The 45,859-nt window shown below is 64.8% G+C and carries 35 protein-coding genes and 3 pseudogenes; 15 read left to right on the forward strand and 23 right to left on the reverse strand.

All coding sequences use genetic code 11. From position 1 onward, the window contains the following. The 17 genes and pseudogenes from G9373_RS31105 to G9373_RS31185 all read right to left on the reverse strand — a co-directional run. A pseudogene (locus G9373_RS31105) lies at positions 1–212 on the reverse strand (hypothetical protein); the annotation flags it as partial. Positions 213–1,180: 968 nt separating this feature from the next. Next, positions 1,181–4,483, reverse strand: coding sequence for a protein kinase (locus tag G9373_RS31110; RefSeq protein WP_167118601.1), 3,303 nt, complete (start codon positions 4,481–4,483; stop codon positions 1,181–1,183). Positions 4,484–5,547: 1,064 nt separating this feature from the next. Next, positions 5,548–6,657, reverse strand: a complete 1,110-nt coding sequence (locus tag G9373_RS31115) for an ABC transporter substrate-binding protein (RefSeq protein ID WP_095870680.1) — start codon at positions 6,655–6,657, stop codon at positions 5,548–5,550. Positions 6,658–6,795: 138 nt separating this feature from the next. Beyond that, positions 6,796–7,674 carry an ABC transporter permease gene (locus tag G9373_RS31120; protein WP_095870679.1) on the reverse strand — a complete coding sequence of 293 codons (879 nt, stop codon included), beginning with the start codon at positions 7,672–7,674 and terminating at the stop codon, positions 6,796–6,798. Further along, on the reverse strand, positions 7,671–8,501 hold the full coding sequence (locus tag G9373_RS31125) for an ABC transporter ATP-binding protein (RefSeq protein ID WP_095870678.1): 831 nt from the start codon (positions 8,499–8,501) through the stop codon (positions 7,671–7,673). Before G9373_RS31125 ends, G9373_RS31120 begins: the two co-directional genes overlap by 4 nt. Before the next feature lie 361 nt (positions 8,502–8,862). Next, a complete protein-coding gene (locus G9373_RS31130; RefSeq protein WP_095870677.1) occupies positions 8,863–9,636 on the reverse strand; it encodes a FadR/GntR family transcriptional regulator in 774 nt (257 codons plus the stop codon). A 36-nt stretch (positions 9,637–9,672) separates the two neighbouring features. Further along, positions 9,673–10,953: an MFS transporter gene (locus tag G9373_RS31135; RefSeq protein WP_167118604.1), complete on the reverse strand. Its 1,281-nt coding sequence runs from the start codon at positions 10,951–10,953 to the stop codon at positions 9,673–9,675. 53 nt (positions 10,954–11,006) lie between these two features. Beyond that, the gene (locus G9373_RS31140; protein WP_167118607.1) at positions 11,007–11,894 is read right to left on the reverse strand and encodes an alpha/beta hydrolase; all 888 of its coding nucleotides are present in this window, start codon (positions 11,892–11,894) and stop codon (positions 11,007–11,009) included. An 11-nt stretch (positions 11,895–11,905) separates the two neighbouring features. Beyond that, entirely contained in the window at positions 11,906–12,370 is a 465-nt protein-coding gene (locus G9373_RS31145) for a MaoC/PaaZ C-terminal domain-containing protein (protein ID WP_095870674.1), read from the reverse strand. Then, positions 12,370–12,843, reverse strand: coding sequence for a MaoC/PaaZ C-terminal domain-containing protein (locus G9373_RS31150; RefSeq protein WP_095870673.1), 474 nt, complete (start codon positions 12,841–12,843; stop codon positions 12,370–12,372). Before G9373_RS31150 ends, G9373_RS31145 begins: the two co-directional genes overlap by 1 nt. 9 nt (positions 12,844–12,852) lie before the next feature. After that, positions 12,853–14,034, reverse strand: coding sequence for an acyl-CoA dehydrogenase family protein (locus G9373_RS31155; protein WP_095870672.1), 1,182 nt, complete (start codon positions 14,032–14,034; stop codon positions 12,853–12,855). Positions 14,035–14,074: 40 nt separating this feature from the next. Next, positions 14,075–15,319 (reverse strand): CoA transferase, encoded by a 1,245-nt coding sequence (locus G9373_RS31160; protein WP_095870671.1) that lies wholly within the window; start codon positions 15,317–15,319, stop codon positions 14,075–14,077. Next, a complete protein-coding gene (locus tag G9373_RS31165) occupies positions 15,316–16,716 on the reverse strand; it encodes an MmgE/PrpD family protein (RefSeq protein ID WP_167118610.1) in 1,401 nt (466 codons plus the stop codon). Before G9373_RS31165 ends, G9373_RS31160 begins: the two co-directional genes overlap by 4 nt. Continuing rightward, entirely contained in the window at positions 16,713–16,961 is a 249-nt protein-coding gene (locus tag G9373_RS46880) for an OB-fold domain-containing protein (RefSeq protein ID WP_346842870.1), read from the reverse strand. Before G9373_RS46880 ends, G9373_RS31165 begins: the two co-directional genes overlap by 4 nt. Before the next feature lie 197 nt (positions 16,962–17,158). Beyond that, on the reverse strand, positions 17,159–18,334 hold the full coding sequence (locus G9373_RS31175) for a thiolase family protein (RefSeq protein WP_206032809.1): 1,176 nt from the start codon (positions 18,332–18,334) through the stop codon (positions 17,159–17,161). A gap of 98 nt (positions 18,335–18,432) precedes the next feature. Continuing rightward, positions 18,433–19,797, reverse strand: a complete 1,365-nt coding sequence (locus G9373_RS31180; RefSeq protein WP_167118613.1) for an MmgE/PrpD family protein — start codon at positions 19,795–19,797, stop codon at positions 18,433–18,435. A 15-nt stretch (positions 19,798–19,812) separates the two neighbouring features. Continuing rightward, positions 19,813–21,195, reverse strand: a complete 1,383-nt coding sequence (locus G9373_RS31185; protein WP_143548803.1) for an MmgE/PrpD family protein — start codon at positions 21,193–21,195, stop codon at positions 19,813–19,815. A gap of 736 nt (positions 21,196–21,931) precedes the next feature. Between G9373_RS31185 and G9373_RS31190 the strand changes: the two genes are divergently transcribed. The 13 genes from G9373_RS31190 (at position 21,932) to G9373_RS31250 (ending at position 37,020) form a co-directional block, all read left to right on the forward strand. Beyond that, positions 21,932–22,966, forward strand: a complete 1,035-nt coding sequence (locus tag G9373_RS31190) for a TIGR03617 family F420-dependent LLM class oxidoreductase (RefSeq protein WP_167118616.1) — start codon at positions 21,932–21,934, stop codon at positions 22,964–22,966. Between the two features lie 1,154 nt (positions 22,967–24,120). Next, positions 24,121–25,359, forward strand: a complete 1,239-nt coding sequence (locus G9373_RS31195; RefSeq protein WP_095870665.1) for a CoA transferase — start codon at positions 24,121–24,123, stop codon at positions 25,357–25,359. Next, a complete protein-coding gene (locus G9373_RS31200) occupies positions 25,356–26,147 on the forward strand; it encodes an enoyl-CoA hydratase-related protein (RefSeq protein ID WP_167118619.1) in 792 nt (263 codons plus the stop codon). Before G9373_RS31195 ends, G9373_RS31200 begins: the two co-directional genes overlap by 4 nt. Then, complete coding sequence (locus G9373_RS31205; RefSeq protein WP_167118622.1) at positions 26,144–27,367, forward strand: acyl-CoA dehydrogenase family protein; 1,224 nt, start codon at positions 26,144–26,146, stop codon at positions 27,365–27,367. The genes G9373_RS31200 and G9373_RS31205 overlap by 4 nt, the downstream gene beginning before the upstream one ends. Continuing rightward, entirely contained in the window at positions 27,364–28,116 is a 753-nt protein-coding gene (locus G9373_RS31210; RefSeq protein ID WP_167118625.1) for a 3-oxoacyl-ACP reductase family protein, read from the forward strand. Before G9373_RS31205 ends, G9373_RS31210 begins: the two co-directional genes overlap by 4 nt. A gap of 20 nt (positions 28,117–28,136) precedes the next feature. Next, positions 28,137–29,015, forward strand: a complete 879-nt coding sequence (locus G9373_RS31215; protein WP_167118628.1) for a 3-hydroxyacyl-CoA dehydrogenase family protein — start codon at positions 28,137–28,139, stop codon at positions 29,013–29,015. 9 nt (positions 29,016–29,024) lie between these two features. Beyond that, positions 29,025–29,912, forward strand: a complete 888-nt coding sequence (locus G9373_RS31220; RefSeq protein ID WP_167118633.1) for a 3-hydroxyacyl-CoA dehydrogenase family protein — start codon at positions 29,025–29,027, stop codon at positions 29,910–29,912. Between the two features lies 1 nt (position 29,913). Beyond that, entirely contained in the window at positions 29,914–30,690 is a 777-nt protein-coding gene (locus tag G9373_RS31225) for an enoyl-CoA hydratase-related protein (RefSeq protein ID WP_167118636.1), read from the forward strand. Beyond that, positions 30,687–31,757: an acyl-CoA dehydrogenase family protein gene (locus G9373_RS31230; protein WP_167118639.1), complete on the forward strand. Its 1,071-nt coding sequence runs from the start codon at positions 30,687–30,689 to the stop codon at positions 31,755–31,757. The genes G9373_RS31225 and G9373_RS31230 overlap by 4 nt, the downstream gene beginning before the upstream one ends. Then, the gene (locus tag G9373_RS31235; protein WP_167118642.1) at positions 31,754–33,421 is read left to right on the forward strand and encodes an AMP-binding protein; all 1,668 of its coding nucleotides are present in this window, start codon (positions 31,754–31,756) and stop codon (positions 33,419–33,421) included. The genes G9373_RS31230 and G9373_RS31235 overlap by 4 nt, the downstream gene beginning before the upstream one ends. 290 nt (positions 33,422–33,711) lie before the next feature. Next, positions 33,712–34,695 (forward strand): NADPH:quinone oxidoreductase family protein, encoded by a 984-nt coding sequence (locus G9373_RS31240; protein WP_167118645.1) that lies wholly within the window; start codon positions 33,712–33,714, stop codon positions 34,693–34,695. A gap of 286 nt (positions 34,696–34,981) precedes the next feature. Further along, entirely contained in the window at positions 34,982–36,178 is a 1,197-nt protein-coding gene (locus G9373_RS31245; RefSeq protein ID WP_167118648.1) for a thiolase family protein, read from the forward strand. After that, a complete protein-coding gene (locus G9373_RS31250; RefSeq protein WP_167118651.1) occupies positions 36,178–37,020 on the forward strand; it encodes a 3-hydroxyacyl-CoA dehydrogenase family protein in 843 nt (280 codons plus the stop codon). The genes G9373_RS31245 and G9373_RS31250 overlap by 1 nt, the downstream gene beginning before the upstream one ends. A 661-nt stretch (positions 37,021–37,681) precedes the next feature. Here G9373_RS31250 and G9373_RS31255 read toward each other — a convergent pair. Continuing rightward, on the reverse strand, positions 37,682–38,767 hold the full coding sequence (locus G9373_RS31255) for an LLM class flavin-dependent oxidoreductase (RefSeq protein WP_240960844.1): 1,086 nt from the start codon (positions 38,765–38,767) through the stop codon (positions 37,682–37,684). A 743-nt stretch (positions 38,768–39,510) separates the two neighbouring features. Next, positions 39,511–39,813 (reverse strand): PaaI family thioesterase, encoded by a 303-nt coding sequence (locus G9373_RS31260; protein WP_346842871.1) that lies wholly within the window; start codon positions 39,811–39,813, stop codon positions 39,511–39,513. A gap of 416 nt (positions 39,814–40,229) precedes the next feature. On the opposite strand from G9373_RS31260, the gene G9373_RS31265 reads away from it, so the two are divergent. Continuing rightward, positions 40,230–40,574 (forward strand): hypothetical protein, encoded by a 345-nt coding sequence (locus G9373_RS31265; protein WP_167118598.1) that lies wholly within the window; start codon positions 40,230–40,232, stop codon positions 40,572–40,574. Here the strand turns inward: G9373_RS31265 and G9373_RS31270 are convergent. Next, positions 40,527–41,178: pseudogene (locus G9373_RS31270) on the reverse strand (IS6 family transposase). The gene G9373_RS31265 and the pseudogene G9373_RS31270 overlap by 48 nt on opposite strands. A gap of 693 nt (positions 41,179–41,871) precedes the next feature. Here G9373_RS31270 and G9373_RS31275 point away from each other — a divergent pair. Beyond that, a pseudogene (locus tag G9373_RS31275) lies at positions 41,872–42,692 on the forward strand (M20/M25/M40 family metallo-hydrolase); the annotation flags it as partial. Positions 42,693–42,906: 214 nt separating this feature from the next. On the opposite strand, the gene G9373_RS31280 reads toward G9373_RS31275, so the two are convergent. From G9373_RS31280 to G9373_RS31290, 3 genes are all read right to left on the reverse strand, one after another. Next, positions 42,907–44,052, reverse strand: coding sequence for an acyl-CoA dehydrogenase family protein (locus tag G9373_RS31280; protein WP_167118657.1), 1,146 nt, complete (start codon positions 44,050–44,052; stop codon positions 42,907–42,909). A gap of 72 nt (positions 44,053–44,124) precedes the next feature. After that, positions 44,125–45,489, reverse strand: coding sequence for an MFS transporter (locus G9373_RS31285; protein WP_167118660.1), 1,365 nt, complete (start codon positions 45,487–45,489; stop codon positions 44,125–44,127). Positions 45,490–45,561: 72 nt separating this feature from the next. Continuing rightward, positions 45,562–45,859, reverse strand: a 298-nt coding sequence (locus tag G9373_RS31290; protein WP_277346666.1) for a MaoC/PaaZ C-terminal domain-containing protein, incomplete at its 5' end; no start/stop codon positions are given.

The following is a 45,859-nucleotide window of genomic DNA, read 5'->3' on the forward strand; positions in this document are numbered from 1 at the left end:
AAGTGATCGATGGTGCGGACGAGGACGGCCTCGTCGAGCGGGCCGGTGCCGGCCGCGTCCCGGAGCAGAGCAGTCAACTGCCGGTCGAAACGGGCGTGCTGGACGAAGTCCACCAACTCACTCTTCAGATCTCCGCTGCGGGCGATCAACTCGGCAAGCGTCGTCTCTGGCGGGGCCTCAGCACCCGGCTGCGCCTCGTGCAGGTCAGCCATGAACGCCGGTCCTGGTTCGTATCATCATCCGCATCACGGCCGTGATGGTACCGGCATCACCTGATCCGGTGACTGCGACGCCGCAGGGCCGAACCACCTTGAAAAGGCACCACTGAAACACCCTCGGGGGTGAAGCGACAGGGGAGCGTAGGGGCAGCTTCACCGACCCGCGCGGGCAAGTATGTGCGCGGGCAGTACGTGCCGGGAGTAGGTCGGTGCGACTCGCTGACAACTCCGCACAGATGTAGAAGCGCAGCATCCGCGGGTGCGGGCGTCGACGCCGCGGTCGCGGGTCCAGGCGCGGACTTTGGGGATGGAATAGGCGCGACGTTAGTCCGCGGGACCGCTGCACCGTCGCGGCGATCTGAGATGCCACGTTCTCCGATCTGCGAGGGCGCGCCGGCCAGGTTGTCGAGATCGGCTATTACGCCGGAGGACGATCACCTGTTCGAGGGTCGCCGGCGCAAGGTAACTGGCCGTACCGACACGTTGCAGAGCAAAAACGCGCTGACGACGCAGTTTCGGGGGATAACTGCGTATAACTGAAATTATCGCGGCCTAGTGCTCACGAACCATGAGTGACACGGAGCGATGCCCCGGAGGGGGCCCGGAGTCCGTTGTTGTAGGTTCTCGCGGTCGGTGTAGATTCTCGAGTTCCGTGTCAGCAATTCAGGGGCGCTTCGCTGGCCCCTCCGTCGAGACGGAAAATCCGACCCCTGTCCTCACCCGCGGTGGTCACCTAATTTTCGTGGGAGGAGCCCAGACCTAATCTCCGCATTCGCCCAGCTCAGGGCATCCGCGAGATCTCTCCCGGTCGGGCATGCTCTCGCGGATGCTGAGGAGATGGTGAGATTCCCCGCACTAACATCGTGTTGAGAAACCGCAGGCCAACTCTGTCGCCAAATGACAAGTCGGGCGAGAACCTACAGGGTCGATGCCCGATTTGTCCGCTATGAATGCACGGACTGTCAATTCGGGTGTTCTTGAGCTTGTTCGACCACCCAGGCCGCAATTTGTGCTCGAGACGTGAATCCCAGTTTCGCCAGGACGTGTTCCACATGGCCTTGGGCAGTGCGCGGTGAGATTACGAGTTGTGCGGCGATCTCCCTGTTTGTCAGGCCTCGTGCGACGAGATCGGCGACCTGCTGCTCACGCTTAGTCAGCACTGGCGGAGCGACGACGCGTGCCGGTGCAGCCGATGATTCCTCCAGGGCAAACGAGATGGCGGATTCGAAGCTCATCGCGTCACCTTCCCGGGTAGCTGCGGAGAAGGCCCGAGAACCCAGTCCCTGACGCGTAACGTGCTCGCATTCGTCGTGAGAGCCGGTCAAGTTCGGGATCTGGACGACGGAGGTCCCCACTTGTCGCCGCAACGCCGCGGCAGCTGCCATGAGAACGGCAGCACGGTGGAAATGGTTCTCGCTGGCCGCGATCCAGGCGAGTACTTCAAGGCACCAGGTGGCCCCGGTGGGGTCATCAGACCGTCGTGCTAGCTTGAGCCCCTCCCGTAGCAGCATCACTGCACGGTCGCGGTCGCCCTCCCGCCACACGACGAGTCCGAGGGTCCACGAGGAACGGCCCCGCGACGCAGATTCACCGTGCGTTTGTGCAATTCGAATCGCCTCTTCAAGACAGTCGATGGCCTGTTTCGGTTGCCCGAGTATTTGGTGTGCCAGCCCGAGCCCATGCAACGTCATGATCTGCAGCATGAGGTCATCGTCGCGGCGAAATTCGCGCATTGCCTCGGACAGAAAGGTGACTGCGTCTTCTGGATTGCCGCGGTGAAGCGCCAGGTACCCGTCGGCGCGTTGTATGAGGGCACGATCTCGTGTTGTTCCCAGGCTGTCGGCGATCGCCCGGCCTTCGTCGAGCAGTGCAATTGCCCGCTGCAGGTCTTTCTGTCTCGTCGCGAGGATACCGGCTGCGTAGAGCCCCTTGATACGCAGCGCAGCAGTAGGTTGGTCGCCGTCGCAGGTCAGTGCGCGCTCGAGCCAATGTCGGCCTTCTGTAAGTAGACCTCGGGAGAACCAGAACGGGAAGAGCGCGGTGGCCATCTCCAACCCCGCCTGGGCGCCGTCCGGGGTCGACAGGCTGAACTCGAGCGCCTCTCGCAGATTCGGGTGCTCCCGGTCGAGACGTGCGAGCCAATCGAGTTGGCGCGGACTGATCCATTCGTTCTCCGCATCGAGCGCCATCTGTCGACACCAGTCCCGGTGCCGGCGTCGCAAGACCTGAAGTTGTCCGGCCTGCTGCAGCTTTGTTCGCCCGTAGTCGCGCAGTGTCTCGAGCATGCGGAAGCGGACCCTCGTGCCCGACTCTTCACGGATCAGAATCGACTTGTCCACGAGCGAGGTAACCTCGTCGAGCAGTTCACCCTCTCCACCGCGCGCAGTCACGAGCGATGCGGCGTCGAGCTCGAAGGTGCCCGCGAAGACCGACAGGCTGGCCCACAATTGTTGTTCGCCCGGGGTACACAGATCGTGGCTCCAGTCGATGCTCCACCGCAGAGTTTGCTGGCGGGTGGGTGCTCCTCGACTGCCGCGGGTGAGTAGTGCATACCGGTCGGTAAGGCCTTGCAGAATTTGGTCGAGGGTCATCGCCCGCAGCCGTGCGGCCGCCAACTCGATCGCAAGGGGCAATCCATCCAGGCGATAGCAGATTCGAGCGGCGGTGACGTGGTTGTCCTCGGTGAGTTCGAAGCCGGGGACGGCGCCAGCTGCCCGTTCGGCGAACAGGGTGAGTGCCTCATAGTGTGGTTGACCCCGCAGTGGCGGGTTGTGATTCGGATCCGGGACCGTCAATGGGGGCACTCTCAGCATGGCCTCTCCTCCGATGCCGAGAGGTTCACGGCTGGTGGCGAGGATCCGCAGACCCGGACACGACCGCAGCAACGCAACGCTCATCTCCGCTGCCGCATCGATCACTTGTTCGCAGTTGTCGAGTACCAGCAGCAACTCCCGCGTGGAGAGATACTCCACAAGGAACTGCAGTGGATCGGTTGCTTCGTGGTGCACGCCGAGTGCGGTGGCAACCACATGCGTGAGCCATTGTCCGTTCTGCAGGTCGCCGAGTTCCACCAGCCATACCCCGTCGGGGAAGGTGCGCCGCACCTTGTCCGCCACGTGGAGAGCGAGGCGGGTCTTACCCACCCCGCCGGTGCCGGTGAGGGTCACCAGCCGCGACACTGTTAGAAGTCTCTTTCCCTCGGTCAACTCGGCTCTGCGGCCGACGAAACTGGTCAGGTCCAGCGGAAGGTTGTCCTTCCGGCCTGAAACCGGGTGCTTGGCCGCCGACGGTGGGCGGTCAGTTCGGGGACCGGTGGTAATGGATACCGGCCGACGCTGGTCGTTACTGCCCTGTTGAGTGCCGGGTTCGGCACGCACTGTCATTGCGTCGATCTCGAACCCATGGTGTGCCTGGATTTGCTGCAGTCTTTCGCCGAACGACGCCGCGGACGGCCGGTCCGCTACAGTGCGGGACATTGCCTGTTCGATAGCGGCGCTCACCTCGTCGGCGAACCCGAGCGTACGCAGGTCCGGCACCGGCTGGGTGGTGATCCGCAGGAACTGGGCTATCACCTGCTCGCCGCTGTGCCGCTCGAATGCTGCGTGCCCGGTGAGGGTCGTGAACAGGGTGGCGCCAAGTCCGTAGACATCCGAGGCGGCGGTCGGGGAATCCCCACTGAGAACTTCCGGCGCAGTGAAGGCGGGGGAGCCGGTGACGGTGCCAGTGCTCGTCTTGAAGGCATCGGCGATGTGCGCGATGCCGAAATCGGCCAGGATTGGTTCGCCGTAGTCGGAGAGCAGGATGTTGGCCGGCTTGACGTCTCGGTGCACGATGCCGGCTCGGTGTGCGGTCTCGAGCCCGCCGGCCGTCTTCACCCCCAGTCGCAGCACTTCCTCCACTGTGAGCGGACCGTGCCGACGGATCCGGGTGTCGAGCGAGTCCTGCGGGTGGTAGGGCATCACCAGGTACGGTCGCCCGCTGTCGGTGGCGCCGACCTCGAGAACGCTCATGATGTTCGGGTGTCCTGTCAGCCGGCCCATCGCCCGCTGCTCTCGGAGGAACCGCGCCCGATTGTCGTTGTCCATATCGGTGGTGAGAACCTTCACTGCCACGGTCCGGTCCAGGGCGGGCTGGGTGCACCGGTAGACGACTCCGAATCCACCGCGTCCGACCTCGTGGACGTCGTCGAATCCAGCGGCGATCAGCTCGTCCACAATGAATGGAAGCACGTCGCGATATGTTCGGGAAGGGTCGTCGTCACTCATGAGCTACCTTGCTCTCTACCCCAGAACCGGAGAGCTAGACGGCCCACCGTCCTGAGGAGATGTGCTCTTGAGGATATCGCTGCTTCGTAAACCGGTGCCCCATCGGCTTGCTGTGCGGGGGACCTCGTGCCGTGTTGATCTCAAGGGCGAGAGATACTCCGCGCTTCTCCGGTTCGAGCCGCACAATGGTGGGCTCCTGGCGCACTCCGCGCTGGTCGTCACCGCAGGACGCCCGACAGGCAATCTGGCTGCTCGCTACCCGAGCGCCGTCGATGGCGGCGTGAATCTGATCATGGCCGCCCTCGTGAGTTGGTCGGGCGTGCGCAGCTGCCGATTTCCTCGTTCACTTTGGCGCGGCGGGGGTAGTCCGCCCTGCCAATGTTCAGCGGTTGAACACCACCCGAAAGGGTGGCGTCAGTGAGGCCGAAAATTGTTGAGCGCATCACCACGGCAGGCCCCGGATAGTGCCTTCTTTGCGTGATGTCAGCAGATGTTCGAGGAGTTGGATTACTTGCACGCAAACACTTTCGTGATCATCCTGGCGCGCCGATTTGAGGGCACTGGCGTCCAGATGACGGGCGGACAGCGGCGGTCAAGGGAGGGCGGCTGCCGGAGCGAAGGTGGGCCGAGGTTGTGAATGCGGTCATGGCAGCGCTCGGTCGCGTCCGGGATACCTGCGCGGGCGATGAGTGCGTCAGCTTCTGGCGGTGCCTGAAAGACAGTCCGAGCGGAAGGTGCGCTCGGCATGGACTCGCCCGCGGAGGGCACGCGAAGCGTCAATCGTCATGTCACACAGCGTGTTGCGCTTAGGGTGTACGGCATCTGAAGCAGGTGCGGATACCTCGAGGCAGGCAGGCCAGCTCGAGGTATCCGTCCGTGGCCATCGTCGCTATGGCCAGAATCTGCTTTCGGGTGCGCGTCCTACGCGCAGCTCACCTGACTCTTTCGGAGGATCGCGACTTCCTGTTCCGGTCCTCGATGAGGAATCTCTTCCTCGCGAGACTTGAACGATTCTTGCTGTAGTTCGCGCCGATAAGGTCCGCCCTGCGGTTTGGAGCCCACGGCTACGGAGTCGTCGCTGTGGTGGCGATGTCGGTGTCGATGGCGTCGTTGAGCACGTCCTCGCTGAGGTCGCTGCCCATGACGTCGTTCTGGAACTCCAGCGCTGCCTTCGCTGCGTTCTCGTCGATCACCGGGGTTGATGGCCACGAAGGGATGTTCGACTCGAACGCCGGTGCGTAGATTGTTGGGTCGATGTCACCCATCAGGGGTTGGGCGATCTTCGCGGCCGCGTCGGGGTTCTCATGGATGTCCCTCTGCGCGCGGGCGAGGGCGGTCGTGAAGCATTCGAGCACGTCGGCTTTCTGCGCGATGGTCCGTTCCGAGGCCATTGCGGTGATGTAGAGGTTGTTCGCGAGCGGCTTGTAGTCGCCGTTGGCGAGGTTGTACAGGTAGGCGCCCTCACCCTGCTGGATCGCGATGTCCGATTGCGGCGAGGAGATGGCGATCGCGTCGAAACGGTCGCTGGTGAAACCGGAAACACTGCTGGCGCTGCTTCCCGTGGCAATGACTTCCATGTCATTGTCGGGATTCAGGCCTCCCGCCGCGGCGAGGTAGCGCACTACTTGGTCGCTACCGCTGCCTGAGCCGGTGACTCCGACGCGCAGACCTTTTAGGGCGCCGAGCCGCTCCGCGTCGGAACTGTCCTGAGTGATACCGAGTTTGTCCAGGATGTCCTTCTTGATGACCACATTGGTGCCGAGTTTTGTGACCTGCGCGAAAGACTGCACCGGAGCCCCTTCATGACTGGCTACGAAAACTTCGCCGGCTGTCACGAGGGCCACGTCGACGCTGCCACTGACTGCAGCGGCGACGATCCCCGAACCGGTGTGTACCTCGACGGACTCGGGGACGAGCCCCTCCTGCTCGAAGTAACCGGCCCCCTCTGCTACATAGAACGGCAGGTAAACGAAACTCGGTGAGGCCTTGGCGATCTTCACCGCCGCACCCTGACAGGTGCCGGCGGCGGCTGCACCGGGATTGGCTGCCTGCCCACCACCGCCGCCGCCAGCGCAGCCGGCAAGCAACATCACTGATGCGGCGCCGGCGACGGTGACCTTACGCACGCGGCTTCTGTTCATGACTTTCCTTCGATACGGGGCGCAGTACGCCATCGGTGGAGATCGCAAGTCCTGAAGCGGAGCAGGGCATGCGAATCAATGGGTCAGACTGGGCGAGGCTCGCTGGGGAGCCACCGTCACAGCCCAGGTGTGTCGGGCGATAGCCGCTGTTGGAAACGGGCCCCATGCAGCTCAGCTCGTCCGGCGGCCGGTGATCCTTTCCGACCAGTCGACCATGAAGTTGAGCAGCGTCCCGATCAGCATGAGGATGAACAATGCAGCGAAGGTGCCGGCCGTGTTGAAGGTGCCCGCCGCGCGGGCGAGGAGGAAGCCCAAACCCTTGTTCGAGGCCACGATCTCGCCGACCACGGCTCCAATCAACGCATAGGGCACGGCCAACCGTAGGCCGGTGTAGATCCAGGCCGCTGCGCTGGGGAGTACGACCTTCAAGAGCAAATCGCTTCGCTTGCCGCCCATCACTCGAACGACGTCTACGAGGTCTTTGTCGACATCCCGCACGCCGGCGTAGGTGTTGTAGAAGACCAGGAAGAAGCAGACGACTGCGGTCAGCACGACCTTGGAAGTGAGGTCGACACCGAACCAGAGGATGAACAGTGGAGCCAGGGCGACCTTCGGCAGCGAATAGATTGCTGTCACGATCGGGTCGAGCAATTGAGCAAGCCACTCGACGCGGCCCAGTACGAACCCGAGCGCGATTCCGCCGATGGATCCGAAGATCAGGCCGAGGGCCATTGCAGTCATGGTCGCCTGCAGGTGCACCAGAATCTCACCCGACGAGATCCAGCCCCAGAGCACCTCCCAGATGGCGGATGGTTTCGAAATCCAGAACTCGTCGACCCACCGACCCGAGACGAACTGCCAGATCACCAGGATCGCGACCACGATCCCGAGTCGCCCTAGCTGGACGGCGCCCAAGTGCAGCCAGCGACGGCTGCCGGAGCGGGGCTCGTCGAGCCACACGGTTTCCTCGCGCTGCGCCTTGTCGATTGCCATCGGCGACTCGGTCAGGCTGGTCGCCCCCGCGTCGACGGCATCCATGACATTTTTCATACCTCGTCACCTTCGTTCAGATCCTCGGACAGCACGGACCACAGATATTCGTTGAGCTCGCCGAATCGTGGGTCGAAGCGGAGCTTGGACAGATCGCGCGGACGCGGAAGATCGATCGGTACCTCAACCTTGACGCGCGAGGGTCTCGCGGACAGGACGACGACCCGATCGCCCAGGGCAACCGCTTCGGAGATGTCGTGGGTGATGAAGACGACCGTGTTCTTCGACGCGGCCCAGATGCGGAGCAGTTCTTGCTGCATGACCCCCCGCAGCTGTGCGTCTAGCGCACCGAACGGCTCGTCGGCAAAAATGACCTCGGGCTTGTAGGCCAGGGTCCGCGCGAGGGTCACGCGCTTGCGCATGCCGCCGGACAGCTCACCCGGGTAGGCCTTCTCGAATCCGGTGAGGCCGACGAGCTCGATCATTTCGCCAACCCGCTTGCCTGTGGCCTTCTTGTCCATCCCGCGGATCTGGAGTGGCAGAGCGATGTTGGCCGTCACCGTGCGCCACGGCATCAGGTTGTCCTTCTGCGTGATGTAGCCGACTTTGGTGTTCGGCTCCGCTACCGGGGCGCCGTCGTACAGCACCTTGCCGGCGGACGGGTGCATGAGGCCGGCGGACATGTTGAGCAGCGTCGATTTTCCGCAACCACTCGGGCCGACGACGCAGACGAACTCGCCCTCGTAGATGGTGAGATCGAGCCCCTCCATCACGGTGACAGGCTCACTCTTGCGGTGAAATCGCTTGCCTAAACGCTGGAACTCGATCTTGGGTCTGCTCGTGTGCGTCGCCACATGGGGCGTGACAGCGGTGCTTGTGTTCGGCATCTCTCGATCCCTACTCGTAGTGCTCGTTGAACGCGCCGTCCGGCGTAGCCAACGTTGGACATCTGGAGTGGGCGAACGTGGCGCCCATCACTCTGCTTTAGCCTTACATTACGGTGAATGTAAGTCAATAGCCGGATAGGTCAATTTCAGCATTGTGGGTCATCGTCCGCCGAGTCGGGGTGTAGGTCCGTCAATGGTGCCGAGTAAGACCACTATTCGCCGGGCTCGGGCCGCCCGGGACGCGGTCGCCGCCGGGACCGCACGGCCGAGGGCCGCACGGCTGGACCGCACGGGTCGAGAACCCGCACAGGGGCCGGTCCGAAGACCAGCCCCTGTGCGATTAAGGAATGTTTGCTTTGTGTCAGACCGGCACGTTCTCGTAGTCATCACTGTGCTGGCGGAAGTGGGCACGCAGGTAGCCGAGGTGTTCGGTGATGGCGTGCTCGGCGGCCTCGGGATCCTGGTCGGCGATCGCCTTCGCGATGCGCTGGTGCTGTGCGAATGTGTCCCGGCCGAGTTCGGGGGATAGGTCCAGGTGGCCCACCGGCTCCGACTCGCGGTGCAGTGCGTAAACCAACGAAGCGAGAATCCGGTTGCCAGACATGCGCGCGATTGCAACGTGAAACTGTGCGTCCAGCTCTGCGATCATCGGGTCGTCGACCGTTCGACGCTTCTGCTCGGCCAAGATCGCGCGCAGCTCTTTGAGATCGGCATCGGTCCGGTGCTCCGCCGCGAGGATGGCTGCCGGCACCTCGAGGTGCTGGCGGACCATCGCCACCTCGTTGACGCTCACACTGCCCAAGCGTAGGAGGTTGTGCATCGACTCCTGCACGACCTGACCGAACGCGGTGTGATCGATGGCCTGGACGAAACTTCCTCCACCCGCCCCGGGGACCTTGCGGATCAAACCCTGCGTCTCGAGCGCCGACAGTGCTTCGCGGATGGTGGGACGACTGACGCTGAACTGGCGGGCCAGCTCTGTCTCCGGAGGTAGCCGGTCTCCCGTTTTGAGTTGGCCGTCGAGGACGGCCTTCCGCAGCGCGTCCTCGACTTGTTGGCGAGGGCGCAGTACCTTTTGCCCCAGAACCAGCGGCTGGGATTGGTGGCCGTCGACACCGATACTACTGTTTGACATATGCCCTCCACGAGTCCTTTCCGGACCGGTACTGTATTAGTCTGACAGTTTACCTTCCTTAGCCTTCAGATGGGGTAATCGGCGCGAAGCGCGACGTGTTCGGACAATCGACGGTCGGTCCCGCGGGGTTCGCAGAATGAGCCCGGCCGAGACGAGGAGAAGCACCGCCGGGCACCAGAAGGCTGCGGCCAGGCCGAGGCCGCCGGCGAGGGCGCCGACGGAGATCGGCACAACGATTTGGCCGAGACGGTTGCCGCTGAGCCGTATGCTCACGGCCGTGCCCCGGAGGTGGACAGGCGTTTGTGCCGCCACCCACGCCATCGTTGCGGGCTGTCCGATGCCCAGTCCGAGTCCCGCCAACACCATCACCGCGAAAAGTGCCGGTTCGGGTGTGTCGAGCAGGCTGAGGAACGGTAGGCCGGCAAGGCTGATCGCTGCCAGTGTCATGGTGCCGACCAGGACGCGGCGGCGTGAGAAGCGGGTGATGAGCCGGAGCATCCAGATTCGCACCACGATGGCAGCGACTCCCTCGGTCGCGAGCAGCAGACCGACGGTGCGGGCCGAGATCCCGTGCTGCTGTCCGTAGACCGGCAGGTAAGCCCCTAGCAGGTCGATCGACGTCAGCACGGTGAGGCTGGCCAGAATCGCCGCGGGCACGGCAGGCAAACGCAACACGGCCGCGAAGCTTCCTCGTCCGCGTGGGGCGTCCGGAACGGAGCGCCGCGCCAGTGCTCCGGGCCACCGCCTGAGGCTGATTGCCGACAACGTCGCGATGACGGCCATGCCGGCAGCGATGGTGACCACGAGATGACTGTTCGGAACGTGGGTGGCCAACTCGTCGTGGCTGCTGGCCACGTCTCCGACCAGGAGTCCGGTCATGGCGGGAGCGACGATCTGGGCTACCGCGTTCACGGTCGTCAGGGTGGCGAACCTGGTCTCGCGCCGTTCGGGCTGGCTTCCTTTGGCGATCAACGTCTGCGATGCGATGACGAGGACGAGGTGGCCGAGTCCGAGAAATGCACTGCACACCCCGAGCAGGAGCAGGCTCGACGGCGCGAGGAGGGAGAGAAGGGTTGCGCACACGAGGATTCCACCGAGAACGAGAAACCCGGTCTCCCCCCGTCGGTCGACGGCTTTGCCGAGCGGAATCGCCGCAACGAGCGCCAACACCGCGAAGGCGGCAGTGATGAAGCCGACCTGCATGGCTCCTGCGCCCGCCGCCAGGCTCTCGTAGGTGATCAGCGGCCGGATTGCCGAGCTGATGAACTGGGCGACGAACGTCACCACCATCAGGCGGAGGAACCAAGGACTGCTCAAACGAGAGGTCCGCCGGCGTGGTGGGCGGGTGCCGACCACAGTCTGCGGCTCGGTCATGCGGTGGTGCGCCCGAGGTGCTGAACGAAAAGACTGATGATCCACGCCGCTGACAGGGGTTGTTCGAGGATCAGGTGGTGACTTGCGCCGGGAACCTGGATGAGGGAACCGGCCGGACCGAGGGACTCGCGGATCCGCTGTGCCATCGACTCGTCGACGAAGCCGTTCTCTGCCTGCACCCACCAGGTGGGAATCTGCGCGGTAAGCACGAAGTCGTCGGGGACCTGGGGGCGCAGATAAATGCGGGGATCGAACTTCAGCGCCCACCGGTCACCTGCGCGCCGAAACGCGGCCCGGGAGATGTGGGTCATCACCTCGGCAGGAGCGTCGGTTACCGGTGGAAACGTCTTGTAGCCGTTGAACGCCTCGGTGTGCGAGGCGAACGATCTCACGGGTCGGGAGGCGATTTTTTGGCGCCGCTCCGAGTAACCGGGGGCCGAACGTCGAAGGGGGCTGTCGAGCGCCAGGACAGCAGCGAACCGGTCCGGCTCCCGCTGGGCCGCATTCACCGCTACGAGGCCACCCATACTGTGCCCGATGAGCAATGGTGTAGGACCACAGAAGATTTCCGCGACCTCGACGACTTCACTGGACCAGGCATCGAGTGTGTACTGCTCCCGGTGCTCGCTGTCGCCGTGCCCTGACAGGTCGAGTGCGACCACCCGCCCCGCTCCGCGCAGGAACGGGGCAAGGTGGTCCCACCACTGGCGCTGGGCCGCGCCACCATGGACGAGCACGACGTCCGGTCCACTCTGATCGTCTCGACCTTCCCAGCAGCTCACGACGATCTCGGCGCCGCCGGCACGAACGCGCTCTGTGCGAGCGGGCGTGGCATAGGCCGAGTCCCACGAATGCTCGGCGTCGAGGTCAGGCCCAGCGGTCATCGGCGAATCGGTCACTCGGGCCGGCACTTGACCAGCAGCGGCATGACACCCTCCTGCACGACCTCGTCGCGCTGGTTGACCAACTGGTACCGCCGCCGGAGCACGCCCCGCTTGCCGTCGCTGGTGATCTTCTTGTCCTCGATGAGGACCTCGACGTGAATCGTGTCGCCGTCGAAGACCGGTCCCTTGAACCGCCATTCTTCGATACCGAGCAGGGCGATGGTGCCGGCCTCGAAGACACCGAGACGCGTGACGAGTCCGGTCAGCACGCTCATACCCAATACGCCGTGCGCGATGCGTTCGCCGAACTGGCTCTTCGCGGCGAACTCCGCGTCCGTGTGAATCGGGTTGTAGTCACCGGAGAGGCCGGCGAAGGTCGCGACCTCCGCCAGACCGACGGTGCGGCTGGGGGTGGTGAAGGTGTCGCCGACCTCGAAATCCTCGAAGTAGTACGCCGGCTTTGTCGCGTTGCCCATCAGCTTTCCTCCTCGAGCTTCGGTCCGAATGTCTTGCTCTTGATCATGCGGGCGGACGTGTAGGTCGCCACCGTTTCGCCCTTGGAGTTCACGACGACGTTCTCCGTCTTCACGACCCCACGGTCGCCGCGCGACGTCAGCCGCTTGGAGACCACATTGATCTGGGTCTGGATGGTGTCGCCGGCGTACACCGGCGCCTTCCAGGTCGGATTGAGCTCGAGGAGCGCGAGTCCGGTGCCGCGGGTGACGCCCGCCGAGAGGATCAGTCCCTCGGCGAACGACAGGGTGAGCATGCCGGGGGCGATCCGGCCCGAGTAGTGCTCGGGCCGGTTGACGTACTCGAGGTCGATGAAGGTCGGTGTGAGAAACCCGCACAGATTCACGAAGGCCGAGATGTCGTAGTCGGTGACGGTGCGCCGCGGTGTCTCGATCCGCTGGCCTTCGTAGTAGTCCTCGAAATAGAGCCCTTCCATGTCGGCTCCTCAGTAGGACTTCGGCATCCCCAGCACCTTGTGGCTGAGGTAGTTGAGGACCATGTTCGGTGAGACGGGGGCGACCTGGAAGACGCGGTTGTCGCGGAACTTCCGTTCGATGTCGTATTCCCTGGCAAGACCGTAGCCACCGTAGGTCTGCATGCACGTCTGCGCCAGGTCCCACGAGGCCTCCGCAGCAAGGTATTTGGCGATGTTGGCGAGTTCGGGGGCATTGTCGGCGCCGGCGTCGTAGGCGGCGGCAGCCTTCCAGCGCATCGCATCGGCGGCCTCCAAATGGGCGTAGCCGTTGGCGATCGGGTGCTGGATGGCCTGGTTCGCACCGATCGGCTTGCCGAACAGCACACGCTCATTGGCGTACTTCACGGCCCGCTCGATGAACCACTTGCCGTCGCCGACGCACTCGGCGGCAATGACGATACGCTCCGCGTTGAGCCCGTCGAAGAGGTACTTGAAACCGATACCCTCCTCGCCGATCAGCGAATCTGCGGGCACCCGGAGATTGTCGATGAACAATTCGTAGGTGTGGTGGTTGAACATCAGCGGAATCTTGCGCATCGCCAGCCGCGCGGGGTCGACGTCGCGAATGTCGATCAGGAAGCAGGAGATGCCGAGACCGGGCTTCTTCGGGTCGGGCGACGGGCTCGTGCGGGCCATGATCACCATGAGGTCGGTGTAGGCGGCGCGCGAAATGAACACCTTCTGGCCGTTGAGCACCCATTCGTCGCCGTCCAGACGGGCTGTCGTGGCCAGCTTGGAGGTATCGGTGCCGGCGTTCGGCTCGGTCAGGGCGAAGGTGGTCAGCCGGACGTCACCGCTGGTGATCTGCGGGAGCCACTTCTTCTTGAGTTCCTCCGAGCCGTGGTTCACCACGATCCCCATCGCGAACATCGCCGCGTGGATGGCGGCACCGGCACCGCCGGAGCGGTTGATCTCCTCGGTGATGACCGACGCCTCGGTCACACCCAGACCCCAGCCGCCGTACTCTTCCGGGATCATCACCGAGTGCAGGCCGGCCGTCTCCGCCGCCTTCGCGAACTCCTCGGGGAAGGCCTCCTTTTCGTCGACCTCCCGGTAGTAGTCGTTGTTGAAGCGGGAGGTGACCGCCTTGGCGGCCTGGAGCACGTCGTCCAGGGTCGCCGTCGTCGCTTCAGTGGCGTTCTCAACAGTCATGATGATTTTCGAACCTTTCTTGTCTAGCCCGTGGGCTGGCTCATGCGGTCGCGTTGATGTGGGGCGTCGGACCGAATGCCCCGCCCTCGGCCAGCGACTCGATCTGGGACTCGTGTACACCGATTTCGTTGAGGATGGCGTCGCGGTGCTCACCCAGACGCGGCACGCGTGCCGGCGTCGGCACCGAGAACCCCGTCGGGTCATCCGGCTGCCGCAGCGAGCCGCCGATGGCGTCGTCCACCTCCACGAAGGTTCCTCGATCGGCGAAGTGTTGGTTGTCGAGCACTTCGCTCATCGTCAGGACCGGCGCGACGGGGACGTCCACCTCGGTCAGGGCGTCGACGACCTGTTCCCGGGTCAGCTGGGTACTCCACCCTTCGAGCAACTCCTCGACTTCACGCTGCCGGAGGGCGCGTTCGACGTAGGTCGCGTAACGCGGGTCGTCGGCGAGTTCGGGCTGCCCCATCGCCCCGCACAATCGCGCCCAGAAGTCGTCCCGGTTGACTCCGATGTTGTAGTAACCGTCCGCGGCTGCGAACGTCCCGTAGGGGACACCGTGGAAGTCGTTCGCTCCGGCGACCTTCGACAGGTGTGCATCGCTGGACTGCACGCGAGCGAGCGCCACGGTCGCCAGTGGCAGCGTGCACTCGGTCAGCGACAGGTCGATCATGCGCCCGCGGCCGGTTTGTTCGCGCTCACGCAGTCCGAGCAGCACCGAGGAGTGAGCGGTCATGCCGGTGACGATGTCGCCGAGCGCGAACCCGCACCAGGTCGGTCGCCCTTCACGATCGCGGGTGAGCCCGGTGGTGCCGGACAGTGCTTCGGCGACCATCGCCAGGCCGGCGCGGTTGGCGTCGAGGCCGGCGTCGAACAGGCCGAACCCACTCATGCTCACCACGATCAGCTGGGGGTAGCGCTCCTGCAGATCCGCCGGGTGGATTCCGAGGCGCCCCAAGGCTCCGCCACGCATGTTCGTGATGAACACGTCCGCATCGGCCAGCAGCCGGTCGAGGAGCGCGGAACCGGATTCGGACTTGAGGTCGAGGGTGATGCTGCGTTTGCGCCGGTTGAGTGAGGCGAAGTACCCCGACATGGTGCCTTGATCGGTGGTGCGGATCGGCTCGCGACTACGGGTGAGTTCGCCCTGGGGCGGCTCGACCTTGATCACGTCCGCACCCTCATCGGCCAGCAGCATCCCGCAGTAGGGTCCGGCGATGAGGTGGCAGAGTTCAACAACCTTGACGCCGTCGAGTACACCTTCACGCACAGGGGTGTGATCGTTCATCGGGTGGCCGGTCCTTTCGACGGTCGTGCGAGGAGTTCGAGAAGCCCAGAGACTGGAGCATCCTGTGCCAGTGCCTGGACGGTGTCCCACAGCTCGTCGACGGCCACCGCCGCTCCGCCGTGCTGGAAGCAGTCGGCCGCTTTGGCTTTCAACTGGTCGACGGTCAGACGGTGATCAGGACTTCCCGAGATGGTCTTACCGACGAAGGTCTGCTCGGTGCCGTCCTTGAGCCGGACCTGCGCTGTCACCGGCGCCATGGCCAGGAAGTCGACGTCCTCGGTGGGCCGGACGGTGATTCGTTCGGCGGCGAACCCACCGACGACCGGGTCGCGCAGTGCGTCGTCGGCGAAGTCGCCGATGAGCACCGCGCCGCGGTGTAGTGCGACACTGGCCGTGTAGCCGATGCAGAACTGTGCGTCCACGATGTTGGCCGTAGCGGGATCGAAGGTCCGTCCCACCATGTTGAACGCCTGGCCGCTCGTCTCGAACGTAATGTGCTCGACGGCATCCGGTGTGATCCCGGACTCGCGGACCCGCAGCGTCAGGTCGATGGGAGCATGCGTGAAGCGGCACGCCGGGTAGGGCTTGAGGCTGAGATCGGTCAGATAACCGGCACTCTCGGCGCCCTCGAGCAGGACGTCGCGGTCGAACGTGCCGTCCTGGTAGAGGTTGATGAAACCGGCGCGGCCGTCGAACACGTTGCGCGGACCGTCGACACCGGCACCGGCCAGCGCTGCACCGAAGAGGACGTCCTTGGCGACGACGGCGGGCTGGAAACGCTTGGCGAGGGTGCCGTCGATGATCGACTGCAGACTGCCCGATGTCTGAGCGAGCTGGTGCCCGAGCAGGCTCACTGCCTGACCGACGTCCCACCGGCGGAGACGGGCAATCGCGAGCGCGGCTCCGATACCGCCGCTGACGACACTGTAGTTCCAGCCCCGACTGCCCTTGGGGCCCCCGGCCCGGCCGACCCGCATTGCGCCGTCGAGGCCCACGACCAGCGCGGTCAGGAACTCCTGGCCGCCACAGTCGGGCCGATTTTCCTCCAGGTCCGCGAGCAGTGCCGGCAGGACCACGCTCGCAGCGTGCAGCGGCACCGCGTCGTCGGTGTCGTCGTAGTCGAGTGCGTGTAGTGCACCCCCGTTGGCCACGGCTGCGAAGGGCGCCGGCGCGGTGTCCGCGGTGCCCCAGATGGTGGCGTTACCGGTGCCCCAGGCGGACAGTGCGGTGCGTGCCTGGGGAACACCGGGGGAGTTCAGCCCACCGAGTGCACAGGCCAGTGTGTCGAAGAGGACCTCGAGCGCGGCCTCGATCGTGGCCGCATCCAGGTTGGGGTAGCTCTGGCGCACGGCGTGCTCGGCCAGCTGCTCCGCCAGGTCGGCGGTTGTCTCGGTCATAAGTCCTCCTGCGACTCGTCGATCTCGAAGTCGAACAGCCGAACCGGTTTCGTCTGCCGGACCTTCATCTTCACGCGCAGGTCCGGTCGCAGGGCCTCCCACGGCGCGAGGATCCTGCTCAGGCAGCGCACTCCCTCGTCGAGATCGACCAGACACAGGACATACGGTGCCTCGTCGGCGAAAGTTGCAGGGGCCGCGGAGACTTCGGTGTAGCTGTACAGGGTGCCCCGGCCGCTCAAATCCACCCAGTCCAGTTCGGACTTCCAACACTCAGGGCAGATGGGTTTGGGGGGGAAGGTCATGTGGGAGCACGCGCGGCACCTGGTGGTCCGAAGGACTCCGTCGTTCAGACCCTGCCAGAACGGTTCGGTAAAAGGGGTGACTCGCGGCGGGTAGGCCAGCGTCGTCCCCGTCGTTTGGATGGGCATCAGTCTCTCTCCGTTCACGCGCCGTGGCCAGCGAGGATGTGCATCATCGTGGCGTTGTAGTCGCCGAGTTCGCCGGTGACGGAGCCGATTCCGGCTCCAACCACCTGACGCTCTCCTGCCTCTCCGCGCAACTGCTGCACCGCCTCGTAGACGTTGTAGAGCGGGGTCACGTGCGGCGGGTGTCCGCGGCTGGCGCAGCCACCGGATGGCGAGATCGGCACCTGGCCGCCGATGGTGGTCGCCCCGCTGGCCGCGGCGGCGCCGCCGGTGCCCTTGGGGAACAGTCCGATTGACTCGCTCAGAATCAGCTCGACGATGGAGCAGGGGGCGTAGACCTCGGCGAAGTCGATGTCGTTCACCGAGATGCCGGCCTCGTCGTACGCCTTGCCCGATGCGATCTCCGCCGACTCGAACCACGTCAGCGGACGCGGTCGGCTCGACACCTGGTGGATGCCCTCGTGATGAAAGCCGCGCGAGACGACGTCGACGTAGCGTGTGCCCAGGGAACGGGCAAAATCTGGATGCGCGATCACGATGGCCACCGCACCGTCGGACCGCGGGGGCACGTCCAGCAGGCCGAGCGGCTTGACGATGTCCCTGGCGGCGACGACGTCCTCGACGGTGATCGGCTTGCGCATCTGCGCGAGCGGGTTCATCGAGGCGTGGTACCGATTCTTCACCGGGATCGACGCGAGTTCCTCACGCGTGAGCCCGTATTCGTGCATGTAGCGCACCGCGTTGAACGCATACCAGGCGATGGGGGTGACGCCGAAAGGAACGTGGAAGTCCACGTCACCGACGGCCCGCATCGACCAGGTCATGTGCTCACCGGTGGGGACGTGCAGTTCCTTGTTGACCCCGAGCGCGACAGCGACCTTGGCCTTTCCCGAGGCGACACGCTCGAGCGCGACGTCGAAGGCGATGGAGCCGGTCAGGCCGTTGCCCAGGACCTCCATCAGGATGTCGCCCACCGCCATCTCGAGGTATCCGGCCATGAACGTGCCGAAGTACCGCTGGTCCGCATAGGGGCGCGGAGTGGAGAAGATCAGCGCATCGATGTCCTTCTTGGTCAGGCCTGCGTCGGCGATCGCTGCGACCAGCGCCTGGGCCATCATCTCGTGCTCTAGCTTGTCGAGGTGCTTGCCGACCGGCAGGGCCCCGATTCCCACCACGGACGCGATCGGCTTCATGATTCCGTCACCGTTGCCCTTCATTTACAAGGAGGAATTTGACTGACATTTAGCTGTATGTCTGACATTAGACTCGTCAGTGAGGTTGGTGTCAAGGGTCACCGGCGTTCGAACGCACGGAACAGGGTCGTCACTGCGTCGAGCGACTCGAGTTCGGGGAGCCGAGCCAGCAGCGACCCGAGGACACCTGCCTGGTCGGGAGCGAGGGCACGCAGCGCCAGGGACTCGAACTTGGCGCGGACCTCCCCATCGCTCATCGGGTTCGCCGGATGACCGCGAGGCACATCGGCGGCCGCCGACAACATCGAACCGTCCGCCATCGTCAGGGTGAGTTCGGTCGGGCAACTGTCCCGGGTCGCTCGATCCGTCAGGTCGGGACGTTCGATCACGCTGATGCGGTCGATGATCGAGAAAAGTTGGGGATCGGTCAGCCTCTCGCTCGTGAATGCCTCATCCGACAGTTCACCGTCGACGAAAGCGGCCGCCATCAGGTACGGCATGCTGTGGTCTGCGGTTTCTCGGGTCGGTGGACGCCACTTCTCCGCGGCATCGCCCCGGCCGCCCCCGATCGAGCGCCACGCGTTCATGCAGGTCGCCACGTCGATCGCAACAATGTCGGAGAGGACGGCACGGTCGCGCAGCTCGATGACCAAGTCGACGGGGACCTGACCCCAGTAGCAGGCCGGATGCCGTTTGAGGCTGGCTCGCTCGATGGCCGACGGGTCCGCTGGTGTCAGCGTGAGATCGAAGGTGGGCCATACCCGTTCGAGCAGCCCATCCTTGCCCTCGAACGGTTCGGAAGGCCCGCTCATCCCGGCTGCGGCCAGGCGGACGGCGAATGTCGCTGTCATGGAGGCGTGGCCGGTGGCCGCGGCTTTCCACTCCGACAGCTCGCCGAACCTGGTCACCCGCAACGGGATGCTGGGGACGACGGCGAGGGCGAGGGCGTGTCCGATCTTCTCGCGCGGCAGCCGGAGGATCTTGGCCTGGCCGGCTGCGATGCCGAGTGAGCAATACACCCCTTGATCCCATCCGCCATCGGGTGGCACCGCCTCGGCCAGTCGGGTCGCGATTTCGTAGGCGAGGTAAATCGCGGTGACGGCGTCGGCGCCCGTCCCCTCCACCGACTCGGTCATCGCGAGCAGTGCGGGGATCATGTCGCTCGGGTGTCCCGAGACCCCGAAGTCGTTGAAGTCGAGGTAGCGGTCGGCTGTGGCGTTGGTGAAGGCGACCTGGTCGACGAGGCATTTCTCCGACTCGCCATAGACCGACGCCACGAGAGGGCCGCCGATACCGCGGGCGACCTCGCGGGCGATGCTGGCGGGCGCGCTGGCGAAGCCGCCGGCGCCGCATCCGACGGTATCGATCGTGTGGCGTACGACGGCGCGGACGCCGCCGGGCGTGAGGGTGTCGAAGTCGGTCGCTTGGATGAAGTCGACCAGTGAGGTCAGCAGCTTGTCCATGGGTGTCGTCCGGGGTCAGCCGAGCTGGCGAGTGAGGACCGCGATGTCGGCGACGGACTCGAGTTGGTCGATGGTGGTAACGAGCTGTTTGATCTCGGTGTCCTCGAAGGGACGGGCGGCGTGTCCGGCGCAGTCCTCGAACTTCGTTACCAGCTGTGACCAGTCGAGGGGGTTGTGGGCAGCGCCGGGAGTCTCGTCGTGCTTGGCCTCGCCGTAGAGCTCGCGGCCGTCCTTGAGGACGAGTCGAACCGCCCCGGCGGGGAGCTCCTTGCCCCAGTTGTACTTGGGATCGTCCACGAACACGACCTTCGACGCGACTTCGTAGACGAGCGGATCCGCGCGGCGCTCCGGCGAGAAGTCGCCAATTCCCACCGTTCCCTTCAGCAAGGCGAGCGAGACCGTGAAGGGGATGCTGAACTTGGCGTCGTTCGAGGTCGGGGGCCGTCGGCGGAACTCCGGCGGCTCGCTCAGCTGTTTCGCGAAATCGCCGCCGAAGACCTCGATCTTCTCGATCTCGTCGGTGCGGCCGGGTCCGCCCATCAGTCGGAGCGCGGTGTCGATGTAGGCGTGGGTGACACCGCAGCTCGGCCACAGCTTGTAGAGGATGGTCGCGCCTTGGAAATCGTTGCCGAGGTCGGCGACCATCGCGTCTCGGTCCCACTCACCGAAGTAGACCGGAAGAAAGGCGGCGTCACCCTCCAGCGGGGTCGATGTGGCTTTGACACCCTTCTCGGCCAGCAGGGCCGAGAGCACCGCGGCCTTCGCGGCGAATCCGCCGTACATCCCGCGTAGGTCGCCACCGGTGCCGTAGGCGGTCTGCATCGTGCTGGCGGCCTGCGTGCAGGCGATGCCGATCGCGTCCGCCACTTGCTTGGCGTCCAGACCGAGCAGCTTGGCGCATGCCGCCGCTGAGGCGAGCGTCCCCACGACCGGGGTCATGAACCAGTCCTGCTTCCACGCGACGTTCTTGCGGAGCCGTGCGAAGAGATCCTGGCCGACCGCCAGGGCGGTGATGAAGTCCTCGCCCGTCACGCCACCCTTGCGTTCCGCCACGGCGAGCAACGCCGGTAGCACCGTGACGCTCGGATGGTGACCTTCGGGCAGGTGATCGTCGTAATCGAGGCCATGGCCCATGGAGCCGTTGACGAAGGCGGCAGAGACGGCGGGGAGCTTCCCGCCGAAGCCGAACAGCGTGCTTTCCGGCTTACCGCCCCAATCCTTGGTGAGTTCGACGATGCCCGGCATGACGTCCATGAGACCGCTCGCGCCCAGGATCACGCCAAGCGTGTCGAGCGTGCTGTACTTCGCGGATCGGATCGCCTCCTCCGGGAGGGACCGGTACGTCGCTCTTGTTACGTATCGCCCGAACACATTCGCGAGATCCTCCTGCGCCATCATGTGCCACACCACCGCCCGTTCGTCAGAAGTAGATGATTACCATTCGGGAAATAGTCTGACATTGACGTGCCGGGAATCACAACCCTCGGGTGATGTGGAGAGAAGAGCTTCGCGGCCCAGACGGCGCGGGTCTTCCGGATCTGGGCCGGCGGCGCGACCGCGCCCGAGGAGACCTCTCGTTCTGCCTGCGCTATCGGCAAGCGCGACCGCCGAACCGGCACCCCTGGCCGGTGACTTGTGGATCCGTCACTGCTCGTGAGCTGGTGATGTTCACGCCACGGACGCACTCGCGGTCCGAGCGGCGACACCTGCGGACTACGTTCGTCGACTTAGGGCGGGATCGTGTGATGGCCGCGACGGGCGGGCTTCTCCTGTGAGCATTTCGTGCTCAGTTTCGAGACTGGCTGTTAAATGTTTGACCTTGCGCGTAGTGGTTATTATCTACTATGGTTGGCGCTGGCAGAACACTGACACGACACTCCGATGTTGCGCCCCGTCACGTCGCCACCACGGGATGCACGGTGCACGGCGGCATCGAATAGACCGCGCAACGCGTTGGCGATGCCGAGCGCGTGCGCAAATCCCAGATCTCGCCGACTCTCGCCTGGCGGGCGGCGTGTGACTTCGTGGCCCGCCGCTGTCGACTAGTCCGGCGGCGGGCCGCGACTCCAACCAAGCACTGTACGAACATGTTCCGAAGAACGTCGATAGCGATGTCCCACCAAGGAGGCTGATTGTGAAGGTCGATGCCCGCTTGGATGTTGACGATGTCGAGGCAATGGCTCAGACCGTGCGGCGACTGGAGATGGAAGGCTACGCGGGCATCTGGACGTCCGAAACGGCCCACGATCCCTTCCTCCCCCTGATGATTGCCGCCCAGCAGACCCAACGGGTACAGCTTGGATGTGCTATCGCTGTGGCGTTCGCGCGTAACCCCATGACCATTGCGAACGTTGCCCACGACCTGCAGAGGTACTCGCGTGGACGATTCGCTCTCGGCTTGGGAACTCAGGTGAAGTCGCATATCGAACGCCGTTTCTCGATGCAATGGTCTGATCCGATGAATCGGCTCGAGGAGTTCATCGATGCAGTGCGGGCGATCTTGACGGCATGGGAAACGGGGGAACGACTGCACTTCGAGGGTTCCTACTACCGGCACACGCTGATGACACCGATGTTTCGGCCCGATCCGCATGGTCACGGGCTTCCGCCGATCATCATGGCCGGTGTCGGGGCGAGCATGGTAGAGGCCGCCGCACGGAGCGCGGACGGTGTTCTCGTGCACGCGTTTTCTACTCCGGACTATCTCCGTGAGGTCGTTCTACCCGCTGTCGAACGGGGTCTGTCTTCTCGTGCTCGCGCGCGTGACGGATTCGAGGTGAGCTGTCGTGGGTTTCTCGCAACCGGCCGGGACGAGAAGGAACTCGATTGCGCGAAGCAAGCGATCCGGGCGCGCATTGCGTTTTACGCAAGTACGCCTTCCTACATGCCCGTCCTCCAGCGTCACGGATGGGAGGCTCTCGGCAGGCAGCTCAACACGTTGTCGCGATCGGGAGACGACGACCGGTGGACCAAGATGGCAAGCCTTATCGACGACGAAGTGCTCGAAACGTTCGCCATTGTCGCGGAACCTGATCGCGCAGGTGCCGAGATCGTGAGACGCTATTCGGTTATCGCAGATCGCTATTGGTTCTACACCCCCTATCCGATTCCCTCCGAACTACTCTCGTCGATTTCTCGCGCCATCAGTACCGGGCAGTCAGTCGGGTGAGGGTGTGCGATCGCATCTCGGAGTCGGCCCGGCGAGTTCGGAGACTTTGATGCGTATCGGATTCCGTGGAGTGGCGTTTTCCGGGCAACGGCGTGATCGGGCAGTTCCAGCACCAGACACCATCTCGCAGCGGCACCAGAATGTGCTCGTCGAAACACCGCGGACCCACCGATGAACGTGTGCAACGGTCGTCGCGCGGTGCGCAGTAGACCAGGTCGGGCTGTTTTCGGGGCGGCGGCCACGGCCTGATGTTGCGGTTGCCGCGACGCCGAGCATGGCCGTTGCGGAATGCACCGATACGGCTGGTGTCGGACAGAATCCCGCCCAGCGCCAGCCGCGAGCCCACTTGGTGATGCGTCCGCAAGGCTCGGTTTGTCGGATTCGCGCTTGCGTAGGGTCAGATCGGGCCGCCAACTGCGCCGGCACGCAGAATCGATGGACGTCCCCAATCTGGCGACGAAGGCCGCACACGGCAGCGATCCGATGACGGGGATCCGCTGCACCGCGGTGCAGTCGGACGCTGTGGTGCGATGTTGGTGTCGATGGCGTCATTGAGCACGTCCCCGCTGAGGGCGCTGCCCATGCGTCCAGCGCTGCCTTTGCTGTGTTGTCGTCGATTACCGGGGTGGACGGCCACGACGGGATGCTCGTCCGGAACGCCGTTGCGTAGATTGTCGGGTCGATGTCGCCCGTGAATGGCTGGGCGATTTTCGCGGCCGCGGCGGGGTTCTCATGGATGTCTTTCTGTGCGTGGCGAGGGCGGCCGTAAAGCATCGGAGCACGCGGTTTCTGCGCGATCGTCCGTTTCGGCTGCTGGATGGCGATCTCCGATTGCGGCGAGGGGATGGCGATCGCGTGGAAGCGGTCGCTGGTGCAACTTTGACGACCCTTTTGAAGCCAACCCCGAAACGACTTGCTAAATGTTTGACCTTGCGCATGGTGTTTATTGTCATCTATGGTTGTGCTGACCCAGAACGTGTTGCCCCCAACACGGACGACGCGCTCCCGACATGCGCGAGGCGGTGACGGTCCGGCACGGGCGCAAGAATCCGGATCCCGCCGACTATCGCGTCGCGTGACGGCGTATGGCCGCCCCTGCCGATGAGGGCGGCGGTCCAACTAACCACTGTACGAACGAGTTCCGAAGGACGCCGATGACCACACACGTCCAGACCGACGGGCCACTGCACGGCCTGCGAGTGGTCGACATGACCACGTCTTACGCGGGTCCCACCGCAGCGATGTACCTAGCCGACCTAGGCGCTACGGTGATCAAGGTCGAGCGGCCGGGCCACGGCGACGATGCCCGGAGCTGGGGTCCTCCATTCGTCGATGGGACATCGGCGTGGTTCGCCTCGGCCAACCGGAACAAGAAATCGCTGGTCCTCGATCTGGGCTCGACCTGTGGGCAGCAGGTACTACTACGGTTGCTCGACACCGCGGACGTGTTCCTGCAGAACATGAATCCGGCCAAGCTGGTTCGCTTGGGAATCGACGGTGAGTCCCTTCGTCGGCGCAACCCACGGCTGATCTACTGTGCGATGTCGGGCTTCGGACTGACTGGCCCGGACAGCGACCTGCCGGGATACGACCTGGTGGCTCAGGCGCGCTCCGGGCTGATGTCGGTCACCGGTGAGAAGGGCGGCAGCCCTCAACGCGTCTCGACCGCCCTGTCCGACGTAGTCACCGGCATGTGCGCCGCAATCGCCATCAACGCGGCCGCGGTGCGGCAAGCCCGCACCGGGGAGGGCGAGATCATCGACGTCTCCCTGCTCGATACCGATCTGGCGCTCATGGCCCCGCGTATCGCGGCGTACCACGCCGGCGAACCGGAGCCGGCACCCAGCGGCGGGACCGACTCCGTGCTCGCCGTCTACCAACCCTTCGAAGCCGCAGACCGGAGCATCGTCATCGCGGTCGGCAACGATGCCATGTGGCAACGCTTCTGCGCGGCCGTCGACCTCCCCGAACTCGCTGCGGACCCAGCCCTCGCAGATAACGCCGGTCGCCGCGCGCAAAGAGCGCAGATCACCGAGATCATCGCGAAACGACTGGCAACCAGGACCGCGACCGAGTGGCTGCGCATCCTCGGTGACGTCGACGTGCCGGCTGCACTGGTCCAGACACTGTCGGAAGTCGTGAAGGACCCGCAGGTCGTGGCCAGGGGGGCGCTGATGCCCGTACCCGGCGCGGCAGGAGAGCTGACCACCGTCCACAGCCCCTTCCGGCTCGCGTCGGTACCGCCGCGCAACGAACGGTTCCCCGACCTCGGCGCCGACACCCGGGAGATTCTCCTCGGACTCGGCTACAGCCACGACGAGGTGGCCGCTCTGCTCGTGAGTGGCGCGGTATCCGAGGCGACGGCGGCCGCACGCGAGGAGGCTGTCTTATGAGCGTGGTCAAAGTCGAGCGTGCGGGCTCGGTCACGACAGTGACGATCAACCGGCCCGAAGCCTTCAACGCTCTCAACACCGAAGTGATCACCGCCCTGCTGAACGCCGTCACCGAGGCTGCCTCCGACCCGGCAGTGCGCGCCCTCGTGCTGACCGCCGTCGGGGAGAAGGCATTCAGCGCGGGCGCGGACCTGAAGGAACTGGCCGGGATGGGACCGGACAGGGCCAGGGAAGTCATGGCCGGGGGCCAGCACATCTTCCGCACCCTGGAGCAGGCACCGATCCCGATCATCGCTGCCGTCAACGGACTCGCACTCGGCGGCGGGTTCGAGCTGATTCTCACCTCGACATTCCCCGTGCTCTCGACGAAAGCGTCACTGGGACTACCCGAATCCGGGTTGGGACTGATCCCCGGCTACGGCGGCACCCAGCGGTTGCCTCGGGCGGTGGGGCAGCGGGTGGCCGCGCATCTGATGCTCACCGGCAGCCGACTCGACGCGGACCGCGCCTACGCGCTCGGGCTGACCCCTATCCCGCCGGTCGCACCCGATCAGTTATTGGCCACTGCGACAACCCTCGCCGAGAAGATCGCAGCACAGGGACCGTTGGCGGTCCGCGCCATCCTGCATGCGCTCGAGGTTGGTCGTGACGCGCCACTCGATGCCGGGCTCGGCGTCGAGACCGGCCTGGCGGCGCTCGCCGTGGCCGGAGACGAATCCACCGAGGGTATCGGCGCGTTTCTCGAGCGCCGGCCCGCGAAATTCGCGAATCCGGAGGCACACCGATGAGTGTCGAGCCACTCGAAATTGATACCAATCCGAAGGCGTACCTGGCGCTCCACGAGCTGCTGGACGAGCCTGCGGCGGACGCAGCGCTCACCGAGCGCGAACGCGAGGTGCGTGCACAGACTCGTGACGTCGTGGCCCGTGAGGTCGCCCCACGCGCGGCGCACCTCGACGCCACCCACGAGTTCGCGCACGAGAGCGTCCAAGCGCTCGCCGCGGCCGGGCTGTGCGGGCTGGTTTTCCCCGAGCATCTCGGCGGCACCGGCGACACCAACGTCGCCTACGCCGTGGCGATGGAGGAAATCACCGCCGGCTGCGCGGCAACGAGCCTTGTCTTCATGACGCAGATGCACGCGGCATACCCGATCCTGCTCGCCGGCACCGACGAGCTGCAGCGCCGCTACATTCCCGGTCTGCTCGACGGGTCACGCTACGGTTCGCTCGGGATCACCGAACCGGATGCAGGGTCGGATGTGTCGAGCCTGGCAACGACCGCCACCCCGACCGATGACGGTTGGTCGCTCACCGGGCAGAAGACGTTCATCACCACCGGGGACCGCGCCGAGGTGATCATCTGCTTCGCCACCGTGGATCGATCGCGCGGCCGCGACGGAATCACCGCCTTCGTCGTCGAGGGCGGCTGGGCCGGAGTAGGCCACGGCCAGCCGTTCCACAAGATGGGGATGCACGGCTCGAGCACCGCCGAACTCTTCTTCGACCAGGTCGAGATCCCGCGGGACAATCTCCTCGGAACCGAGGGACGCGGCTGGTCGGTGGTGATGAGTTCGGTGGTCAAGTCCCGGATCAGCGCCGCCGCACAAGGCATCGGGCTCGCCCGCGCGGCGTACGCCCGCACGCTCGCCGCACTGACCCGGCTGCACGGCAACCGGCTCTCCGACGAGCACACCTTCGCGCTCGCCGACCTGCGCGGCCGGATCCTCCAAGGCAGGCTGCTGCTTCAGGCGGTCGCCCGTCAGGCCGACACCGATCCACACATCACCCCCGGCCAGATCGGTGTGATGAAGCAGTCCTGCACCGACCTGGGCTTTACGGCCTCGATCGAGGCCGCCCGCATCCTCGGCCCCTACGGCGACCTCGCCGATATCGGTGTCGAGCGGTGCCTGCGCGACGCGAAGGTCACGCAGATCTACGACGGCACCAACGAAATTCAGCGGCTGCTCATCGGCCGCGAGACCACCCGCGCGATGAAGGAACTGGCATGACATCACTGGAAGGCAAGGTCGCGATCGTCACGGGCGCCGGCCGTGGGCTGGGCCGATCGATGGCGCACGCGTTGGTCGAGGCGGGTGCCGCGGTCACCGTGGCCGCCCGCACCGGCACCGAACTCGACAGCTTCGTCGACGAGGTGAAGGCGGCCGGTGGACAGGCGTTGGCCTGCCCTACCGACATCATCGACGAGGCGTCGGTGGAAAGAACGGTGGAGGCCACCGTGGAGACCTTCGGTCGGGTGGACATCCTGGTCAACAACTCCGGGATCGTCGCATCCACCCCGCTCGTCGAGCAGTCCGCCGAGGAATGGGACCGGGTCGTCGCCACCAACCTGCGCGGCACCTACCTCGCGACCCGGGCTGTCGGCCGACACCTGCTTGCCCAGAAATCGGGCAAGGTCGTCAACATCGCCTCCAACTTCGCCTTGCAGGGTGTTGCCAACCACGCGGCGTACTCCGCCTCCAAGGCCGGGGTCATCGCCTTCACCCGCTCGATGGCGATCGAGTGGGCGCGGTACGGCATCCAGGTCAATGCCATCGCACCCGGGTACTTCGCCACAGCCCTCAACGCCGAGATGCGTGATGACGCCGACGCCTTGGCCAGCGTGGTGCGTGCCATCCCCGCGCGCCGGTTGGGTGAACCCGACGAACTCAAACCGTGGTTGCTGCTGCTCGCCGGCGGCGACTCGAACTTCATGACTGGCGAGGTCATCGTCATCGATGGCGGCCAGAGCGTCCGCTGAAACCGACCGGAGGACAACCAGTGAGTAACGACAGCAAGACCGTCGCCGTCCTCGGCGCGGGCACGATGGGCTCCGGGATCGCGACCGTGATGGCCCGTGCCGGCCACCAGACGGTCCTCTTCGACATCAACGAAACCAATCTGCAACGCGGTATCGACACCGTGCGCGGCTTCTTCGACAAGAGCGTCAAGCTCGGCAAGCTCGACGCAGACGCTGGGCACGCCGCCAAGAACGCGCTCGTCGGCACCACCGATCTCACCGACCTCGCACCGTGCGACGTGATCGTCGAGGCCGTCTTCGAGGACCTCGCCTTGAAGAAGGACACCTTCCGCCGCCTCGACGAGATCGTCTCGGAATCGACTCTGTTCCACACGAACACCTCGACGCTGTCGGTCACCGGGATCGCCTCCGGTTCCCGGCTGCCCGAACGGGTCGTCGGCACCCACTACTGCAACCCCGCACCTTTGATGAAGCTCGTCGAGGTCGCCGACGGCCGGCACACCGCCGACTGGGCACACAAGGCGACCATCGAATTCCTCGGATCGCTGGGCAAGACGAGCGTGGTGACCAAGGATCGTCCGGGATTCATCGTCAACCGCTTCCTCATTCCGTGGGAGAACTCCTGCATCCATGCACTTGAGTCGGGGCGGGGAACGAAGGAGTCGATCGACGCAGCCGTGCTTGGATCACTCGGCCACCCGATGGGACCATTCCGGCTCCTCGACATCGTCGGCATGGACATTCACCAGCAGGTCGCCACCCGCCTCTACGAGCAATTGCGCGACCCGAAGTTCTTCCCGCCACCGATGGTCGAGCGGATGGTCGCCGCGGGCGATCTGGGCCGCAAGACCGGCCGCGGTTTCTACGACTACGACGACACCCGACTCTTCGGGTCCTGAGGAGTAACCATGAGCGAGTCCACCACCGACTTTTCGACGATCGGTCTGCTCGGGTTCGGCACCATGGGCGCCGGCATCGCCCACGTGCTGGCCTCCTCCGGGCGCAAGGTGATCGTCCTCGACACAGACCAGGTGCGTCTGGAGGCGGGCAGTGCCTCTGTCACCGCGTTTCTCGACGGCGGCATCGCCCGCGGCACCGTCACCGACGAGGACAAGACCGCGGTTCTGGCCCGCATCATCACCACCACGCACGTGGGCGACCTCGCCGGTGTCGACGCCGTGATCGAGTCGGTCACCGAGAACGCAGAGGTGAAGACGGCCCTGTTACGCAAAGTGGCCACCGTGGTGGGGGAACAAATCCCCCTCCTGACCAACACCTCTGCGCTCTCGGTCACCGAACTCGCTGCAGCGCTGCCCAACCCGGCGCGTGTGGCCGGGCTGCACTTCTTCAACCCAGCACCGGTACAGCGCACCGTCGAGGTGGTGCCCGCTCTGCAGACCGACGGGGACCTGATCGAGCGGCTCGTCGCGCTTGTCGACACGCTCGCCGAGAAAGTCGCGGTCGTGGTCAAGGACGTGCCCGGGTTCCTGGTCACTTCCCTTCTGCTGCCCTACCTCAACGACGTCATCGCAGAGTACGACGACGGGTTGGCCACCGCGGAAGACATTGACGTCGCCCTCGAGCTCGGCCTCGGTTACAAGATCGGGCCGCTGAAGATGCTCGACACGATCGGGCTCGACGTCCATCTCCACGCATCCGAAGCGGCATACACCGCCACGTCGGATTCGCGGTACGCGCCGCCACCCCTGCTGCGTCGGATGGTTGCCGCCGGCCGGCTCGGCGACAAGAACGGACACGGATTCCGCACCGGACAGCCCACCGAGGAGAACAACTGACATGGCATACGACGACATTCTGACCAGCACCGACGGCCCGGTCCTCACCATCACTCTCAACCGGCCCGACGCGGGCAACAAATTCCGGTACCAAACCTGCCTGGAGCTCTTCGATGCGCTGCAGAAGTTCCGGCTCGACCCGCAGCTGCGTGCCGCGGTGCTGACCGGCACCGGTGAAAAGTTCTTCTGCATCGGCGGCGAGCACGATCCGATGACCTCCCTCGACCAGTCCCAGGTGCTGCCGATCATCGACGTCTACCAGGCGATCGACACCATTCCCAAGCCCGTGATCGCCGCGGTGAACGGCTTCGCGGTCGGCGGCGGAAACGTGCTGCACACCGTCTGCGACCTGACCATCGCCTCGGAGAACGCGGTTTTCCGGCAGGTCGGCCCGATGGTGGGCAGCTTCGACGCCGGATACGGCAGCTGGTATCTCGAGGACACGATCGGTCGTAAGCGCGCCAAGGAGATGTGGTACCTCAACAAGAAATACACCGCGGAGCAGGCCCGCGAGATGGGCCTGGTCAACGAGGTCGTCGCCTCCTCCGAACTCCAGGCTCGCGCCGCCGAGGTGGCCCGTGAGATCACCACCCGAAGCCCGCTGGCGATCGGCGGGCTAAAGGGCGCCTTCTCCGCCCGCCACAACGGTGTCTCCGGGCAGGCACGGATGGCCCACGACCAGCAGCTGACTCTCTACCTCCAGACCAAGGAGGCGCACGAAGTCGGTGCGGCGTTCGGCGAGCGCCGTCAGCCCAAGGCCGAGAGCTTCTGGTCGTGAGCTGGTCATCGGGGTGGTGGGGTCCCGCCCTCACCAGCGACCAGAGTGATCTGCGCGCCATGCTGGGCGCGTTTTACGCCGCGCACGACCACGTGCTCGACGACGACCCGGATGCAGTGGCCGCACTGGTCACCGAACTAGCCGAACTCGGGGTCTGGACCCTCGGTACAGCCGAATCCACTGGTGGAGGGGGCGCGGAGCGGGAACTGACCGCGCTCGCCCTCGAACGGCTCGGCAGGGCCTGGCCCGCGCTCGGCTGGGCGGCCGCACAGGCACACGCCGCCATCGACGTCCTCGCCGGCGACCACCGATTCACCGACCTCGTCGCCCAGATCCATACCGGGCAGGCGTCCGTCGCGGTCGTCGACACTGTCTCGGCGCATGTGCGGCTGGCATTCACCGGTAACGCGCTCACCGGCTCGATCGACCGAGTCGACGCCGCCGCTTTGCAACCACACCTGCTGGTGCTCGACGGTAGCGAGAGAGCACTGTTGGTGCCTCCCGCCGCGATCACCTTCACCCCGCTGCGCCGTACCGGGCTCGGCGGTGCACTCACTCGAACCGCGGATGTCGATGCCACCACCGACACAATCCACGAATTGACCGGAATCGACGCCACCGCCGCCAGAAGCCGTCTGCGGCTCGGCGCGGCCGCGGTGGCGGCCGGTCTCACCGGTGCCGCTGCCGACGCGGCCGCGGATTACGCCGCCGATCGCCACCAGTTCGGTGCCGCGCTCACAGAGATCCCTACTGTCCGACAGTCACTTCTCGGGCAAGCGACCCGATCCGTGATCACCCTGGGTTCGGTATTGGCCGCCGCCGATGACGACGTGCAGACACTTGCTGTAGTCCGCGAGGCGTGCGACGGCGCGATCGACGTCGCCGCTGCAGCGCTGCAGTCTCACGGTGGCTACGGCTACCTCGCTGAGTACGGCGCCGAGCGCCGTCTCCGTGACGCGGTCTCGTTGCGCGCCGCAGTCGACACCCAGGGGGCAGCCGTCGCGACCGCACGCACCCTCGTACACCTCGCGCCTGTGCCCACTGCTCTGAGGAAGAAGGCGGCATGACTCCACTGATCCACCGTCCACTCGCCGATGTCCTCGACGGCCAGGTCACTCCCATCGACGACGAGACCGCCGCGGCCTGGCGAGCCGAGGGGTGGTGGGAGAACCGCTCGATCCGGTCGCTGCTGACTGAGATCGCCGAGACCGACCCAGACCGGGTCGCTCTGATCGGCCGGCGTAGCGAGGGTGATCGGATCACCCGCACCTACCGGGAGTTCGACCAGAACGCGCACCACGCCGCCAGCGTCTTCGCCTCGCTCGGTGTCGGTGTCGGTGACGCGGTCGTGTTGATGCTGCCGAACTGGGTGGAATACCCCGAGATGGTGTTCGGGATCAACGAAATCGGCGCGATCTATGCAGGTATCCCGGTCGCCTACGGTGAGAAGCAGGCTGCGGCGATCCTGCGGCGGAGCAAGGCTAAAGTACTGGTCATCCCACGCCGCTGGCGCAGCAACGACCACCTCGAACTCTCCCGCACGCTCCGCGCACAAATTCCCACCCTCGAGCACGTGATCGTCATCGACGAGGACGATTCAGACCTCCAGGACGGCGAGTCGCTGTGGTCCAGCCATGCCGCCGTGCCCACCTGCCGGTTCCCGGACCCGGAGCCCAGCCGGGTCTGCTACCTCGGCTTCACCTCCGGCACCACCGGCGAGCCGAAGGGTGCGATGCACAGCCACAACACTCTGATCTACTCGGCCCGACAGCAGGCGGCACACGTGGGTCCGACCGCCTACGGGGATCCGATGGTCCAACTGGTGGCATCCCCGGTCGGCCACCACACGGGCTTCGTCTGGGGCATCCTCTTCACGGTCGTGCTGGGCGGGACGGGCGTGCACGTCGATCGCTGGGACCCGAAATGGGGTGTGCAGGTGATACGACAGGAAGGGGTGACCACGTTCTTCGGAGCCCCCGCCTTCCTGCAAGACATGGTTCGCACCGACCTGGCCGGGGACCCGTCCTGCCCATTGAGATGCGTTGTCATCGCGGGCTCCTCAGTACCGCGGGGTCTGCCGGCGCAGGCACAAGAGGCACTCGGCGCCTACATCTGCCCGGCCTGGGGAATGACCGAGTGCAGCATCATCGTCTCGTGTACGCCGAAGGAACCTGACACGGTCCAGAGCACAGACGGCTCGGTGTTCGCCGGTTCGGAGGCGCGGGTCGTCGATGAGAACGGCGAGGACGTCGCGGTGGGCGAGGTCGGTGATCTGCTCGTCCGTGGTCCGTCGGTGATCTACGGATACTACGATCGGCCGGACGCGACCGCCGATGCCTTCGCGCCAGGATTGTGGTTCAAGACCGGCGATCGGGCCAGCCTCGACGAGCACGGCTGGCTGTCCCTGCGGGGGCGAACCAAGGACATCATCATCCGCGGTGGCGAGAACATCCCGGTCACGGACGTCGAGTCGATCATTTTCGATCATCCCGACGTGCTGAACGCCGCCGTCGTCGGCATGCCCGACGATCGGCTCGGTGAGCGGGTGTGCGCGGTCCTCGTCGTCAAGGCCGGCAGTCCCGAGCCGACCGTGGCAACTCTGGGGGATTACCTGCTGTCCCAGGGTCTCTCCAAGCACTACCTACCGGAGCGGGTCGTCGCCCTTCCCGAGCTGCCGATGACGCCCAGTGGCAAGATCCAGAAGTTCAAGCTCCGAGAGATGATCGTGTGAGCGCGATGGTAGCCGCCGAAGCCGAGGTGGACCACACTGAACCGCCCCGCCCGCGGTATCGATGCACACTGCAAAGGCTGATTAATACCGAGCCCACAGCTCGTCTTCGATCCGGGCCCCAGGGCCGGGGACGTCGAGGTGCCTGCCCAACGCCACCGGGCCTTCGGCTCGCGCTCATGCCGACTTAGGTGATGGAGCCGTTCCGCCCCAAGTCAGCCTCGGCGTCCACGCAATGAACGCCACCGCACCTCGTATCATCCACTGCTCGCTCACCCCGAAAGGAGCCCGCCATGCGTGCGGCACTAGTCACTGAGTTCGGACCTCCGTCGAGCCTGGTGATCGAGGATGTCCCCGATCTGGTTCCCGGCCCCGGCGAGGTGGTAATCGAGGTCGGTGCGGTCAGCATCAACTTCCCCGACATCCTCGTCGTCGAAGGCACCTACCAAAACCTCCCACCGCGGCCGTTCGTCCCCGGAAAGGAGGCCGCGGGCCGCGTCATCGCGGTCGGTGAGGGCGTTGACCGCATCACCGTCGGGCAGCGAGTCCTGACACTGGTCGAGTTCGGCGGCTACGCCGAGCAAGTCGTGGTGCCCGAGGCGTTGGCAGTGGAACTCCCGGACAGCATGAGCTACGAGGAGGCGGCGGCCTTCGGGCTCGTAGCGTCTACTGCGCATCTCGGCCTGTTCCGCCGCGGCCACGTGCGACCGGGCGAGACGGTCCTCGTCACCGGTGCGGGCGGCGGAGTCGGTTCGGCCGCAGTGCAGTTGGCGAAGGCACGCGGTGCGCGGGTCATAGCTCTCGCCCAAGACGGCATCAAGGGTGAGCTCGCGCGGCGGCAGGGCGCCGACCTCGTGCTTACCGCCACTGCGGAGACACTGCGCGATGACCTGCTCGCCGCCACCGACGGCAACGGCGTCGACGTCGTACTCGACATGCTCGGCGGCGACTTCCTGACCCAGATCATCCGCGCGACCGCGTGGGAAGGCCGAATCGTGATCGTAGGGTTCGCCTCCGGCAGTCAAAGCCCCATCAAACCCGGCCATATCCTGGTGAAGAACATCAGTGTGGTGGGTCTTCAGAGCAGTGACTACCACGACCGCAACCCCGAGTTGATGCGGTCGACACTGGCCGAGATCTTCGGGCTGTTCGACCAAGGAAGAATCAATGCCGCCGTCGATATCACGTTTCCACTCGACAAGGTGGCCGACGCCCTGCAGTACGTCAAAGACGGCAAAGTCAAAGGCAAGGTAGTCGTCACCACGGGGCTCGGCTGATGCCCACGTTGCTCGACGCCCCTATCCGGGGACGTTCAGGGAGCTCGCTGTCTCCGCGACTGGCGGAATTCGATAGCTCGATGATCGCGTACCTCGGCATCCGGGACCGGGATTTCTCGTACCCGAACCATGCGACCTCTGTGGACGATCATGACGGCGAAATGAAGCCTCCGGTGACAGCTATAATGCGTTGCGGCGCAGTCCAATTCGACCATCCGATATCGAACGTCTACGTCACCGCACTTCAGCGGGCCGTAACATACCAACCCGTCGCAAAGGAAATTCAATGACCGGCGCATACCTCTTCGCCGCCGCCCGCACTCCATTCGGGCGTTTCGGTGGAGCACTGGCCGATGCCCGTCCGGACGATCTGGCAGCGGCGGTCATGTCGGGATTGCTGTCGAAAACGCCCACCTTGGATCCGTCGGAGATCGGCGACATCGTCTGGGGCAACGCCAACGGTGCCGGTGAAGAGAACCGCAACGTCGGCCGAATGGCGGCGTTGCTCGCCGGATTGCCGACCAGTGTTCCGGCGACCACGGTGAACCGGCTGTGCGGGTCATCACTGGACGCAGCGATGATCGCGTCACGCACGGTGGAATCAGGGGACGCGGACATTGTGCTGGTCGGCGGCGTCGAGTCGATGACCCGGGCCCCATGGGTGATGCCGAAGCCATCTCGCGCCTTCCCCGCCGGTGACACCGCTGCCGTCTCGACCACCCTCGGATGGCGCCTGGTCAACCCGAAGATGCCGGCCGAATGGACGGTGTCGTTGGGGGAATGCAACGAGCAGCTAGCCGACAAATTCGCGATTTCCCGGAAGCGGCAGGACGAGTTCGCAGTCCGCTCGCACATTCTCGCCGACACTGCCTGGAAAGCGGGGTGGTACGACGATCTCGTGGTCGCTGTTCCGGGAGTCGACCTGAGCCAGGACGAGGGCATCCGGCCGGACTCCACCCCGGAGAAACTGGCGGGATTGAAGCCGTCATTCCGGCAAGCCGGAACGATCACAGCGGGAAACGCAAGCCCACTCAACGACGGCGCATCCGCGCTATTGGTGGGATCGGGCGACGCGTCCGATCGGATCGGGTCGGCACCGCTAGCCCGGATCGCCGGGCGGGGAGCGTACGCGCTCGATCCGCAGAACTTCGGATTCGCGCCGGTCGAGGCCGCCAACCTGGCCCTGACCCGGGCCGGAATTTCCTGGGATGAAGTGGGGGCCGTCGAACTCAACGAGGCCTTCGCAGTGCAATCGCTGGCCTGCATCGACGCATGGAAGATCGACCCCGCGATCGTCAATACCTGGGGTGGAGCGATCGCCATCGGTCACCCGCTGGGTGCCTCCGGTGCCCGAATCCTCGGCACTCTGACTCACCGCCTGGTCCGGGACCGGCAGAGGTGGGGAGTGGCGGCCATCTGTATCGGCGTCGGCCAGGCATTGGCTGTTGTCCTCGAAAACGTATCGTCCGGATCGGAGAACTAATGAGTTTGCCAACGAATGTCGGTGTGTACGGCGGAGGCCGAATGGGAGCGGGTATCGCGCATGCATTCCTGTCGGCCGGCGCCTCGGTGACGGTGATCGAGTCCGACGACACGGCAGTCTCAGCTGCCGAAGAACGAATCGGCGCCAACCTGGCGAAAGCGGCCGAGCGAGGCACACTCGCGGAATCGGTCGATCGGGTGCGAAGCCGGCTGACGGTCGCGCCGGACCCGGCGGCACTGGCTGGATGCGGGTTGGTGGTAGAAGCGGTGCCGGAGGTCGTCGAACTCAAGACCCGGGTGCTGACCCGGATCGAGGAGTTCGCCTCAGAGGCGGTGCTGGCCACCAACACCAGTTCCTTGTCGGTCGATCAGCTGATGACCGGGCTGGCTCGACCCGAGCGGTTCCTGGGACTGCACTTCTTCAACCCGGTACCCGCGAGCGAGTTGGTGGAGATCGTGGTGGGTGCGAAGACCGCCGCAGATTTGGTGACCGACGCCCAGGGATGGGTTGCCGCACTGGGCAAGACCGCCATCACCGTCACAGACTCTCCCGGGTTCGCGTCGTCGCGGCTAGGTGTGGCGATCGCGCTCGAGGCGATGCGGATGCTCGAGGACGGAGTGGCGTCGGCAGAGGACATCGACACCGCGATGACATTGGGTTACAAGCACCCCATGGGCCCTCTGAGGACCACGGACGTCGTAGGCCTGGACGTGCGGTTAGCGATCGCCGAACACCTCGCCAGCGAAGTCGGTGCGCGGTTTGAGCCGCCCGCGATTCTGCGGGAGAAGATTGCTGCCGGACACCTCGGCCGCAAGACGGGGCAGGGATTCTACACCTGGTGAGCAACCCGGCGAGCACAGTTCGGTGATCAGAACAGCCATGTGGCGCGGGAATACGTGCAAGTCGTCTACGTCGGCGGTGAGATCGAACACGTCCGGGGGAAGCGCCAAGAAGATTTTGGTCCAGCCCGCCTAGCAGGGGCGACAGGTCAGTACACCCGAGGTTTCTGTCGCACCGAGTTGTGTTGTCCATCATGCGTCACCGAAGTGGTAGGTGGTCTGCGGGGACTGCCCCCACTTCGGTTGAGGCGTGAGGTTAGTAAGTGGTTCGGCCCGCGATCAAGGGCTTATCGGGGTAGAGCGTTTGCGTGGCCGATTCGCGCCGGTTCGGCGCCAGGCGGTGAACCGGGTGTCCCCTGCAAGCACTGGCTTGCACTCCTCGGTGAGTCGAGTTCGCGGTAGCTGAGTTCGCCGACGGCGTCCGTGTCCCGATGCACCAGCAGTGCATCGGGATCGAACATAAAGGGTGACTCCGACAGTCCTGTACTGAGTTGCGGTTACCGTCGAGCGAGAGGTTCCGACCGACTGATTCCCTGCTTCAGTCGGGTGTCACGCACATCGTTGACGTCCCGGGTCGTGGTGTTGAAGACATTGCAGGAGTTCGCTTCTTATGCGAATGGATGGGTCGGTCCTCCACGAGACGGATATCCGCCGCGATATCGGATCAAACCTCGAGACGGTCATGAAGGTCCTCGTCGTCCCCGTAGCGTTTTCGCGTGGAAAGTCCGCCAACGACCGGTGCCATGTGCTTGGCGAGAAGCCGGGGCAGCACCTGGTGGCCGAGCAGTTCCAGGGATTCGTGGACGAAGGGCTCAGGGGTGCCGGGCAGGCCGACCTGGAAGACGATCTCGTTGAAGCCAAGCCTCTGGTACTCCGCGATTTGCTCAATAACAGTCTCGGGGCTGCCCACGATGGCACGCCCGGGAGGGAGTGAACTGTCCGAGTTTTCGATCGAGTGACGTTCTCCTACGACTTCTTTGAAAATTCCCCAGTCGCCCAACGCCCGATAGTAGGCCTCGAAGGCGTTGACGAACCTTTCCGTGGCCAACTCGTCGGTCTCTGCGACCATGCAGTGCCTCAACAGGGGACGGCGCTGGATAACCCGGCCCTCGGCGGCCAAAGCTTCGTCGAAGCGCGCCGAGAATGATGCCAAGTCTTCAATCGGGGTGTGGCTACTTCCCAACCATGCGTCGCCGAGCCGAGCCGCGCGCCGTACGCCCACCGAGGAGCTGGCCCCTATCCAAATGGGGATTCCCCCCGGACGCTCAGATTGAGAAACCATCCTGACTTGGTCGAATGAGTAATATTTCCCGTTGAAGTTCAGCGGCTGGTCACTGGACCACAGGTGCCGCATCACCGTGATGATTTCTTCAAACCGTTTTGCTCGTTCACGGATTGGGACACCGATGGCAGCGAACTCGCGCGGAGCCCAGCCCAGCGCGGCGCACAGGTTGAGCCTGCCACCGGAGATGTTGTCCAGACTCATCAATGACTCTGCCAGACGGATAGGATGCGCGAGGGGCAACAGGTAAACGCCGCCGATCTCCAGCGTCTCTGTTGCCCCCGAAATTCGGCCTAGGAACACACTCGTGTCGAGAACCGGCCAAGGATCACCGAGCAAGTGCTGGCCCACCCAGACGGACGTGAAACCTGCCTGCTCGGCTGCCACGACGCGTCCCAGCAGAGTGTCGGTCAAAGCCTTGGTGCTCGGCGCTCCCGGGTCGAGCCACCCCGATAGAAACAGCCCCATTCGGAACGCAGGACCCTCCAAATTGGGCACCGACGTAGTGCGTGACTCTGTCACTCGCAACCCCCTCGTGTTTGCGTCCCGACCGCGACCGATGACGCTGCAGGCGCGTGACACGGACGGAGATACTTACACCCAGTTATATATCTGACAATACACTCACGGTCTCGTTCAGATCTAGAGTTTGACAGAACCCTTCATGTGCATCATTGATCAGGGTATAAAATGTTTGACTGAATGGGAGAAGAATGCCGCCCGGTTTCTGGGTGGGTTCGTGTCCAGGAAGCGCGCTATCGTCCGTGCGTCATCGTATACGGCGTATCCAGCGCGATCTAGCGGCGCCAAGTGTGCTTACGCTGCCGACGGATCGGCACCAGAAAAATATCAAAAAAGCTGCCATGCAGAGCAATGCACTTATCAGTAACGGATAGTTCTCGCATGATCACGCAGCGAAGCTGACCTCGGCCCCAAGGCCCCTGCGGGGGTGGTTGTGGTGCTTCGTTGGGTGTTCTCGTCGTATCGGTGCACGCCGGCAGCGCTGTCTCGGCGGCCGCTCCCGCTGCGGATGAGGGCTTGCGCGTTGGCGGCCGATGGGAGGAGATCTTTGGTGTGCTCCTCGGTTTCGTCGAGTGTCGTCCTCGGAACGCCGTCAATCGAGGAGACACTGGACGGCTTTTATTGGTTCCGCCGAAAACACGCCTTCTTAGAATTCCGCCCTTGGAGTCTCGTTGGTCAGTTTTATCTGGTTAAGTTCTGCAATCGAACCTGCCCCGTGCTACCAGCTGGTCTTGATCGTTCGTGATGAGTACCTGCCATAGCTGCTGTGAGTGCCCGCGGTGGACTGGGGTTGCCTCACCGAAATGCGTTCCGTCGCTCGATGCGCGCAGGAAGTCGGTGTTGTTGTTGACGCCGACCACGCGGCCATTCGCGCCGAACCATACCGACGCCCCGATGCTCGCCAGTGACTCCATGGCAGTGCAGAATGCGCCACCATGAACGATGCCATGCGCCTGGTGGATTGCAGGCCCCACTGTCCAATTCGCCCGCACTCGGTCCCCGGTCGCCTCAGTGAACTGAAGGCCGACACCGCCAGCGAATCCGGCTTCTATGTCACACCCGCATTTTCAACGAGCGACATTTCGTGAAAGGCCCGCCGGATATTCGTGCTTACTCTTTCCATCGTTACTCCAATCGACTCGCCGGTCCGATCAGCGGTCCGGGATGCCTCGCCACGAGTGCTACGTTCACCCGCCCTGGCAACTTCTCTCGCCCTCAAGAGTGACCTATTCGGAGAATGTCTGACAGTCACCGACCTGTCAAGCGGCAGCATCCGCATCGGTCGGAACCGGCGCAGTTCGATGCGTCAATGGCAAGCGGTAAGCCAGCGGCCGGGCGACACGGTCGGCGATCGGGTGTGGAGGGCCTATGTTCGTGAAAAATGCACGCGACATAAGACATTTGCAACTTGTACCGCGACGTGTTGATGTGCGACGAGTTGGCGGGTGGTTTCGGCTCAGTTCGATGTGTGTTCGTCGATGGCTGCAACGTATTCGGCGTAGCTGGCCGCCGAGGCGACAGCGTGTCGTTCTATCGTTCCGGGGTGGTAGCCGAGGGCATTGTCACGTTAACTGAGAGGTTCTGCAGGGCATTGGATTCGGGTGCAGAATCGCCCGAGTCGCATGTTGCTGTGAGTGGTTCAGGCGGCGACCGCGGTGTCGGTGATCTCACGCCAGATGGTGAACCGGTCGGCCATCACCTGCCGCTACTCACCCGCCGACAATCGGTGTCGGTGTGGCCGGAAGTGTGGTGAGATCGACGAGAACGCCGACAGAAATCGCTGCGCGTGCCGCATTGATTTGAAACGCTTCATCGCCCGCTCCCGCTGCCGGGTCGACTGACGCGAGTTCTCGGCTCGATTGTTCAGGTACTTGGAGCGTCGATGCTCGACGGAGCCGAGCAGGTCGCGATGCGCGACGGTGTAGCTGGCCAGCTTGGCTTGTCGGTGACCAGCACCCGCGGCACGTATCGCAGGCCCTTGAGCAGCTTACGAAAGAATCGCTTGGCAGCCTTGGCATTGCGGCGGGACTGCACCAGCACGTCGAGCACGTTGCCGTGCTGGTCGACCGCCGCCACAAGTAGCGTTGTTCGCCGTCGCCCCTCATAAAGACCTTGTCGAGGTGCCACTTATCGCCCGGTCGTGGCCGGCGGTGCCGCAGCTGGCTCGCCCAGTCCTGCCCGAACTTCGCGCACCAGCGCCGGATCGTCTCGTAGGACACCACGACACCGCGTTCGAGCATCATCTCCTCCACATCGCGGAAGCTGACGCTGAAGCGGAAGTGCAACCACACGCAACGCTGGATGATGTCGACCGGGAAGCGGTGACGCTTGTACGACGGCGCTGCGGTGCTCACCAAGCCGATCCTGCCAGCCGGACCCCACTACCGTTAGCGTGACAATGCCTGTGCGGGAGCCCTTCCGGGTGTGAGCCTACGCTCCGGCATTCGGCATTCGGCATTCGGCATTCGGCACTCGCCTCCGCGTGCGGTGCACATCGCGCAGCCGCCGTAGCAGCAGGCGCCCGACGGAATAAGCGTGACGGAGTAGAACATCGGACCACCAAGGGAATCCTCAGCCACACAGGAGAGAACTCCGAAGGAGGACACAACCAACAGGCCGCACGCGAACTCGCCGCCCGATACCTTAACGCCATCGTTCATCCGTCCTTCGATGTTCCCTCGGTGAGAACGAAACCCAGCGTGCCGTGAGAGTGAAATGCCCCGCCAGACCGGCGACGCGAATCGATCGTGCCGACGGAGCAGGCGCTCCCCGGTGCCAGGGAGCGTCCCCGTCAGTCACCGATTGCGAAACCGCTCACTGGGGAGGCGAGAACAGATCACCACGCACGGGGTGGCTGCACAAGGGTTTCGTCGGAGTCGGAGGCACGTGCGTCACACCCGGCGAGAACGAAGTGTTTCCGCCGGTGCCGGTTTCGGAGGTGGTTGTGGGGGGCACGCTGTTCGGGTTCTGTTCATCGCGGCTTTCCGCGACCGGTGAGGGGTTCGTCTGTCGGAGGGTTTAGTCTCGGCGCATGTATGCGTGAGCGAATCGTGTTCCAGCCGGCCGAGGAGGTCGGTGACGGTGCCCGCACGATGATCGACGACCGCCTGGGTGAGCTGCTCCCGACGGTCCATGTGGCGATGGCCCAGCACGTGCTGCCCGCCCCGGCCGGGGTGGTCGGCACCCATCCCGGGCCGGTGTTGTCCGCGGCCGACAGCATGCGGATCGCCGTGCACGGCCGCGGTGGGCACGGCTCCATGCAGCAGGCCACGGTCGACCCGGTGGTGTTGGCCGCGATGATCGTGGTCCGGTTGCAGACCGTCATCTCGCGGGAGACCACGCAGGGGGAGGCGGCGGTGCTCACCGTCGGCAGCATCGTCGCCGGGACCAAGAGCAATGTCATCGCGGACCATGCGGTGCTCGAGCTGAACGTCAGGACCTACGGTGACGCGACCCGCACCGCGATCTTGGGCGCCATCCGCCGGATCGTCGTCGCCGAATGCCACGCCTCCCGGTCGCTGAGGGACCCGGAGTTCGAGTTGTTCGACCGTTTCCCGCCCACCGTCAACAACCCGGACACCACCGCCTGGGTCGCGGCCGCCTTCGCCGAGCATTTCGGTGACCGCAGCCGGGTGATGCCGATGCAGACCGCAAGTGAGGACTTCAGCGACATCCCCACCGCCCTCGGCGTGCCGTACACGTACTGGGGTTTCGGCGGCATCGACCCGACACCTACCGCAAGGCAGAGCGGGCCGGGCGGGTGTCGGAGGATGTTCCGGTCAATCATTCGGCGACCTTCGCCCCGGTGATCCAACCCACTCTCGACACCGGCACCGAGGCGTTGGTCGTCGCCGCGCTGGCCTGGCTGTGACCACGCGGCGCGTGCCGCTGCCACGACACCGGTTCCCGATCCCGACACCATCAGGGGAGGGTTCAGGTTCCGATTGGTGACGAGGACGTCGGATATCACACGCATCGTGCGGTTTCGGCCAGCGGTTGGCACGTTCGTTTCCTGTCCAGCGCTGTCTGCCGGGTACACCCACTGTGATGGTTCGGGCGCTACCTCGATCTCTGCTACATGGGTACTAGAGACCATACGACTTGCCGATGATTTCTCGCTGAATCTCGTTGGTTCCACCGTAGATCGTGGCGCCCAGAGACACTCGCACGTGGTGCACCATGTCGAACTCGGTGGAGTAGCCGTAACCGCCCATCAGCTGCATGCCTTCGAGTGACATGCTCTTCGAGACCTCGGTGGCCTTGAGTTTCGCCATGGACGAGGCCCGGGACAGGTTTGTGGATCGACTCGGATCGTCTGCCTGCTGGGCGACGCTGTAGACGAGCAGGCGGGCGCATTCGATTTCGGTGGCGAGGTCGGCGATGCGGTGTTTGATGGCTTGGAAGGAGCCGACGGCTTGGCCGAACTGGGTGCGTTCGGTGATGAATGTCAGGCAGTCGTCGAAGGCGCGTTCGGCGGTGCCGAGCATTTGTGCGGCCAGGATCAGCCGCTCGGTGTCGAGTCCGGCCATCAGCTGCGGCCATCCCTGTCCTACTTCGCCGATCACGGCGTCGGTGGGCAGTACACAGTCGGTGAAGTACAGGTCGTTGACCTCCTCTCCGTTCATGGTGTCGATGCCCTTGATGGACAGGCCGGCAGTGTCGGACGGTACGTGGAACATGGTCAGTCCGTGGTGTTTTTTCTCGCCGCGGTCGGTTCTGGCCACCAGCAGGATGCTGTCGGCGAGGTGGGCGTTGGTGCACCAGGTCTTCTGGCCGTTGATTACCCAGCCGTCGGCGGTTCGCTCGGCGCGGCAGGTCATCGCGGCGACATCTGATCCTGCTCCCGGTTCGGACATCGCGATGGCCAGTGCCGCGCCGTCGGCGATTCGGGCCAGGACGGTCTTCTTCAGTTCTTCGTGTGCGAACCGGTTGTAGATGCCTCCGGTGATGAGGGTGGTGCCGTGCCATGGTATCGGTGCCATGCCCCGGGCGAGCTCCTCGAGCAGGACGCACAGGTCGACGTGGTTGCCGCCGGCGCCGCCGTACTCCTCGGGAACGTTGATTGCCGCCCAGCCGAGTGCGGCGACCCGCCGGTTGAGGTCGAGGCTGTGGGACTGGCGGCCGCAGTCGGTGAGTTTGTCTCGTTGTTCCCTGCTGCCCACCTCTCGGCGGCAGAATTCGCGGACCGCGGATCCGAATTCGTGTTGCTCATCGGTGAGCGTCACAGTCATTGTTTCTCCTGGCATGGGGGATTGGTGTGGAGGTATGGCTAATTCACTTCCGGTGGAGGTGAATTCGCAGATTTACACGGGGTCGCCGGCGGGAATGCGGGCGTCCAGACGCTCGGTGTCTCCGTCGTTGCCCTGGGTCTGGCGATGTGATGCGAAGCTATGGCGGACAGCGAACGCGGCGGTGAAGGACACCACGGCGGTGCCCACGAGGATCGCGGCGAGGGGCCACCAGTGCTCGGAGCCGTCGGTGGGGACCAGTGCCGCTGCGACGAGGGGAGTGGGCGCGGCCCACGCGACGCCGGCGAACGCGCTGCACAGCGCGACACCGCTGTAGCGGACCTCGGTGGGGAAGAGTTCGGCGGTCATGCTCGAGACCACGGCGTAGGTTGTGGCGTGGCCGAGGACGAGGGCGGTGGTGAACGCGATGATCATCAGAGCCATGTTTCCAGTGTTGAACAGTGCGAAGAGGGGGAAGGCGAACGCCCCCGTGAATACCACTCCGCTGACGAACACCGTCCAGGCCGAGAGCCTGTCGCAGAGGATCCCCACTCCGATCATGGCAGCGAGATCGATGATGGCGGCGATGAGCAGAATCATCAGGGTGTCGCTCTTGGTGAACCCGTGGATGTTCGTGGCCATTGTGAGCATGTACGTCGTGATCAGGTAGAACAGGACGATCACGCTGGCCTGCAGGCCGATACCGGCGGCGACCTTGCCCGGCATCGTTCGTATCACCGTCGCGATGGGGTTGCTCTTGACCGTGCCGACCTTCTTGGCCTCGGTGAACTCACTCGATTCCGACACGCCGAGCCTGATGATCATGCCGATCACCACGAGGACGAACCCGGCGAGGAACGGGATGCGCCATCCCCACGACAACAGCTGCTCGTTAGGCATCCGGGCGACGAAGTACATCACGATCGTCGCGAGGACGAGCGCGAGGGGGCTGGCGATCTGAGGTGCGGAGCCGTAGAGGCGGACACGCGACTTCGGCGCGTTCTCCACGCTCATCAGCACGGCACCGCCCCATTCGCCGCCGACGGCGACGCCCTGGAGGAAACGCAGCGCGGTCAGCAGGATCGGTGCCCAGATGCCGACCTGGTCCCACGTGGGTAGCAGGCCGATCAGGCCGGTGGAGGCACCCATGACGGTGAGGGTGGTGATCAGGGTCGTGCGTCGGCCGAGGCGGTCGCCGAGGTGCCCGAAGATGAAGGCACCCACAGGGCGGGCGAGGAACGCGACTCCGAGGGTGGCGAAGGACGCGAGGGTCCCGACGTTCGATGCGAGGGCGGGGAAGAAGATTTTCGAGAACACCAGGGTTGCTGCGGTGGCGTAGATGAAGAAGTCGAACCACTCGACGGTGGTGCCCACGAGGCTCGCGAGGAAGGCGCGCTTCTGTTGCTTGGTTCCGAAGGTGGAGGGGGTGGGTGTGGTCATGGCGGGTGCCCTTTCGGCGGGGAATTTTCGTGTGGTGCTGGGGAATTCCTTCGGTGAAGCGTTATCGATCGGTCAGAAGCGGGCGTGGCCGCCCGCGAGCACAGCGGTGGTGTCGATGCGCGCATCGAAGTCGATGCCGGCACCGGCGGCCTGCGCCCTGACGGTGAGGGTGTTGTCGGGAAGGACGGGGGCGGCGAACCGTGCACGCAACTCACTGAGCTCCCACGGCTGCGCTCCGGCCGCTTTCGCGACCATTCGTGACGCGATGCCGAGGGTGCACAGGCCGTGCAGGATCGGTCGGTCGAACCCGTATCCGGCAGCGACGTCGGGGTCGATGTGGACGGGATGCAGGTCGCCGGTGAGTCGGTAC

The sequence above is a fragment of the Rhodococcus sp. A14 genome (genome assembly GCF_011603105.1).
Classification (GTDB): Bacteria; Actinomycetota; Actinomycetes; order Mycobacteriales; family Mycobacteriaceae; genus Rhodococcus_F; species Rhodococcus_F opacus.

Excerpts from the sequence above, each read along its gene's own strand:
- G9373_RS31225 (WP_167118636.1), top strand. The coding sequence starts at position 29,914 with ATGGCATACGACGACATTCTGACCAGCACCGACGGCCCGGTCCTCACC.
- G9373_RS31255 (WP_240960844.1), bottom strand. The coding sequence starts at position 38,767 with ATGGGGCTGTTTCTATCGGGGTGGCTCGACCCGGGAGCGCCGAGCACC.
- G9373_RS31175 (WP_206032809.1), bottom strand. The coding sequence starts at position 18,334 with ATGAAGCCGATCGCGTCCGTGGTGGGAATCGGGGCCCTGCCGGTCGGC.
- G9373_RS31165 (WP_167118610.1), bottom strand. The coding sequence starts at position 16,716 with ATGACCGAGACAACCGCCGACCTGGCGGAGCAGCTGGCCGAGCACGCC.
- G9373_RS31160 (WP_095870671.1), bottom strand. The coding sequence starts at position 15,319 with ATGAACGATCACACCCCTGTGCGTGAAGGTGTACTCGACGGCGTCAAG.
- G9373_RS31205 (WP_167118622.1), top strand. The coding sequence starts at position 26,144 with ATGAGTGTCGAGCCACTCGAAATTGATACCAATCCGAAGGCGTACCTG.
- G9373_RS31155 (WP_095870672.1), bottom strand. The coding sequence starts at position 14,034 with ATGACTGTTGAGAACGCCACTGAAGCGACGACGGCGACCCTGGACGAC.
- G9373_RS31145 (WP_095870674.1), bottom strand. The coding sequence starts at position 12,370 with ATGGGCAACGCGACAAAGCCGGCGTACTACTTCGAGGATTTCGAGGTC.
- G9373_RS31195 (WP_095870665.1), top strand. The coding sequence starts at position 24,121 with ATGACCACACACGTCCAGACCGACGGGCCACTGCACGGCCTGCGAGTG.
- G9373_RS31140 (WP_167118607.1), bottom strand. The coding sequence starts at position 11,894 with ATGACCGCTGGGCCTGACCTCGACGCCGAGCATTCGTGGGACTCGGCC.
- G9373_RS31210 (WP_167118625.1), top strand. The coding sequence starts at position 27,364 with ATGACATCACTGGAAGGCAAGGTCGCGATCGTCACGGGCGCCGGCCGT.
- G9373_RS31200 (WP_167118619.1), top strand. The coding sequence starts at position 25,356 with ATGAGCGTGGTCAAAGTCGAGCGTGCGGGCTCGGTCACGACAGTGACG.
- G9373_RS31240 (WP_167118645.1), top strand. The coding sequence starts at position 33,712 with ATGCGTGCGGCACTAGTCACTGAGTTCGGACCTCCGTCGAGCCTGGTG.
- G9373_RS31130 (WP_095870677.1), bottom strand. The coding sequence starts at position 9,636 with ATGTCAAACAGTAGTATCGGTGTCGACGGCCACCAATCCCAGCCGCTG.
- G9373_RS31185 (WP_143548803.1), bottom strand. The coding sequence starts at position 21,195 with ATGATGGCGCAGGAGGATCTCGCGAATGTGTTCGGGCGATACGTAACA.
- G9373_RS31250 (WP_167118651.1), top strand. The coding sequence starts at position 36,178 with ATGAGTTTGCCAACGAATGTCGGTGTGTACGGCGGAGGCCGAATGGGA.
- G9373_RS31235 (WP_167118642.1), top strand. The coding sequence starts at position 31,754 with ATGACTCCACTGATCCACCGTCCACTCGCCGATGTCCTCGACGGCCAG.
- G9373_RS31115 (WP_095870680.1), bottom strand. The coding sequence starts at position 6,657 with ATGGCGTACTGCGCCCCGTATCGAAGGAAAGTCATGAACAGAAGCCGC.
- G9373_RS31285 (WP_167118660.1), bottom strand. The coding sequence starts at position 45,489 with ATGACCACACCCACCCCCTCCACCTTCGGAACCAAGCAACAGAAGCGC.
- G9373_RS31220 (WP_167118633.1), top strand. The coding sequence starts at position 29,025 with ATGAGCGAGTCCACCACCGACTTTTCGACGATCGGTCTGCTCGGGTTC.
- G9373_RS31110 (WP_167118601.1), bottom strand. The coding sequence starts at position 4,483 with ATGAGTGACGACGACCCTTCCCGAACATATCGCGACGTGCTTCCATTC.
- G9373_RS31150 (WP_095870673.1), bottom strand. The coding sequence starts at position 12,843 with ATGGAAGGGCTCTATTTCGAGGACTACTACGAAGGCCAGCGGATCGAG.
- G9373_RS31120 (WP_095870679.1), bottom strand. The coding sequence starts at position 7,674 with ATGAAAAATGTCATGGATGCCGTCGACGCGGGGGCGACCAGCCTGACC.
- G9373_RS31280 (WP_167118657.1), bottom strand. The coding sequence starts at position 44,052 with ATGACTGTGACGCTCACCGATGAGCAACACGAATTCGGATCCGCGGTC.
- G9373_RS31245 (WP_167118648.1), top strand. The coding sequence starts at position 34,982 with ATGACCGGCGCATACCTCTTCGCCGCCGCCCGCACTCCATTCGGGCGT.
- G9373_RS31180 (WP_167118613.1), bottom strand. The coding sequence starts at position 19,797 with ATGGACAAGCTGCTGACCTCACTGGTCGACTTCATCCAAGCGACCGAC.
- G9373_RS31125 (WP_095870678.1), bottom strand. The coding sequence starts at position 8,501 with ATGCCGAACACAAGCACCGCTGTCACGCCCCATGTGGCGACGCACACG.